The organism is Natrarchaeobaculum sulfurireducens (genome assembly GCF_003430825.1).
GTDB classification, from domain to species: Archaea; Halobacteriota; Halobacteria; order Halobacteriales; family Natrialbaceae; genus Natrarchaeobaculum; species Natrarchaeobaculum sulfurireducens.
This window is the reverse complement of the sequence record NZ_CP024047.1, coordinates 2025449-2083119: the sequence shown is the minus strand read 5'-3', so window position 1 is coordinate 2083119 and position 57671 is coordinate 2025449. Positions and strand designations below refer to the sequence as shown.

Below are 57671 nucleotides of genomic sequence, written 5' to 3'. Positions count from 1 at the left end.
CCCTCGAGCGTCCAGACCTGTCCCGTTCCCGTGGTGTTCATCAGAAACGAGAGTCGTTCACCGTCGGGACCGAACGACGCGCCGTAAGCGCTTCGAACGTTGAGGTAGCGCTCGATATCGTAGCTCATGTCTCTGTCCTCGCGCCTCGAGCCAGTAGGCGTTTGGGTGTAGTATGTCATACATCCGCACACCCTCTGGAAGCGACGGCGGTCACCGGTATAGTGACTCGTCGGAGACCTGTAGCCCACCGCTACTCGAGTAGCCCGAGCTTACGCCGTGGTAACTCGGCCCGCCGTCCGCTGAACTCACGTGATGGTTGTCTCCGACGCCCTCGAGCGTTGCAGCGCTCCACTGGCGTCGGATTGTGGTGGTTAACAAAGCCACACGGATCGCGTACCTTGAGAAAATGGGAGACGAACCCGACGACGGGGGCGGATCTGCGTATGGCTCTGGCTGGCTGGTAGTCATAACTATCCTCGTCGTGCTGGTCGCGTTCGGGACGACCGTCGCGTTCGTCGCTCCGGAGTTCGTCACCGGTCAGGACACCGACAATGACGGTGACGCCCTCGAGGACGTCGGCGAAGACGATGCTCCGTCGGGTATCGAGGACTCGAGCGACGCTGCCGACGATACAGCTGCCGATGACGACACCGCAGACGACGACGCCGATGACGACACCGCAGACGACGACGCCGATGACGACGACACAGACGATGAAGCAGATGACGACGACATAGACGATGAAGCAGATGACGACGACGCAGACAATGAAGCAGATGACGACGACGCCGACGATGAGGTCGAAGACGAAGAGAACGGGACAGATGATGGCGAGACGAGCGACGAAAACGGGGACGACGATTCAGCGGCGCTCGAGGACGCGGCCGCGGACGATGATCAGGAGGATGCCGGCGGTGAGGAAGACGACGGGGACGGGGACGACGGCGAGGACGACGCTGGAATTATCGACCAGCTCAACTCGTTTATTCAGGATCTCCTCACGATCGGCGATGACGATTGAGGCCGGTTCGCTTTTCGACTTATAACGGCTCGTTTCCGAAGTCTCGCCAACGCGTCGATCAGTAACTCTTCTCGAGTTAGGCCCCGTCTTGCGGAGTTCGCCCTCGAGTCCGTCCCGTTCATCGAGACACTCGAGGCCGGCGGAGAACGCGGGTGTCCGACTCGAGGTTTGGGCGGCCCGTCGACGGTGGTCATCTCGGTTGTCCGTGTCTGCTCTCCATAACAAAGGGGTCGGGCCGTCTCGCGCTTCGATACCGATGAGAGACGAACGGTCTACTGGCTCGAGGCTGGAGATGGGTGCGTCGACGGCCAGTCACTGGCTCCTGGTGTCCGTTGCACTCGTGGGGATCGGAGCGCTCGCGGTGGGTGCCCTGGTCGTCGGGGCCGGCGACGGCGGGGCGGCAGGCTCGGACGCTGAGCAGGACGACGGGCTCGCGGTGACGGTCGATTGCGACGACGAAACCAACGTGTTGGTATACGAGAATCAGTACGCCGAACCCGTCGAGGTCACGCTGAACTGGACGACCGACCAGACGCCGCTTTCGGTTCAGAGCGACGTCTCGACGCAGCTCCACGCGGAGTCGACCGTCGAGAGCACGGCTGCGGGGACGGAAGACACCTCGGTCCAGTCGCTGACGACCGGCGTGCCGGCGAACGAGAGCGTCACGCTCGTCGGGCTTCCCGACGACTCCTACGAGCTGTCTGCAAGCGCGGACGCCGTCGATCCCGCGTTGAACCAGAGTGAGGTCACCCTCGAGTGTGGCACCGATGCCAATTCGGAGACACAGATCGTCGCGACGACCGAGGATGAGCCACTCGAGGACGGTACGTGACGACCAGTCGGAACGTCCTGAGACCGCCCGGCACATCGTGAATCGCTCGCTTGATCGAGAACCGTCGTATAGTAACAACTGAAACGGTTTACACACCGATTGCACTGTCCGCGGTTCTCACTCGGTTCCTCGCTCCGAACCGCGTTCCCGTCGTGCGATCGTGTGTGCACTGACTTTCAGTGGCTACTATAGCCGTCGCGAGCGCCGGCGGCCGACGCTGCTGGTCGAAGCCGGCTGTTGCGTAAATGTAGGTGAATTTTTATCCCGCCGCTGCGTGGCGACGGCATATGCGCGTCGCCTTCGTCTCGTTCGAAACGGTACACCACCGTGAGTCGGAGACGAATCGGCGACTCCAGACGATCCTCGAGTTGCTCTCCGAACAGGGCCACGACGTTCACGTCTGCTGTGCCCAGTTCTGGGACGGTGAGCGCTCGACGATCAAACGAACCGGAATCTCGTACCATCGTGCGTCCGCTGGCCTCGAGGCACCCACCTCGTTTCTCGCTCGAGTTCCGTTCGTCCTCGCGAAGCTCGGACCAGATGTCGTCCACGCGAGCGTTCGGCCGCCGAAACAGGCCCTGGCAGCTCGCTGGGGCGGCATGCTCGCTCGGGCACCGACGATCCTCGAGTGGTACGGCGACGGTGGGATAACGAACGACTGGTGGACCAGACGAGCGGCACGCTGGGCCGACTGGATCGTCGTGCCGTCCGAACTCGTCGAGACGTGGGTCAGGGAACTGGGCGTCGACGAGGCCACTGTAGAGGTCGTCCCGAACCCGATCGACGTCGACCGCATCGACGGCGTCTCGCCTGGCGACTCCGTCGACGTGGTCTACGCCCGGCGACTCGACGCAGACGCCAACCTCGAGAGCCTGTTTCTGGCGCTCGCCGAACTCCGGACCCGTGACTGGCGGGCGGTTATCGTCGGCGACGGGCCGGAACGAGAAGCGTACGAGCAACTCGCTGGCGAACTCCGGATCGACGACCGGGTGAGGTTCGCCGGGGCCTGTTCGCTCGAGGAACGCCTGGCGATCTATCGGGGTGCCCACGTCTTTGCGCAGACCGCCGAGCACTGTGTCTTCCCGACTGAGATGCTGTGGGCGCTGGCCGCCGGCTGTGTGGGAATCGTCGAGTACCACGCCGACTCCAGCGCCCACGAACTCGTCGAGGGGTGGGACCGGGGTTTTCGGACGACCAGCGAAGAAGAACTCGTCGACGCCATCCTCGAGGCCGGCGGCCTCGCCCGACGGGACACCGACGATCGGTTCGCGTCGTACGATGCGGGTGCCGTTCGGGATCGGTATCTGACGATCTATCGGACACTTCAGGACTCCTCGAGCCTGGTATAGCCGAAGTCGTTGACGAGCGCCGCTGTCGTGTCGCTGTCGACTTCGGGTTGTGCCGTCAGTCGGAGATAGCTATATGACAGTTCGCACGAGCGAATAACTATGACCGACGATTGTCGTTTCTGTCAGATCGTGGCCGGCGAGCGACCGGCTCACGTTCTCTTCGAGGACGAGCGGACGCTCGCGTTTCTCGACAGGAACCCGGCTGTAACGGGCCACACTATCGTCATTCCTCGCGAGCACGAGGAGGGCGTGTTGACCATCGACGACTCGACGTCGGCGGCCGTCTTCGAGACCGTCCGGCGGGTCGCCAGCGCGCTGGACGCAACGCTCGAGCCCGACGGCTTCAGTGTCTTTCATACGACGGGGCCGCTCGTCGGGACGGTCGAACACGCACATGTCCACCTCGTCCCGCGGTTTACGGACGACGAGGTGTCCCTGTCCCTGCCACGAAATTCCATCGAGCCCGAGGAGGGGGATGCGTTGACCGCTCGAGTACGCGAACAGCGTTAAGCGCGATCTGCCCGAGGCGGATTCGTGGCGTTCGGTATACGATCGAGGAGTCGACCGTATCGCTCTCATCGACTGACGCGACGGTGGAAAATCACGTGGTCCCGTCGTGTCGATGCTCGTCTTACCGCTTCGCCGTTTGCTTGCGGGCCCGCTTAGCGGTCTGACTTCTCGGCTGCGGTCTGCACATCCTTGTCGCCGCGGCCCGAGAGGTTGACGAGAATCGTGTCGTGGTCGCCCGCTTCGGCGAACTGGATGGCACGGGCGACGGCGTGACTCGACTCGAGTAACTCCCGAAACGCCGTCTGGAACGTCTCGGTCGTTGCGACCTCGTCGTAGGCGGCCGCGAGTTCCGCGAGCGGTTCCTCGAGTGCTCCCGGAACGTACCGGCCACCGTACCCATCGAACTCGCCGTTTGACATGGCCCTTGGCTGTGAAGGAGAGGGAAAGTAAGTTCCGCGGTCAGCCAGAGAGTTGTGATAGATTCCCAGACACACTACTAGTAATCAATCCATCATGACGGCGATACCGGTACCGAGTTGTACTAGACCGTCTCGGCCGGTATCGAAATCGACCAGCAACGTCGATCCGTATCGTCGATCAGTCTATCATCGGCCAGTATATTCTCCAACCGGCCGTGTCGGGGCCTCGAGATGTCGACAGTGGCTCGGTTCGACGTTCACAACCGGTCGACGACGCCTGCTGTTCCAGATGGATCGATGAGTTCCCGTAACTGCCGAGTCGTGTCGACCTGATAAGTATATTATTTATTATGCGTTTCTTTGGCCAACAGAATTAATAAAGAACTATGTCACTTTTCGGTATGAAGGGGAGTAAACCGGACGCGACAGAACAATCATTTATTTCGAGAGTCACAGCCGGGGTTCGAAGCCGGTACATCTTCAAGATTGGTATTGTATTTCTCCTCGTCACACTCGTGTTGATGAGCGTCGGGTACGTCACGCTGGGAGACGTACAGACGAGCGTCGAAGACGAAACCGAGGAGACGCTTCAGTCCGCTGCGGAGGCCGAGGCATCCGAAATCGATGGCCTGCTCGCGGGTCGAAACGACGAGGCCGCACGGATGTCGACCTCGAGAAGTGTCGTTGAGGGCGACGAAGACGCGATGCGGGCCGAGTTCGAGAACTATTTCGAGCACGCATCCGAGACGACGAACGCGGTCCACTACGTGGATCTCGAGGCGGGAGTCATCGAACTCAGCACGGACACTGCACGCGAGGGCGAAGAGATAGATTCCGAGGTCCAGACGTGGGCTATCGATCCTGATGAGTTCGATGGCGCAGACGACGCGCGAGCGTTCGAGCCCTATGCGCTCGGCGACGAGAACCTCATCGGGTTCGTCAGCCCCGTCGACGGCCAGGAGAGCCACGTGATCGTGATTACGAGTGATATCACCGAGCGCGGACAGTTGTTAGAGGCCCCCGTCGACGGCGGTGTCATGGAAATTTACTCGGTAGAGACGGGCAAGTTGACTACCTCACCGGATACGGACAGCTTACTCGAGGAGTATCAACTGCTCGAGTCGATCCCGGAACTCGAGGGCGACCTCGAGCAACCGCGGATGGACGAAGCGACCGTCGACCACGACCTGGTCGAGGAAGAGTCGGTTGTCGCCGTGACGGTCCCCACACAAGAACTCGACTGGGGTGTGACCGTTCTTGCCCCTGAGTCGACGGTGTACGGCACCGTCGACGACGTTCGACAGAGCATCCTCCTGTTGCTCGGGGTCACGGTCGTCGGCTTCGTCGTCGTTGGCGGACTGATTTCGAGAGACATCAATAACTCACTCGGCAACGTCACCGAGTACGCCGAGGCGATCGAACGCGGCAACCTCGAGGTCGAGATCAGCCAGTCGCGGACCGACGAGTTCGGCCAGCTGTCGGCGCTGTTCGAGCGGATTCGCGACACGCTGCGCGAGCAGCTCTCGGAAGTCGAACACCGGGCCGAAGAGGCCGAACAGGAACGCGAGCGGGCTCGAGAGGCAAAGCAGGAAGCCGAAACTGCCCAGGCCGAAGCCCAGCAGGCCAAAGCCGAGGCGGAAACGTTGAGTCGCCACCTCGAGGAGAAAGCGGCCGAGTACAGCGAGACGATCGAGGCCGTCGCCGACGGGGATCTGACGCGTCGACTCGACACGGCGAGTGAGAGTCGGGCGATGGCTGAAATCGGCGAGGCGTTAAATCGGATGATCGAAGACATCGAGACGGTAGTGACCGACGTTCAGGCGCTAGCTGGCGAAGTCGAGGCGAAGAGTGCCGAGATGACTGTCGCGACCCGTGAGATCGAAGAGTCGAGTACGGCAGTCGCCGAGAGTACAGAGGAGATTTCGGCGGGTACCGATCGACAGAACGACCGACTTGCAACGGCGGCGACGGAGATGAGCGATCTTTCGGCGACGATCGAAGAGATCACGTCGATGTCCGAGACCGTTGCCGAACAATCGGCCCAGGCCGAGCAAATGGGCCAGCAGGGGACGGAGAAAGCCGACGATGCCATCCGGACGATGGATGCGATCGAGTCGAAAGCGACGGAGACGGTCGAGGAGATGTCGGCGCTTCGGGACGAAGTCGAACGAATCGGTGAGGTCGTCGAGCTGATCGACGACATCGCGGACGAAACGAACCTGCTCGCGATCAACGCCTCGATCGAGGCCGCGGCGGCGAACGAGGACGGCGACGGATTCGCCGTCGTCGCAAACGAGGTAAAGTCGCTCGCAGAGGAGACTGCGGAAGCGACCACCGAGGTTGAACGTCTGATCGACGCCGTCGAGTCCTCCACCGAGTCTGTCGCAGCGGACCTCGAGGAGATGCAATCCGGCGTCGTCGACGGTCGTGAGACCATCGACAACACCGTCGAATCCTTCGAGCAGATCGTCGAGCGGATCGACGAGACGAATACAGGTATCCAGACGATCGACGACGCGACGAGCGATCAGGCGGCATCAGCCCAAGAGGTCGCAGAGACCGTCGACGACGTCGCGGCAGTTAGCGACCAAACCGCAGAAGAAGCTCAAAACGTCTCTGCAGCCTCCGAAGAACAAGCGAGCGCGATTCAGCAGATCGCGACCAGTTCGGCGTCACTCGCCGACCGAGCGGCCGATCTCCAGTCGCAACTCGCGCGATTCGAGACACAAACCGACGCCGAGGCGGCCGCAGGCGGCCAAACAGGTACGACGGCAGACGACGACTGATCGTCCGCAGTCTACACCCCGCGTACGCTATCTCGGATGCAAGTCCAAGTCAGGTGGATGGCACCGCCCGCACGGGCCAAGCGGATCTCCAAGCACACCACTCCCTCACGGGACTGACGGCTTGCGTGCAAACCGGAGTACCTGAGAAAGGGAATCTTGCCTCCGGTAGGGTCGGACCGCCCGACCCCACGCGAGAGGAACCCTCGGCGTTTACGCCGAGGAGGATGTCATGACCTGCCTACTGTTCGGGTGTGACTGACGGCTTTTCGCTTTGCTCGTCGTCTGAATCGTCGGGGACGGCGACACCGTGGCCGGCGACGAACTCTTTCGTGCGTTCGGCCTGGGGATTCTCGAAGAACGACGTCGCATCGTTGGTCTCGACGACCTCGCCGAGATAGAGAAACACGATCTCGTCGGCGAGGCGTCTGGCCTGGTCCATACTGTGGGTGACCATGACGATCGTGTACTCCGATTTGAGGTCGGCGAGCGTCTCCTCGACGGTTTCGGCGGAGACGGGGTCGAGCGCCGACGTCACCTCGTCACAGAGCAACACCTCGGGTTCGACGGCCAGCGAGCGAGCGAGACAGAGCCGCTGGATCTGCCCCCTCGAGAGTTCCGCGCCCGGTGCGTCGAGTCGGTCTTCGACTTCTTCCCAGAGGTTGACCTTCCGGAGATAGCGTTCCACGCGGTCGTCTAAGTCGGCGTCCGACTCGAACTCACCGTGGATTCGAAGCCCGTAAGCGACGTTCTCGTAGATCGATAGCGGTAGCGGCGTCGGCTCCTGTGGAACGTAGCCGATGCGTTTTCTGATCTCCGGGATGGGGTCGTCGGTGTCGTAGACGGACCGCCCGTTCAGCGTGACGTCGCCGCTGATCTCGACGTTCGGCTGAATCTCGTGGAGTCGGTTGAGCGATTTGAGCAGCGTCGACTTCCCACAGCCCGAGGGGCCGATGATGGCGGTCAGCTGGTTTCGCGGAAACTCGAGGCTGACGCCTTTGACCGCTTCGACGCGGCGGTTTCCGGTGTACGTTACGGCGAGGGTGTCGGTGGTGAGTGCAGCGTCTGTCATGAGTGGCGTCCTCCTGGTGCGTATCGTGCGTAGCGTCCGGCGAGCAGTCTCGAGACGACGATCAAGCCCAACACGGCGACGATGAGGACGAACGACGCCGCGTAGGCGTGAGACCTGACGTCGGCGTTGAACGACATCGCCTGGTCGAAGATAAGCACGGGCAGCGTCGTCGCTGGTTCGAAGAGGCCAGCGGGCATGTTCGTGCTCCGGCCGGCGGTGAACAACACCGTTGCGGCGTCGCCGATCCCGCGGGCGAAGCCCATGATGATTCCGGCGACGACGCCCGGCAGTGCGGCGCGGACAGTTATTCGTGCGGTCTCGAACCGGGTCGCACCCAGGCCGTAGGTCGTCGCTTTCACCGACTCGGGGCTCGATCGTAACGCCTCGTCGGTGTAGCGCGTCATGATCGGATACTGGAAGATCGCGATGGCGATGATCCCGAAGAACAGGCTCGTTCGAGCGCCGACCGCGATGACTACCGTGAGGACGAACACGCCGTAGACGATCGGTGGCGTCGCCCAGAGCACGTTCAGGAACATGTTCACCGACTCGGCGAACCGTTCGCTCGAGTAGTCACTCTGGAGGTAGATCGCCGTCGAGACCGCGAGCAGTGCGGAGACGACTGTCGCGGGGCCGACGATCAGGATACTCCCGAGGACGGCGTGTAAGAACCCGCCGTCGGCCTCGAGCATGTATCGGGAACCTGGCGGTGTGACGGCGATAGCGGGATCGGTGATGAAGACGAACCCGCCACGGGCGATCGTCACGGCGACGACCAGCGCCATCACGGCGACGACCAGTGCGGCCGCCCCGCGGGTGAGTGCGCCGAACAGCCGCTGTTTGGCGTATCGGTCCATCAGTACTGCCACCTCCGTTTGAGACGCTTGCGGACGTACATCGCGCTGAAATTGAACAGCCAGACGACGATGACGAGCGTGAGCCCGACGAAGATCAGCGCCGACTGGGTCAGCGGCAGGCTCATCAGTTCGCCGAAGTCGTTGACGATCAGCGTCGGCAACGTCTGGCCCGTCGCAAAGAGCGAGTCGGGAATCTGCGTCTGGCCGCCGATCAGCATGGCGGGAACGATCGTCGCACCGAAGACGCGGCCAAACCCGAGCAAAACTGCCGAGAAGATGCCGGGACCGGCAGCCCGAAGCAGAACCGATCGGATCGTCTCCCACTGGGTCGCGCCGACGCCGAGTGAGGACTCCCGAAGCTCATCGGGCAGCGACTCGAGCGACTCGACCGACAGCGAGATCATAAACGGCGTGACGACGATGGCCATCACCAGGCTGACGGTGAAGATTCCCAGGCCGGTTGCGCTCGAGCCGACTGCAGGCGCGAGGTAGTCGCCGACGAACGGGACGACAACGATCAGCGCGACGAGCCCGAAGATGACGCTGGGAATCGCCGCGAGCACGTCGATGAACGACGAGACGAGCGTTTTCGTCCGCCCCTCGGCGAACTCGGCGATGTAGATCGCCGCGAGAATCGCGATGGGAGTGCCCATCGCCATCGAAAGGATCGTGACGTAGATCGTCCCCACGATCGCGGGCAGGAAACCGAACTCCTGCTGGGCGGGGTCCCACTGTGAAGAGGTCAGCATCTGAACGATCGAAAACTCCGAGAGTAACGGCAGCGACTGATACACCAGCGTCAGAACGATCAACCCGAACAGCGCGATGGCGAAGTAGCCGGCACCGGCGAACCAGTAACTGCTCACCCGCTCCCGGCGCAGTCGGCTGGCGAGCCGGCCGGAGTGGCCTCCGCTGGTTTCAGTCGGTTCCGTCGAACTGGCCATCGTTCAGTTCACGGCCCCTCGGCCAGCTTCTCCAGCGCCTCCTCGAGTCGGTCCTCCTCGAGCGGGACGTAGCCGTTCTCGGAGACGTACTCCTGACCGTCGGTGAGCACCCACTCGACGAAGTCGTAGGCCTCGTCTTCGAACCCGTCGTCGGCGGCGAGGAACATCTCGCGGGCTGGCGGTGCCGGATAGATACCCGCCTCGACGGCCTCGAGGAATTCGTCACGGGTCTCATAGAAGTCTTCGTCCTCGGAGAGTCCGTCGCCGTCGATATCGAGCGGAATCGGGCGAACGTCGCTTTCGAGTTCGCCGCTTCCGAGGTCGTAGACGTAGTTGATGTTGTTCAGCGAAACGGCGTTCTCGTTTCTTCCGATGGCCTCTGCGACCGACTGGTCGCCATTGTGGTTGGCGTCGGCGAGGTTCTCGAGTTCGCTTTCGGTGTGTTTGTCACCGTCACCGCCAAGGAAGTCACCCCACTGCTGGTAGGCAGCCGACGAGTCAGAGCGGCCGTAGACGGTGATCTCCTCGTCGACGTCGGCGTCGGCGACGTCGCCCCAGTTGGTGATCTCCCGGGTGAAGATCGCCTCGAGGTCCTCGCGGGTCAGCCCGTTCTCGCGGAGTTCGTCGTAGACGGGGTTGTCGACGTTGACCGTCCCGACGACGGTGTCGATGAGCATCGGAACGGCGATCAGTCCCTCCTCGAGTTCCTCCTCGTCGGGGTCACGGCCCATCATCGCCACGTCGACCTGTCCGTTGAACAGGTCGGAGACGCCGACCCCGGTGCCGCCACCGGAGATGTCGAACGTCACGCCGGTTTGGTCTTCGTACATGTCCGCCCAGACTTCGACCATTGGCAGCGGCCCGACACCGCCGGAGATCCGAACGGCGCTGCTGCTGTTGCCATTGGAACCCGATCCGGCACAGCCGGCGAGCGAAGCCACGGACCCAGCACCTGCGAGCTGCAATACAGAACGGCGAGAGTAGTTCTGCGTCATGAACTACACCTCCCTATCAGCTATTCCCTTGTAAGAGGCGCTCTGTAAGCAATTCTTCGGTGTTTACCCGAAAAGGTGCAAAACTCTCCGAGCCGCGGGTGTGACTGACACCCTCGATACCTGCCCGTGGACGATTAACTCGATCTACGCCGAAGACGCCTCGAGCCGCCCGAAAACGACCGTCGGTCGATGCACAACACAGCGTGAGTGGGCGGCCAAACCGCTCGAGCAACTCCTTCGACCTGGTGACAGACGCGTGTAGATCAGCCCTCTCGTCCACTAACGGCCGATTCAGACTGTTGCGGATCTTGTTGCCGCTATGCGTGGCGCGGGTCGGACGTCGGTTGGCGGCTCGAGACCTCTCTCAGAAAAGCACCGTGAGGACGCCCAGCGAGAGAGCGCTCGCGACGAGAAACGCCACCAGCACGACGACCACCGGCGTCGAGCCGGTATTACGGAGCGTGGCGAGCCGAATTTCCGTGCCGAGTCCGACGAATGCGAGCAAGAACAGCCAGCCGTAGGCGTTCTCGATCGACGCCTGCTGGTCGGGGGAGAACGCGCCGAGCGACGAGAGGACGGCGAGCGCGAGAAACCCGAGGACGAACTTCGGAAACTCCGCCCAGAGGAGCCCGAGCGACCGCCCGTCGCTCGCACTTGACGACCCAGATCGGGCGTAGTAACTCGCGTACGCGAGGACGACGACGCCGATGAGAGCGTTTCGGGTGAGTTTTGTCATCGTCGCCCACTGCCCGGCGACGTCCGAGTGGGCGAACCCGACCGCGACGACGGGGCCGGTCGAAAACATACTGACGCCGGCCCAGATCCCGAAGACGATTCCCGACAGCCCCAGCAACTCGCCGACGATCGGGTAGACGACGATCGTGATCGCGTCGAACAGCAACACCGTCGCGGCTGCGTAGGCGATCTGTCCCTCCCTCGCCCTGACGATTCCCGCGACGGCGACGACCGCCGAGACCCCACAGATACTGGCTCCGGCCGCGAGCAGCGACGAGAGCCGGTTCGCGAGCCCGAAGACGTTTCGGGCGAGCACTTCGACGAGCACCAGCGTCAGCCCGGTCACGCCGACGACGACCGCCAGAACGGGCCCGCCGACCTCGAGTACCGCCTCGAGCGAGAGCGACGCCCCCAGGAGGACGATGCCAGCGCCGAGCCAGAGCTTGTGGGTCGCGATTCCGGGTGCGAGTCGGTCGGGAACTCCCACGACGTTGCCGAGGACGAACCCGAGCGCGATGGCGACGAGGAGGTGATTCGGGCCCGCAAGGTCGGCGATTCCGCGGGCCAGCAGGGCCCCGAGACAGAGAACGGCGATCCCCGGAAGCAGTCGACGGGCACTCATCACGTCACCACGGAACCTGAAGATCCAGTAGCGCGATCGATCCGACGATCATCGCCCCGACCGCGACGCTTCGCCAGTCGCGCTCGAGCGCCGTCCAGCGATCCCACAGCCGGGCGACGTACGGCTCCCACGGTACTCTCGACATTCGTTCGGATTTCTGCCCTTCGGCCATTTAACGGTTGCCGACCGCGTCGAACGGGTGACCGTCAGCCGATGAAGTGTGTGACTGGTAGCTGAAATGCGGGCGACCGTCACCCGATGGGATGGGCATCGACCGACCATCCGTCATCGGCCGCGAGTCCGTCGTCGGTCACGGTAAGAACTTCCGCTACTCGCGACGGTCAATTTCGACCGGTAGTGTGTAGAATGTGCACACGACTCGCTCGGAATCGTGTGCTGTGCTCTCTCGTTTGGCTGCGATCGACGCCTCGACCGGCGGCGAATCGGCGCGTCTGATCGTCAGGCGCGGACCCGACCCTCGTTCGATCGGCGACGGTCCCGGGAACGACAGTCGCTCGAGTAGTAGCGACGTTCGGAACCGTACAACCTGCGAGGACTACCGGTCGACGCCACTTCGACCGACTCCTGTACGCTCGCACACACCTACTGATAACAGTCCTCGCTCACCTGGGTGAGCTGCGTTCGCCATCGGCGAGGCGTGTGAAACGACGGGATCGAACGCCTGACCGGCAATGTGAAAGACGAAGACAGTCCAACAGGGCTGCGATCCCTTTTATACTGAGGGAGACTGCGAACCCCTCGTCGAGACCAGTGTCCGTCGCGGGGCCGACAACAGCCTCGAACTGATCGATGACACCGTCGAAAGCGTCGGCGGTACTCGATCTAACCTCGATGGCACCCAATCGACTCGAGACGGTACTACCACTCGAAGCGGTCGGGGTCGCGGGCGGCGAGTGCCGTCCGAACGGCAGCGACGTTCTCGGCGACGTCGTGGACTCGAATCACGTCGGCACCGCGGTCCGCGGCGATCGCACTCGCCGCGACGGTCGCCTCGAGGCGCTCGTCGGCATCGCGGCCGACGTGGGCGAACATCGACTTGTGTGAGTGACCGACCAGTACGGGACAGTCGAGCGCCGCGAACTCGTCGATTCGACCCAGGAGTTCGAAGCTCTCGCCCGCAGATTTGCCGAAGCCGATCCCCGGATCGATGACGATTCGCTCGCGGTCGATGCCGGCTTTCTCGGCGAGTAAGACGCGCTCGGCGAGCTGGTCGATAACGTCCTCGACGACGTCGTCGTAGTCGACCTCGCGGTCGGGGACGACGGGCGCGTCGATGCTGTGCATCACGACCAGTCCCGCATCGTGGTCCGCGACGACGAATCGCATCTCGGGGTCTTCGAGCCCGGAGACGTCGTTGACGAGATCGGCCCCGGCCTCGAGGGCGGCGTCGGCAACGGCGGCCTTGCGTGTGTCGACGGAGATCGCCGCCTCGAGGTCGGTAATCCGTTCGATAACGGGGACGACGCGGTCGATCTCTGCCTGGACCGGGACCGGATCAGCCCCTGGTCGCGTCGACTCGCCGCCGACGTCGATCACGTCAGCACCGGCATCGACCATCGCCTCGGCACGGGCGACGGCGTCTTCGACGGCGTCGTACTCGCCCCCGTCGTGAAACGAGTCGGGCGTGACGTTCAGGATACCCATGACGGCGGTGTGGGCGTGCCACGGGTACTCGCTTGCGGTCCCCTCGTCGTCCGCTCCGACACCGTGGTCTCCGGCGTGTCCAACGTCGCTGGTTGTGTCCTCGGACGCGTCGTCGAGGTCGAGCGTCTGTCGGAGTTCGGTGGCGACCGTCTCGAGGCCATAAGCGCAGTCCGCGAGCGTCTTCGTGAGCCGGTCGAACTGGGAGTGGGTCCCCATGAGCACTGCGTCGACCCGTTCGTCACCGCTACGGTCGGTGGCGATCGCACACTCGCCGCCGAGACGGAGCAGTTCGTCTTTCAGATCCTCGGCCTGGCTCACCCGCAGATTCGTCCGCACGACGCGGTGGACGGCGTCGCCGTCGAATCGACCGACGCCGCGTTCCGGGACGTTGGCCGCGGCCAGTATCTCGCGGGCGTCCTCGAGGTTGCTGATTCGTTTAGGCACGTCGGCGCGCGTCCACCGCGAGCGGGCCTCGGCGACGGCGAACAGCGAACCGGTGACGACCACACAGTCGTCGGCTCCAGCGTACTCGAGCGCGATAGAAAGTGCGTCCTGGACGGATGCGACGGACTCGACGGTCGGGACGCCCGCGTCTTCGAACACCGTCGCGAGGACGGAGCGCGCTTCAGCGCGCTCGAGGGATGGTTCGGTCGCGACGACCGTCTCCGGGTCGGGGAGGGCGGTGGCCATCTCCCGGTGGTCCTTGTCGTGCATCGCACCGAAGACGACGTGGAGGTCGTCGTAGGCGTACGCCGACAGCGTTTCGGCGAGCGTCTCGCAGGCCCCCGGATTGTGGGCACCGTCGAGGACGACGAGCGGATCGGTGTCCATCACCTCGAATCGGCCCGGCCAGTGAGCCGCCCGGAGGCCGCGGGCGAGGTCGTCCTCGTCGACGGCTGTGACCTGTCGGGCGAGGGCCGCCGCGATACCTGCATTGGTCGCCTGATGGTCGCCCGGAAGCGGGACGTGGGTGTCGACCCCCCACTCCGCCGCGTCGATCGAAACGGCGGCCTCCGCGTGATTCGCCAGCCCGCCGTAGGTGACCGCCACGTCGGGTGCCGGACCGTCGCCCGTCCCGTCGCCGACCGTGACGACCTCGCCAGCCACCTCGCGAATCGCCTCGAGCGGGTCACCCGAGACGGCCGTCACCAGCGGGGCGTCGTCGGGAGCGACGTGAGCTTTGTCGCGGGCGATCTCGGCTTCGGTGTCGCCGATAATGCCCGTGTGTTCTAGGGTGACGCTCGTAACCGCGCTCGCAACCGGATCGACGACGCTCGTCGCATCGTATCGGCCGCCGATGCCGACCTCGAGGACGGCGACGTCGACGTCTTCGCGGCCGAAATACCACAGCGCCATGGCGGTCATCGTCTCGAAGAACGTCGGCGAGTCGCCGTCGGCACCGCGTTGCGTGACGTGATCACGAACGGTGTCGACGTACTCGGCGACTGCCGAGCGCGGGATCTTCCGGCCGTCGACGCGAACTCGCTCGCGAAGGTCCTCGAGATGGGGCGAGGTGTACAGCCCCACCGAGTAGCCGGCCTCCCGAAGCGTGCGCTCGAGCATGCGAGCGGTACTTCCCTTCCCGTTCGAGCCGGCGATCTGGACGCAGTCGATGCTATCGTGCGGGTCCTCGAGGGAGGCGAGCAATCGTGCCGTCGACTCCGTCCCCGGCTTCGGGCGAAATCGCCGCAGACCGAAGAGGAAGTCCGCCGCCTCGTGATACTCCATATCCGATCCAGCCAGCCCTGGCGCTTTAGGGTGTCGGAGTTGTCGCTCACCGGGTTCAACACACACCGTCGCCTCGAGTTACGGGCTTTTCTTCGAACCGGGGCTACTCGATGGGGATTCGGGTGACCGACCGCCGGGGACGGCGTCGTGGAATCGCGACTGCTGTGCTGTCGTCTCGGTCCTCCAGGCGCTCTAGGTGACCGCGGATGCCGTTGTGGTGGCCGGCACCGATGACGACGACGACGTCGTTGCCGTCCGCTCGAAGCGCGTGGAGTCGCTCAGCCATGGCGCGGTCCCGCCGGTCGATGAGCACCTCGCTCACCTCGGGTACCAGCAACCGAAGCTGATCGATCGCGGGCTGGACGTCGTCGCCGTGGCGGACGTCCCTGAACGGGAGCGTCGTCATCTCGAGCGCTTGCGCCTGTGCCTGCGGCCCCAGCTGCTGGGTCCGCAACAACATCTTCGGGAACGTGTCGATCCCGACGCTGTCGACGAGCGCGTCGACGGTCTCTGCGATCGGTTCGTCGATCAGCGCCACCTCGCGATCGAGCTCGGCGGCCGTCTCGATCGCGACCTCCATGTCGGTCGTCTGCGGGTCGAGTCCGTACAGCCGAACGACGGTTCGCTGGACGGCTCGCAACAGCTGGTAGGTCACCGCGATCGGGGGCGGCAGTTCGCGGGCGAAATCCAGCGCGTCGGTATCAGTGTTGCGCTCGAGGCGATCGTACCGGTACTCGTCGAGTTCGACGGCGACGACGTCGGGGTCTTCCTCCCGAATCGTCGATCGGACGCGGCGGCGGTGGACGGGGGAGAAGTGGACGCTGGGGACGAACGTGATGGAGCCCGTATCTGACATACCACTGTAGGATTCGTCGGCCACACGCTTGAAACGACCGCGTGTTTTCATACTGGGTGACAGATACCGGCCGGGACGATCGAATCCGGTGTCGCCACAGGACCAGTGCGCTGACAGGTCGTAATCGACCACTTCTGCTCTAGATGTCGGTACGCTGGCCGTAACGGCTTTTATCCTACCGTTCAAACGAAAAGATGGCCTGATCTTGGGGATTGGGCTATACCGTGCGCGGATGGGGGAACTAAACTGACCGAACGGGACATTCGGTCCACGTTGTGACACACCACCCTGCAACCTACCGTTCCCCTTCACGGGTTCTGACACTGTCAGCTAAAGTGACTGTGAGCGTTCACTGTGTCCGTCCGATGAATCCTCTTCAGTGACTGCCCTCGACAGAAGGAGAATAGTATTCGGCTCCAGTCGCGCGTAGAAAAGGTTCGACCAGAGTGTATCAGTCGTCAGATACCTTCGAGGAGAAGGTCCACGACTTCAGTCGCGTGTGGTAGTCACTCGTCTTTCGGCTGGCCCCAGTACTCGCTGCGCTGTGGGCGGTCGGTGATGGCCTCGACGTCGATCGGTTCGGCTTTCGCTTCGCGGGCCTCGAGTGCGGCCTTCGCGGACCCTTCCGTCGAGAAGTACGTGATCTCCTCTTCGACGGCGACCTCGAGCAGGTTGCGATCTCGCGAGACGATCAGATCGACTTCACCGCGTTTGGCGGCCTCTGCGAGGTCGACGGCTTCACAGAGGTCGTAGTACTCGGTGAAGCCAGCGACGAGTTCCTCACCGGCCTCGGTGTCGGGGTCGGAGAACTCGTCGGCGGAGAGGTCGATAACGACCGTCCCGTCTTCGGGGATCGGCTTGTTGACGGCGTCCTGGGCTTTGTCGTAGGCTTTGCCGAAGGTGTCAGCGGTGCCCATTACTTCGCCGGTCGACTTCATCTCCGGGCCGAGACGCGGGTCCGAGCCCGGCAGGCGGTCGAAGGGCAGAACGACTTCCTTGATCGAGGTCTGGGTGGGTACCTGCTCTTCGATGTCGAGTTCTGCGAGCGAGGTACCGGTCATGACTTTCGCGGCGATCTTGGCGATCGGGACGCCCGTCGCCTTCGAGATGAACGGTACCGTCCGCGAGGAACGTGGATTCGCCTCGAGGACGTACACTTCGGGGTCTTCCTCGGGGTCGTCCATCCCGGTGACGGCGAGCTGGACGTTCAACAGCCCCACCGTATCCAGTGCGTGGGCGATCTCCTCTGCGACCTCGCGGACGCGGCGGTTGACGTCGCGGCCGAGCGAGCGCGGCGGGATCATACAGGCGGAGTCGCCGGAGTGGACGCCCGCACTCTCGACGTGTTCCATGATGCCGCCGATGAGGACGTCTTCGCCGTCGGCGACGGCGTCGACGTCGAGTTCGACTGCCCCCTCGAGGAAGTCGTCGACCAGAATCGGCTTGTCGGGGCTGACGCGGACGGCCTCCTCGATGTACTGCTCGAGTTCGGCATCGTCGTAGACGACTTCCATCGCGCGGCCGCCGAGGACGTAGGAGGGACGGACGAGTACCGGATAGCCGATGTCGTGGGCCAGCTCGAGGGCCTCTTCTTTCGAGACGGCGGTGCCACCCTCTGGCTGGGCGATGCCCAGCTCGTCCATGAGGGCGTTGAATCGGTCGCGATCCTCGGCTAGGTCCATCGCTTCGACCTCGGTGCCCATGACCGAACACTCGAGGCCGCGGCGGTCGATCTCGTCTTTCAGCGGTTCGGCGATGTTGACGGAGGTCTGGCCGCCGAACTGGACCATCACGCCGTCGGCGTCGATCGCCTCGACCACGTCGGCGACCTCTTCGGCCGTGATCGGCTCGAAGAACAGCCCGTCGGAGGTGTCGTAGTCCGTCGAGACGGTCTCGGGGTTGTTGTTGATCACGTGCGCGTCGATCCCCATCTCGCGCAGCGCCTGGACCGCGTGAACCGAACAGTAGTCGAACTCGACGCCCTGTCCGATACGGATCGGGCCACCGCCGACGACGATCACGCTCTCTGCGTCACGGTCGACCTCGAGTTCGCCCGCGGCGGCGTCACCGACGAGCGGTCCTTTCTCGAACTCGTTCCTGCGAGCGGAGTAATAATACGGTGTCTGGGCGGCGAACTCCCCAGCGCAGGTGTCGACTTGCTTGTACGTCCGGCCAGGAACCGCCTGCTCGACGGTATCGACGTCGGTCTCGCCACCGGCGGTCGCGGCGATCGAGGCGTTCGTGTGGCCGGTGATGGCGGCCTCGGTGAAGTCGCCCGCTTGGGCCGCACGGGTGGACGCCGCGATATTCGCGTAGCGTTCGGTGTACCACTCGAAGATGCCGGTCAACTCGACGACTTCGTCGACGGTGTAGCCACGCTCGAACGCCTCGAACATCGCGTACGGGCGGTCGGGCGACGGACGCTCGAGGTACTGTTCCTCGAGTTCGGCGTCGCTTACGTCCGCCCAGTCGACGGCGGGGTCGTACTCGGAGGATCGAAGCGCTTTCAGCAGTGACTCCTCGAACGTGCGGCCGATGGCCATCGCCTCACCCGTCGATTTCATCGCCGTCGTCAGCTCGAAGTCGACGTCCTCGAACTTGTCCTTGGGCCAGCGGGGGACCTTGGTCACGACGTAGTCGATGGCGGGCTCGAAGGCGGCGGTCGTCTCGCCGGTGATCTCGTTTGTGATCTCGTGGAGACGCTTTCCGAGGGCGACTTTCGCGGTCACGCGAGCGATCGGGTAGCCCGTCGCCTTCGAGGCGAGCGCCGACGAGCGGGAAACGCGGGGGTTGACCTCGACGACACGGTACTCGCCGCCGGGCGTGCCGTCGTCGTGCCAGGCGAACTGGATGTTACAGCCGCCCTGGATGCCGAGTTCGCGGATGACGTCGAGTGCGGCGGTGCGCATCTCCTGGTGACCCTTGTCGGGGACGACCTGGGAGGGTGTGACGACCGTCGACTCCCCGGTGTGGATGCCCATCGGGTCGATGTTCTCCATGTTACAGATGATGATACAGGAGTCGTCGGCGTCGCGCATCACTTCGTACTCGTACTCGACCCAGCCGGCGATCGACTCGGTGATCAGCACCTCGTTGTTGCGCGAGAGGCGCAGGCCTTTCCGCACGCGGGCGAGGAGTTCATCGAACTCGTGGACGACGCCAGACCCGGAGCCGCCGAGCGTGTACGTCGTGCGGGCGATGACCGGCAGGCCCCCGACCTCGTCGACGGCGTCTTGAACGCGCTCTTCGAGGTCGGCTTCGCTTAGGTCGGCGACGGACTCGTCCTCGTCGAGCGAAATCGTCGTCGACGCGGGGACCGGCTGGCCGATCTTCTGCATGCGCTGGCGGAACAGATCGCGGTCTTCGGTCGCGTAAATGGTGTCGAGCGGCGTCCCCATGATCTCGACGTCGTGTTCTTCCAGGACGCCCTCCTCGGCGAGTTCGGCGGTGACGTTCAGGCCGGTCTGGCCGCCCAGCCCGGCGATAACGCCGTCGGGTTGTTCTTCACGGATAATCTCGGCGATCGCTTCCGTCGTGATCGGCTCGATGTAGACCCGGTCGGCCATCTCCGGATCGGTCATGATCGTCGCCGGGTTGGAGTTGACGAGCACGACTTCAGCCCCCTCTTCTTGCAGTGCCCGACAGGCCTGTGCGCCGGAGTAGTCGAACTCTGCCGCCTGGCCGATCTGAATCGGTCCACTGCCGATCAGGAGGATCGTCCGTCCATCCCCTGTCTGCGCCTGACTCTGGTCCGTACTCATTGGTCTTGTTCGTCCGAAGTTCGTACATCGTAATAAGCGCCACGAAACAATACGAATCTCGAAATGGCTTTGCGAAATTCGAACCGTCGCGTAAATCCGGTCGTGTCCACTGGCGAGAGCATCCCTGGCCCGCCTCGACGAACGTTCAGGTCGATCTGGGCTCGAGAAGGCGGTGTGACATGTCCAGACAAACGTGATCCGTGCTCTCGAGGGACACCATCACTGCCGGCAAGCGACGGTACCCGTCACGAGCTACTTGGTCGCCCGGGCCCGAGTACGCGTATGAAACGAATTGGCGTCGTCGGCGCGGGGGCCGCCGCCGCAGCGGCGACGTTCGTCCTCTCGGAGACGACCGACGCGTCGATAACCGTCCTCGAGAAGTCGGGCGGCCTCTGTGGCCGGGCGGCGACCCGTCGGCGTGATGGGATCGTCTACGACTACGGGGCCAACTACGTCAAATCGGCGGACGAACGAGTGACCGAACTGTTGACTGAGACGCTCGAGGCCGACAGTCTCGTCGACGTCACCGAACCGATCTGGACGTTCGACGCCGACGGTGAGGTCAGCGAGGGGCGGGAGAGCGACGAGCACAAGTGGAGCTACCGTCGGGGGCTGACCCAGGTCGCCAAACGGCTCTTCGCGCGGACGGACGCGGAGATCCACCGACGGACTCGCGTCGAGCGGATCGTCCGAGAGGGCCACGACGACGCCGATGGCCGGGGTGACGACGACTCGGCCGGCGTCTGGTTCCTCGAGGACGCCGATGGCGAACGCTGGGGGCCGTTCGACGCGCTACTGTTGAACCCACCGGCTCCACAGACCGCCGACTTGCTTCGGAGCGCCGACTGGGACGGCGACGAGGCGCTTCGAGCCGCGCTGCTCGAGGCGGTCGACGCGGTCCCCTACCGGACGATCTGGACCGGCGTCTTCCACTATCCGTTCGCGCTCGAGCGGCCGTACTACGCGTTGATCAACACGGACAAAGCCCACGAAGTGGGATGGATCGCCCGCGAGGAGTGTAAACCCGGCCACGTCCCTGACGGTGAGACGGTGCTGGTCGTCCAGGCCAGCCACGAGTGGTCCGTCGACCGCTACGACGAGCCACCCGAAGAGAACCTGGCGGAGCTGGCCCAGCACACCGCCGAACTGCTCGAAGACGACCGGCTCACCGAGCCCGACTGGACGGACCACCAGGGCTGGCGTTACGCGCTGACGGACGACGGCGCACCGACCGGCCCGATTCGAAGCGCCGAGTCGGTGGGGCTGTACTGTCTCGGTGACTGGGTCGCCGGCGAGGCGCGGGTCCACGCTGCACTCCGGTGTGGGCTCGACGTCGGCGAACGACTCGCACTCGCTGGCGAGTGATCACTCGGTACACGGCAACTCGACCAGTGCAAGCCAGAAGTCCTCGATCGCTCGAGCGATCGTGACGAAATCCATCGGTTCGACGGGTTTCTGGATGTACGCGTTCGCGTTCATGTCGTAGGATCTGACCACGTCCTCCTCGGCTGAGGAACTCGTGAGAACGATGACGGGCGTCTGTCGAAAGTCCGGATCGTCCTCGAGTTCCGCGAGCAGAGCTTCCCCGCTGAGTTTCGGCAGGTGCAGATCGAGGAGGATCAGCTTCGGTGACGGTGCGTCTTCGTATTCGCCCTCCTTGCGCAGGAACTCGAGGGCGCTCTCTCCATCGGCGACTGCGTGCACCTGATTTACGATGCTGCCGTCGGCGAAGCCCTCCTCGATCAATCGAACGTCACCCGGACTCTGATCGACGAGAAGAATGTCGGCTACGTCGGACGGTTCGATCTCACGGGTGGGATCCGTTCCACGCTCTCGGTCGTCCATGCCTCTCCTCTGTCGCCGGTGAGTATAGCGCTATCCGCGCGGTCGACGGTAGCCAGGATAGACCGATCAGGACGACCGGGGCTCGAGCGCCACGCAATAGTCGGTCAGGTTCTCGACGCCGTCCTCGGTGACGACCACCAGATCCTCGATGCGGACGCCGCCGACGGCGGGATCGTAGATGCCAGGTTCGATCGTCAACACGTGGCCGGCTTCGAGTTCGCCGCCCGCGGGCGAGACGCTTGGCTGCTCGTGGATGTCGAGGCCGACGCCATGGCCGGTGCTGTGGATGAAGCCGGTTTCCGTGGTGGGGTCGCTGCGGAGCGTCTCGTAGCCCGCCCCCTCGATCACGTCGCAGACGACGTCGTGGACAGCACCACCAGTGACGCCGGGTTCGACGGCCTCGAGGGCGGCCTCGTAGGCCTCTTTCGTCACCTCGTACCGCCGACGGGCTTCCTCGCCGGGGTCGCCTCGAGCGAACGTCCGGGTCATATCCGCGAAGTAGCCCGTCTCCGTATCGCGCGGGAAGATGTCGATCACGATCAGTTCCTCGGCCCGAAGCGGGCCGCTCCCGCGATCGTGTGGGTCCGCACCGTCGGCACCGCAGGCGACGATGGTGTCGTCGAGCCCGCAGCCGTGCCGGAGGAGGGTGACTTCGATCGCTTCTTTGACGCGCTCGCTGGTGAGCGCCTCGCCGTCGGCAAGCAACGTGCCGTCGTCGGCGACCTCCGCGGCCGCGATCAGTTCCTCGGCGCGGGCCATCGCGGCTTCGTTGGCTTTCTGGGTCCGTCGAATCTGGTCGCGTTCCCACGGGGTCTTGCTCGCTCGAATCTCCTCGACGACACCCTTGGACTCGACGGTCACCTCGAGGCCGTGTTCGCGAAGGCCGTCTGCGGTCCCCGTCGGAAACGTTCGCGGGACCGCGATCGAGTCGACGCCGTGATCCTCGAGAAAGGCGGCGATCGTCCGGAGTTTTCCTTCGTAAGGACCGTGCTGGCCCACGAGTTCCTGGTAGTCGTAGGCCGCCCGCCGGGAGACGGAGTCTGCGGCTGCCTCGGACTGCGCCCGGCCGTACTCGAGGCCGGAGACGAGCAGGTGGACGCCGTCGGCCGTCACGAGCGTCTGGTAGGGATCAGGGGCCGTGAAGCCGGAGAGATACCGTTGATCGGAATCCGATGCATCGTCGTCGATCAGATAGCCGTCTACGCCCGCGTCTTCGAGGGTCGCTCGAAGCGGCGAGAGGTCGACGTCGACGTTCATGCAGGCAGTTCGCGGCGGCGACGACATAACTGTTCGCCGATGTGCCCGTGACCCGTGGGTCGTCGTCGGTCGGTGCCCGACCCCGGTGGCTTTCGACCAGCTCTCCGCCGATGTCGAACACACAGTCTTATACTCGAACGCGACAATCCAGTTCGCATGAATCGGCGACGGTTCCTCGCAACCGGGCTCTCCGCCTCCAGCGTGGCCGTGGCGGGCTGCGTGTCGATCCCCGGCAGCGCCGACACCGACGGGTCCGCGGCGTCCGACACGCCGCAATCGAGTGCGGACCTGATTGCTGAGGCCCTCGAGACGACCAAAGCAGTCGAGACGATCACGGCTCGGCGAACGATGACCATCGAGACGCCCGACTCGTCGATCGAACGCGTTGGCGAACTCGCCGCGCGTGAGCCGACCGATCGCCGGCTCGAGGTGCTCGAGTCGACGGACGATAGCGTCCCCGCAGGCTCCGTTTCGATCCGAACGCCGACGGTTACCTGGGAGTACGACCCGGACGCGGAGACGGCTATCGAACGCAACCATCCGAACCGGTTTCTCGTCGAGGAGCGCCGACTCGACCTCGAGACTCTCCTCGATGTGGACTCCGAACTGGCATACGAGGGCGTCGAAGACGTCGACGACCGAGAGACTCACGTGGTGAGTGCCGAGCTCGCTATCGACGACGAACTCGAGCGCTCTCTGGACCTGCTCGTCGGCGAGACGGTGTACCGGATCCCTCTCGAACTACCGACTGGTGAGGACGGCCTCGAGGATCCGATCGTCGAACGCCGTCTCTGGATCGACGAGAAGTCGCGCTACCCGGTCAAAGAGCGCGCGACCGTCTCCGACGGTGAGACGCTCATCAACGAGCTGTCGGTGACCTACGAGGACCTCACACTCGGTGAGAAACTGCCCGACGAGACGTTCGAGTACGAGCCGCCAGAGGGAGTTCCAGTCGAGGCGGCCGGGACCGAGCCCGAAGGGATCTACGACTCGCGTGCGGACGCTGACGCGGTCGCTCCCTACGACCTCCCCGATCCAGCGGTGCCCGACCCGTACGCCCTCGAGCGAATCGTCGTCCTCGAGAAGCGGGCTGCACTCGGCACGAGCACGACGTTCTGGTACGCAGACCCCAACGAGCCCGACCGAGAATTGTTTGTCGCCGTCCGCAACGAGAAGCGATTCAGTCCCGACGTCCTCGAGGAAGACGAGGTCGACGGCGTCTCGGTCTACCGGCGCGATGGGCGGATTCGGAGTTTCTTCTGGACGTGTGAGCCCCTCAACTACGAGGTCTCGAGTCCGGATTCGGATGCGCCGCTACGTGCGGTCGCTGCCTCGGTCGGCTGTCCGTAGTGGCGACTGTACTCCCGTCGGGCACGTCGACGAGGCCGCTGCGTTGTGCGTATCGGTACCGGTATAGGGGGCCCGCACGAGACTTCGACCATGAGTGAGAACGTCACGATCGTCCCCTCGACGCTCGAGGGGACGGTTCGGGCACCGCCGTCGAAGAGTTACACCCATCGAGCGATCCTCGCGGCTGGCTACGCAGACGGCGCGACCGTCCGAGATGCCCTCTGGAGTGCCGACACGCGGGCGACCGCGCGTGCCGTCTCGCTGTTCGGTGGCGCAGTCGACCGTGCCGAGGATGGCACCCTCGAGGTCACGGGCTTCGACGGCCGACCCGAGGTGCCGGCCGACGTCATCGACTGTGATAACAGCGGGACGACGATGCGACTCGTCACCGCCGCCGCGGCACTCGCCGACGGCATCTCGGTGCTGACCGGCGACGAATCCCTCCGATCCCGGCCCCAGGGCCCCCTGCTCGATGCGATCGCGGCGCTGGGCGGCGAAGCGGCGAGCACTCGCGGGAACGGTCAGGCACCGCTCGTCGTCACGGGCCCGATCGCTAGCGGCGAGGTGTCGATCCCCGGCGACGTCTCCTCGCAGTACATCACGGCCCTGCTGATGGCCGGTGCGGTCACCGACGAGGGGATCGACGTCGTCCTCGAGACCGAACTCAAATCCGCGCCCTACGTCGACGTCACGCTCGAGGTGCTCTCCGACTTCGGCGTCGACGCCCAGGAGACAGCGGACGGCTTCTCCGTCGACGGCGGTCAGTCCTATCGACCAGCGGGCGGTGAGTACGCCGTTCCGGGTGACTTCTCGTCGATATCCTACCCCCTCGCTGCGGGGGCAATCGCTGGCGAGGCCGGCGTTCGAATCGAGGGTGCAAATCCCAGCGCGCAGGGTGACACCGCCATCGTCGAGATCGTCGATCGAATGGGAGCCGACGTCGACTGGGACCGCGAGGCCGGCGTCATCGACGTCTCGAGCGCCTCGCTGTCGGGGATCGAGGTCTCCGTCGAGGACACCCCCGACCTGCTGCCGACGATCGCGACCCTGGGTGCGGTCGCCGACGGCGAGACCCACATCACGAACGCCGAACACGTCCGCTACAAAGAAACCGACCGCGTGAGCGCGATGGCCGAAGAACTCGGCAAGATGGGCGTCGAGACGACCGAAGAGCGCGATTCGCTGACGATCCACGGCAGCGACTCGAGCCTCGAGGGGGCAACGGTCTCCGGCCGGGGCGACCACCGGATCATCATGTCGCTCGCGCTCGCGGGCCTGGTCGCTGACGGCGAGACGACGATCGAAGGCACCGAGCACGTCGACGTCTCGTTCCCCGGCTTTTTCGACGCGCTCTCCGGGTTGGGTGTAGATCTCACAGCCGCGGAGTAGCGTGGGCATCGAGGGCCGAACGGCCGCACTTGCGGCTCAGAACTCGTAGGCCATCATGACCTCGTCGACGAGTTCGTCGTCGATCGTGTAGTGATTCTTTCTGATTCCCTCGGTGTTCCAGCCGTGTTCGCCGAGGAAGGCGAGTGCGACGTCGTTGGTCGCGGGAACGCTGTTGTACACCTTCCGGTAGCCGTTGGCTTCCGCCCAGTCGAGTCCACGGCTCAGGAGCCGGGTCCCGATTCCCTGGCCGCGGTAGTCGGGGCGGACGCCGACGGTGAGTTGTGCGGTATCTCGGAGCTTCTCGACGTGTGGCAGATCGAGGTGCGTCCAGCCGACGACCTCGGCGTCGACCGTCGCGACGAAGAACATCCGCGACTCGACGGTAGTGTGTCTCGAGATCGTATCGTCGTAGAGCAACTGCTCGGCGACGGTCTCGGCGACGACGTAGGTTTCGGTCGCCGTCACGTCCCGGATCGCGTCCACGACCGCCTCGAAGTCGGTGTGGCGGGCGGGCCGAACGGTGTAGGTGAGGTCGTCGGTCGTGTACTCTTCGATCGACCCCGCATCCAGCGGCACCCGGATCGTCCCGCCGTCTTCCTCGAGGTAGCCTTTCGTCTTCAGGTCGTCCAGATGCTCCTGAAACCGTTCGGCTGAAACCGACGCGGCGTCGCGAACCCGGTGTCGGGCTGCCGTCCCGTGTCGTTCGACGTACTGGTAGATTTCCTTGCTCGTCTCGTCGTCGAACGTCGGTCGGTCGGGAGCGCGCATACGGATGTATCCACCCAGGGCAACGGCATAATTCTTGCTACTCGGTACCAATCCCCAACCCGGTCGGCCGACAGTCACGTTCGATCGGTTCGATCGGCCAGCAACGACGCTTTGACCCTCGAGCCCGTGATTACAGCCATGCGGACCGACCTCGAGAGCCGCCTGCGGGTTGACCTGCTCGAGGACGGCTACCTCGAGCCGTCGTACGATTCCTACTGTTTCGCCAACGTGCCCGAAACGGTCCGGCGCGAGCTGGGCGTCGTCGACGGGACCACCCGAGCGCTACCCGAAGACGTCCTCGCCGACGTCGACAACAGCTACGAACGGGTTTTCGTCGTCCTCGTCGACGGCTTCGGGCTCGAACTCTGGAAACGCCACCGCGAGGATCACCCGCTGCTCGAGCGAATCGAAGAGCGGGGGACGGTAACGCCGTTGACCTCGATTTACCCCTCCGAGACGGCGGCGGCGCTGACGACTTTTCACACGGGACGGCTCCCCACGAGCCACGGCGTTCTCGGCTGGGAGGTGTACGATCCGGCCGACGATGCCTCTTATGAGGCCTTCTCCACGACGGTGACCGCCGGTGACGAGTCGACCGACTACGAGCTTCAGGACGTCTTCGTGGGCGACCCGATCTATCCCGCGCTCGAGGCCGCTGGCGTCGACTGTCGCCACGTCGTCCCGTTCGCCGAAACCTACGACGGGGCGACCTGTCACAGCTACGGCACCGTCGACGGGCCGGGTCACGGCCTCGAGGGGCTCGAAGAGGCCGTCGAGGAGGCGTTTACAGCCGCGGCCGATCCGGCCTACCTGTTCGCCTATCTGCCCCAGGTCGACACCGTTGCACACGCCTACGGCACGACGAGCGACCCGTACCGCGAAGCCGTCCGCGAGACGTTCGACGCCCTCGATCGAGCCCTGTCGGGGCTGGGAGACACTGCACGCGAGGACACCCTCGTCCTCCTGACGGCAGACCACGGCCACGTCGACACCGATCCCGATCGAAACGTCGACCTCGAGCGATTCGACGACGTGATGGCGGCGCTCGAGCGCCACGGGACCGGCGAGCCGGTCCGCTACGCCGGGAGCCCGCGTAACGTCCACCTCCACCTTCGAGAGCCCGAGGAGTCGCGTGACGATATCAGGGAGACGCTCGAAGACGCCCTCGAGGCCCAGGTCATCACCCGCGAGGAGGCTCTCGAGTGTGGCCTCTTCGGACGCGGCGAGCAAAGCCAGACGTTCCGTCGGCGGCTGGGCGATCTCGTCGTCTGTCACCGCGAGCTGTCGGTCTGGTACGGCAGCGACCGACCGAAACTCGAGTTGGTTGGGATGCACGGCGGGCTCCACCCCGACGAGATGCTGGTCCCGTTCGCCGCGGTCGACCTCGAGGCGGTGTGCTGATCGGGTCGAGGTTAGCGAGGTGGCTGAGTGAGACCGTAGGGTTCTGCCTCCGGTGGGTCCGTGGCGTCCTGTCCAATCTGAACCACTAAGTGCCCACGTTGCCGAGGGGGTGGTAATGAACGGCAACCGCTTCGGTCGCCTCTTCCAGGTGACCACGTTCGGCGAGAGCCACGGGGAAGCGATGGGCTGTACCGTCTCGGGCTGTCCAGCCGGCCTCGAGCTCTCCGCAGAGGACATCCAGGAGGATCTAGACCGTCGGAAACCGGGCCAGTCGATGATCACGACCAGCCGCGGCGAACCCGACGCGGTTTCGATCAAGTCGGGCGTCCAGGACGGCTACACGACTGGCACGCCGATCGGGATGGTCATCCAGAACAAAGACGCTCGCTCGGGCAAGTACGAGCCCTTCATCACCGCACCGCGACCGAGCCACGGCGATTTCACCTACTCGGCGAAGTTCGGCACCCGCAACTGGGGTGGCGGCGGCCGCTCGTCCGCGCGTGAGACCGTCAACTGGGTCGCCGCGGGCGCCATCGCGAAGAAACTGCTCGCACTCGAGGGCATCGAACTCAAAGCCCACGTCAACCAGATCGCCGACATCGAGGCTCCAGAGGTGAGCTTCGAGCAGATGCTCGAGCACTCGGAGGAGAACGCCGTCCGGTGTGCTCACCCCGAGTCAGCAGAGAAGATGCAGGATCGAATCGCGGAGTATCAGGAGGAAGGCGACTCGATCGGTGGCAGCATCTACTTCGAGGTCCGCGGCGTTCCCGTCGGCCTCGGCGCGCCACGGTTCGACTCGCTGTCGGCCCGACTCGGCCAGGCGATGATGGCCGTCCCGGCGACGACGGCCTTCGAGTTCGGCCTCGGAACTGAAGCCGCAGAATACTCGGGGAAAGATCGAAACGACGACTGGGAGTTCGACGACGACGGGACCCCGACGCCGGTCGAAAACGATCACGGCGGCATCCAGGGCGGCATCTCGAGCGGCGAGCCGATCTACGGCGAGGTGACGCTCCACGCGCCCACCTCGATCCCGAAAGAACAACAGACGGTCGATTGGGAAACCGGTGAGGTGGTCGACGACGCACAGGTCATCGGCCGCCACGACCCCGTCCTCCCACCGAGGGGTGTCCCCGTCGTCGAGGCGATGCTCGCGCTTACCCTCGTCGACTTCATGTTGCTGTCGGGGCGGATCACCCCCGACCGCGTCGACGGCAATCCCGGCGAGTACGAGACGGACTACCACCCGAGTAACCCGAAAAACGAGTAGGCGCGTTCGCTTGCGACGCCAGTCCCGCCCGACACCACCGGGACTTTCTCGGCCTGAGAACGCCCAGTTCGCTTCTTGTATCACACCGGAGAGGACTCGAGTATGAGCGCTATTGGCTCACTCTCGACTGCGTTGGCTACCCTCCGAGCGCATCCCGTGATTCTGGTCGGCGGACTGTTCTTCGTCCTGCTGGGTGAACTCTCGGTACTGCTGGACGTCTACCTCGGATCGCTCACACAGCTGCTCGTCGTTCCGCTGTGGCTGTTTCTCACCCCGTTTCTCCTCGGCGGCTTCGTGGCGATGATCCACGGGGCGCTCGAGGGGTCGACCTCGGTCGGGACGTTCGTCCGCGGTGGGAAAGACAACTACGTCTCGATGCTCGGGGCGACGGTCGTCTTCGTCGGGATCCTCATCGGCCTCTCGATCGTCGGAACGGTCGTACTCATCATCGCCGGTGCTGCCGGATTCGCCGTCGGCGGTGGGATCGTCGTCGTCGCGCTCGTCAGCGTGGTCTTGCTCGTGGGTTTCGCCGTCGTCTTCATGTTCGTCCAGTTCTACGACGCCGCGATCGTCGTCAGCGACGACCGGGCGATCGACTCGTTTTCGCGCAGCGTCGGCCTCGTCTCGCAGAATCTCGCGAGCGTGATCGGCTTCTCTGTCGTTTTCCTGGCGCTCACCCTGCTGGGACAGGGGCCGGGAATGGCGTTGTACCTCTCTTCGGTCGAGTTCACCCAAACTGGCGAAACCGTCGTGACCTCGACGTCGACGCTGTGGCTCTCGATTGCGGTGACGCTGATCGTCGGAACCATTGTTACGGCGTACGCGTACACGTACTTCGTCGCGTTCTACACGAGCCTGCTCGAGGGCCGGCGTAACGACTAACTCGGCGACGATAGTCTGGCCTGTATGCAGGATTTCCACGTCCACTCGAACTACTCGGACGGGAGCTTTCTCAGGGGAATGGTTCGAGCCGCGGAGTCGGCCGGTCTCGAGGGACTCGGCTTCGCCGACCACTGTAACGTCGGTGCCCGAGAACGCATGGCCGAGATGCGACGGGCCTACGGCTTCAACCTCGATCTCACCTACGAACGACGCCGTCAAGCTATCGACCGACTTCGAGCGGACACATCGCTCGACCTCTATGACGCCGTCGAAATGGATTATCACCCGGCCGACGAGGGCGAGATTCGATCGTTTCTCGCGTCGGCCGGCTTCGACTACGCTATCGGGAGCGTCCACCAGGTCGACGGAACCAACGTCCAGGTCGCATCCCAGTTCGTCGACCGGCTGCCGGCCGAACGCGACCGGATCGTCGAGACCTACTACGACCGACTCGTCTCGCTGGTCGAGTCGGAACTGTTCGACATCGCCGCCCACGTCGACCTGCTCGAGCGGACGACACCGCTTCGCGGACGAGCCACCGACGAGCAGTACCACCGCGTCGCCGACGCGTTCGCACGTTCCAGAACGATTCCCGAGATCAACGCCGGGCGGGCACTGACCGACGAGGAGATCGTCCACCCCGAAACCCAGTTCTTCGAGATCCTGCGCGAACACGACGTCCCGTTTACCCTCGGGACGGACGCCCATCGACCGTTCGAGGTCGAAAACCGCGCGGGATTCCTCGCCGAGTTCGTCGAGCGTTACGACCTCGAGCCGACCGTTCCACCTGCACTCGAAGAGTAACTCACCTCGACGGCCGGGCAAGCCGATCGGTGCCTCTCCCCCGATCCGTGATCTATTATGGATCAGTACGATCGTGGCTGATCGGTTCTACGAGTGAGTAGTATCACTGGTTGGTGCATGGTAGCACATATTGCCGATGCCGTTGTACCCCGTGTTGCGCCATGGCAGACTATGACTTACAGGGCGAAACGGGACGGCGTGACGCATTACGGCGGATGGTCACAATCCGCGCGTTCGACGAGGAGGCGGGGAATCGATTCGCAGATGGCGAGATTCCGGGGTTCGTCCACCTCTATATCGGCGAGGAGGCGGTCGGCGTCGGCACCTGTGCGGCACTCGAGCCGGATGACTACATCGCGAGCACCCACCGTGGACACGGCCACTGCATCGCGAAGGGGCTCGATCCGAAGTACATGATGGCCGAACTCTACGGCAAGGCCGACGGCTACTGTAACGGCAAGGGCGGCTCGATGCACATCGCGGACGTCGACGCCGGGATGCTCGGGGCGAACGGTATCGTCGGCGCTGGTCCACCGATGGCGACGGGCGCGGCGCTGTCGATCGACTACCAGGACCGCGACCAGGTCGCCGTCGGCTTCCTCGGCGACGGCGCGGTTGCCCAGGGACAGGTCCACGAAGCTGTCAACATCGCGGCAACCTGGGACCTGCCGGCGATCTTCGTTATCGAGAACAACCACTACGGCGAGGGGACGCCGGTCGAAGACCAGCACAACGTTGACACGCTCAGCGATACCGCCCAGGCCTACGACATTCCGGGCGTAACCGTCGACGGCATGGACATCACTGCCGTCGAGGAAGCGGTCGCCAAAGCACGCGAGCGCGCTCGAGCGGGAGACGGCCCCTCGATTATCGAAGCCGAGACGTACCGCTACCGGGGCCACTACGAGGGCGACGAAGAGCCTTACCGCGACGACGCAGAGATCGAGCGCTGGATGGATCGAGATCCGATCGAGACGTTCAGAGACCGACTGATCGATCGCGGCGAACTCACCGAAGACGAGTTCGAAGAGCTGCAGGCGGAGGTCGACGCCGAGATCGACGCGGCGGTCGAGTTCGCCCTCGACGCCGACGATCCGACGCCAGAACAGGCCTACGAGGACATGTTCGCGGAGATGCCACCGGAGATCGACCGATTTGCGGCGGCCGCCCGGACCGACGGTGGTGAGCGCTCACACGATTCGCGACCCTCGTCGGCGCATCGCTCCGACGGCGGCCACCCAGGAGGTGACCGACGATGACTGCACTCGCAGACACAGAACTCGAGACAGAAACCGAAGAACTGACCGTCAGAGAAGCGATTCGACAGGCGATGCGCGAGGAACTCCGCCGCGACGAGGACGTCTTCCTCATCGGCGAGGACATTGGCGTCTTCGGCGGCGTCCTCGAGGTGACGGGCGACCTCTACGAGGAGTTCGGCCCGGAGCGCATCAAGGATACGCCGATCAGCGAGGCGGGCTTTATGGGCGCGGCGACGGGAGCCGCGGCGACGGGCACGCGGCCGGTCGTCGAGTTGATGTTCTCCGATTTCGCCGGCGTTGCGATGGAACAGATCATGAACCAGATGGCCAAGATGCGCTATATGTTCGGCGGGAAAGCGGAAATGCCGGTCACCGTCCGGACGACCGAAGGCGGTGGGATGGGCGCTGCGAGCCAGCACTCGGGGACGATTCACTCCTGGATCGCCCACTTCCCCGGACTGCACGCAGTTGCCCCCGGAACGCCCGCGGCGGCGAAGGGACTGACGAAGGCCGCGATCCGCTCGAACGATCCCGTCTTCGTCTTCGAGAACAAGATGATCTACGAGCAGAAAGGACAGGTCCCGACCGACGAGGACTTCACTATCCCGCTCGGCGAGGCGGCGGTCGAACGCGAGGGCGAAGACGTCACCGTCGTCGCGACCCAGCGCCTCGTCGGCGAGTCGCTCCAGACCGCGGAGGGGATGGCCGACGACGTCGACGTCGAGGTGATCGACCCCCGGTCGCTGTACCCACTCGACACCGAGACGATCGTCGAAAGCGTCCGCAAGACCGGCCGGCTGATCGTCGCCGACGAGAGTCCGCTTTCGTACGGCACGCACGCCGAAATCATCGCTCGAGTCCAGGAAGAGGCCTTCTTCAGCCTCGACGCCCCGATCCAGCGAGTCGGGACGCCCGACACTCACATGCCGTTTAGCCCGCCGCTCGAGCAGGAAGTTCTCCCCACCGGCGAGGACGTCCGAAACGCGATCGGGCGGGTGACGTAGGGGCCGATCGTGTCCCGCGTTGGACTGATCGTCAACCCGGCCGCCGGCCGCGACGTCCGGCGGCTCACCGGCGGCGCGACCGTCGTCGACAGCTACGCGAAACGTCGCGTCGCCGAGTGCGTCCTCGACGGGCTGACCGCGGTGGCCGACCCGCCATCGGCACGGCTCATGCCGGATCGAAGCGGCATCGCCGACCACGTCCTCGAGGCGTCGCCGTCCGTGGTCGACGCGCGCCCGCTCGAGTTCCCGGTCGAGAACTCGCCGGCCGACACGCGCCGGGCCGCCGCCCACTTCCGTGATGAAGGCGTCGGCGCGGTCGTCGTTCTCGGGGGCGACGGGACGACCCGCGACGTCGCCACGGCGATCGGCGACGTGCCGGTGATCGCCGTCTCGACGGGGACGAACAACGTCGTGCCGACGAGTGTCGAAGGCACCGTCGCGGGCGTCGCGGCCGCACTCCTCGCGACCGGAGCCATTTCGGCCGCCGACGTCACCACGCGACACGGAACGGTCGACGTCCGGACCACCTCGCCCGACGACGATCGCAGCCTGACGGCGCTGGCGGCCTCCGAAGTGTCAGCGCGGTCGTTCATCGGAACGCGGGCCCTGCTCGAGCCGGCCGATCTCGTCGGCGGCGTCGTCTCGCGAGCCCACCCAGCGGACATCGGGCTCGCTGCGGTCGCCGGTGCGGTCGAACGCGTCGCCCCTGACGACCCTGGCGGCGTCGGACTCCGGCTGACCGACCCCGAGACGGCCTCGAGAACCGTGCGGGCGGTCCTCGCACCGGGCGTGACGGCGACTCTCGGCATCGAGGCCGTCGAACGCCTCGAGTGGAACGAGCCGTTCACCTTCGAGATTTCCGACGGCGTCGTCGGTGCCGACGGCGAGCGCGAACTCGAGGTCACCGATACGACGGTCGAACTCACGCCGGTCCCCGAGGGACCGCGGCTCGTCGACGTCGAGGCGACGCTCGCGGCCGGTGCTCGTGCTGGTGCGCTCGAGGACGTCGAACAGTGACGTCGTGGTCCGGAAAGACCCCGTCGGTGCTGGTAGCATTCTTTGCTGCTGATAAGAGCGATGTGCTGAATAGAGGGCGCGAGTCTTGCACGGGACATTCCATCGAAAGATCAGTTATTCAGATCAGTCGATACAGGCTACGGACACATCACAACCATTTATATACTATATGAGGAACTGATGTTTAATGCGAGTACCCCACCGGGTTGCTTTCGGGGTCATCATCGCCGGAAACGCTATTCCGATTGTCAGCTTCTTCACATTTAACGTTGATCTCCACGCGCTGTTGGTTGTCTACTGGGTTGAGGTAGGCGTCATCGGCGCGGCAACCGCAGCGAAGATTCGGCGTGCTGAAGGGACAGACAACCCCGAAGAGCTCCCAAACTGGGAGTACAGTCCAATGGGATCAGGAGAGTCTCGGACAATACGGTCACTGGTTGGCAAACCACGAGGGCGCGTCTTTCGGGATTTTCTCGGCACCTACGCTGTGTTTTGGGGTTTTCTTGCTTTCCCGGTACTTTCACTTCCAGATGATTTAGCTGGCGTCGAAACTGCTTCACCGCTCGTTGTACTGGGTGCTGCCGTTGCACTTTCTGTGACACACATCGTTTCTTATCGAGTCGATTTCCTTGAAGGTCGTGAGTACGAACAGAAAGGCCCAGTCACGCTGTTGGTTGAGCCGTTTCCCCGATTATACGGGCTCCTTGGAACGGTATTCTTTGCGGGGGCCGCGATAACTTTTACCGGATCGCCTGTTGGGCTACTCGCTCTTATTGTGGGTGCTAAGACATACGTCGACGTTCGAGCCCACAGGCGAGAGCATGGTTATGACCGCTCTGGAGAGAACAATTAATGCGCAGAACAGATTTTATTTTTGCCATCAAGCACTAGCCACTGCTGACTTCATCCTCTGAGTCGGTCACGCTACTCCTGACAGAAGCTAAGCAGTTCGAACAATCCGTGCTGAACTCACAGTGCGAATGTGGCACGCACTGAGTACCGATCCGCAAAAGTTAGTGATCGGTCAATACAGGCCAGTTACCTATCGTCTCTGTTTTGTTCTAACTTATCAACTCGCTGTTCAAGCTCAGTTATCTTCTGTGATATCTTCTGTTTTCTCTCCCAATATATACCACTACTAACGATCCCAACAAGAGTTCCGACTAATGCACCTACTGAGCCGAATATTGAGCCAACCAACAAACCAAGTATACCACCTACTATACCAACATAAGCGAAATCGAATTTAGCCATACGCCATATTTAAAGAATACTTGTTATACCCTTTGTGCTACCCTGCTACCGAAATTAGGACGCCGATATGTTTACACATGTAGCGAGCAGATAGTTCATTGATTTCGGTATGAAACAGATAAAGACGTCGTGCTGCACTCATACTTCTCCTCTGTATCTTGCAGGCCGATTTTGATAGCGGCTCGGTAGTTTGTTCAACGGCTGCTGCATACACAGCGCGGATGTGGCACAGACTGAGGGCTAACCAGTGAAAGGTAGTGTTCAGTTGGTACAGCGAATACCTATTCGAATGAACAGTAGTGCCCCGTGAACCCGTCTACTTTTCCAGTATCACTCACAGCGGTCGTACAATTGATATTCGCTATGGAGGGTTTCAGCACTCAGATAGAATTGTAGACGGATGCACTTTTTATCATCTGTGATACGATCTTGCGTATCCACAGTCGCTGAATGCCCATCTGCCTCGACTCGAACGGTATACGCTTCCGACTCAACGGGATCCTTGAGCGCAACGGCGGATTCTCCCGGGTCGGCTGCTTCAAGATGATATGTCCCTTCGAACACGATACCATCTTCGTCCTCAATTTGAACCATGAACTCGTGAGCTTCTTCGCGTTGATCGTTTCGGACTTCTAAGCTAACAATCTCGGGGACAGGCTCGGAGTCGTCTTCATTGAGACAGCCGGCACTGATTCCACAAACGGAACAGCAGCAAACTGCAACGAACTCCCGCCTCCTCATATGAACGGAGAGAGGACAATCGTGTATAATTCTTCATGTTCCGTTGCACGTGAAGCAATCGAATAATTCGCCAATTCAGGAGCGAAGCAAACAATCGCCTTGTGCTGCACTCAACCTCTGTATGCAGCAGCCCCTCCGAAAATTACCGCCACCTATGCATTTCAATAAAACCACCTCGTCGAGAATCGACGCTCGAGCCGACGCGTCGAGCGGCGAACGCATCGGAAATCCAGACCACGGTAAACACTAAGCTACTCAGGGTGGGGGTCGCAGTATGGCAAGTCCAGACATCCCACAGTTAGACGTCGAAATCCCCGAGATCACGCAGGTGGCGTTCGTCGTCGAGGACCTCGAGGACGGGATGGATCGCTTCTCGAACATCCTTGGCGTCGGCCCCTGGGACGTCTACCGGTTCGAGCCGCCAGCGCTGACCGATCGCACGTTCCGCGGCGAGTCCCACGAGTACGCCATGCGGCTGGCGCTTGCGGACGTCGGCGAGACGATGCTCGAGTTGATCGAACCGCTCGAGGGTCCGAGTATCTACACCGAACACCTCGACGAACACGGCGAGGGGCTCCACCACGTGGCGTGTTTCGCGTTCGAGGACACACACGCGGTCATCGACGCCTTCGAGGACGCCGGAATGCCCGTGATCCAGAGCGGGAACTTCGACGGCGTCGAGTACTGGTACTTCGACACCGCAGACGAACTCAACGGGACGATCTTCGAGACCGCGGCGAACCTCGAGGCGATTCCGGAACCGGAGATGACCTACCCCGAGTAGCGAGCCGGACTCGAGTCCCTAAACGCGCTCCCAGGAGAGTTCCATTGGGACGTCGTCGCCGAGCAGTTGCGAGACGTGACAGCCGCGCTCGCCGAGGTCGACGAGTCGGTCGACCGTCTCGTCGTCGGCGTCCGTCTCGAGTCGAATCGTCGCCTCGAGTTGTTCGACGGCGCCGTGGGCGGGTTCGGCATCGGTCGTCACCTCGATGGCGTCGACCGGCGTCTCGCGTTTACTCGCCTGGAAGCGGATGCTCAGTGACAGACAGGCGGCGAGCCCACTGAGGAAGACGTCGACCGGCGTCGGCCCCGTCTCCGTGCCGCCGGCCTCCTCGGGCTCGTCGTAGGTCCACTCGAACGAGCCGGCTTCGATCGTGCCGGCCATCCCGTCCGGATTGTGCGCGGTGACCGTTCGGTCGGGCATCGCCGTCGCCGCGCCGGCTCGAGCGCCTGCGGTTCGGTCCACCTCGTCGGGAAGCAGCGACCACGGCTCTTCGACGTGCCCGACGAGCGTTTCGAGGAAGCGGGCGGCGTCGGCCCCGTCGACGATCCGGTGGTCGAACGTCAGGTCGAACGGGAGTCGCCGTCGCCACTCGAGGCCGTCGTCTGCGCCGCGGATGTGGGCTTCGTCGATGGCGTCGACGCCGAGGATGGCGATCTGTGGCGGATTGATGATCGGATCGAACGCCTCAACGCCGAGGACGCCGAGGTTCGTGATCGTGAACGTCCCGCCGCGAAGGTCGTCCATGGTGTAGGTGCCGTCGAGGGCCGACTGGACGACCTCGCGACGCTCCGTGGCGATCGTTTCGAGGGATTTGCTCCCGACGTCCGACAGGACCGGCGTAATCAGGCCGTGTTCGACGTCGACGGCGAGGCCGAGGTTGTGTTCCGCCCAGAGGACGTGTTCGTCGTCCTCGAAGGTCGCGTTGAACGCGGGGTGGTCCTCGAGCGTCGCCGAAACGGCGAGGACAAGAATGTCCTGGATGGTGACGTCCATCTCGAGGGCGTCCGCGGCGGCGTCGGCGGCATCGAAGAGGGCCTCGGCGTCGGCCTCACGGTGGGCGGTGACGTGGACGGCCTCGCGGTAGCTTTCGCCGAGCCGGCTGGCGATAGTGCGACGCATCCCGTCGAGGGTGCGCGTCTCCAGTCGGGTGCGGCCATCCGCGGTCGCCGCCGCGTCCTCGACGTCGGCTTCCGTAATGGCTCCCTGGTAGCCGGTTCCGTCGACGCCTGTCAGGTCGACGCCGAGTTCCTCGGCTCGCTTTCGGGCCCGTGGCGAGACGTCGACGTCGGCGTCGTCGACCCCTGTTCCGGATTCTGCGGCTGCTTCGACGTCGGCTTCGGTGATCGCACCCTGGTAGCCAGTCCCCCCGACGGTCGTGAGGTCGACGCCGAGGTCGTCGGCACGTGCCCGTGCACGCGGTGACGCCTGAACGTCTCCGTCGTCAGCCGCTCGAGTGGCGGTCGCTCCGGCCTCGTCGTCGCTCGCCGCCTGTGGCTCCGATTCGTCCGTGGCCGATTCGTCGGCGTCGCCGACGGCGTCGAGTTCGGCCTCGACCTCCGCCTCGAGGTCGCCGATATCAGCGTCGGCGGATGCGACGATCCCGATCGGCGTTCCCGGCGGGACGGTTTCACCTGCGTCGAGATACGTTCGCTTCAGGACACCCGTTTCACGGGCTTCGACCTCCGCGACGCTCTTTTCGGATTCTACTTCCGCGATGACCTCGCCTTTCTCGAGCGTCGCTCCTTGATCGATCTCCCACGAGAGGAGTTCCCCACGTTCCATCTCGAGCCCGAGTTTCGGCATTTTGACAATGTATGACACGAGGCTACGTACCACGCACACGAGGTAAAGCGTGGTGCTCGAGCCAGCGACTCGTCCTGACGGATACCGTATCGTTCTCCCACCTGTTCAGACGCAATATCTATAATGGTTTTCCATACCATATCCGCACAGAAGCCGATCCTGGCCCCTGTAAATTGGATGGTTGTTCATTCTTCACGATAGATGCATGCCAATGTATAGCAAAGGCTTTAGGTCCAGTGGTCCAACTTTCGGCTACCGTTGGCCACCGGCCACTGATTTACCTATGAGCGATGACGAACTTATCTGGCGAATCGCAGGCGGTTCCGGAGACGGGATCGACTCGACGAGCCAGAACTTCGCGAAAGCGCTGATGCGCTCGGGGCTCGACGTGTTCACACACCGCCACTATCCATCGCGGATCCGTGGTGGCCACACCTACGTCGAGATCCGAGCCGCAGACCGGGATGTACAGTCACGGGGAGACGGCTACAACTTCCTGCTCTCGCTGGGTGACTCGTTCGCCCGGAACCCGCAGGAAGAGGCCTACTACGGCAACGAAGAGATCAAGCCGCTCTCGGAGAACCTAGACGAACTGCGCGAGGGTGGCATCATCGTCTACGACGCGGGTCTCGTCAGCGACGAGGACGTCGAGGCGATCAACCTCGAGGAACGTGCCGAGGAGAACAACTGGCACGTCTACCCGATGGATCTCCGCGGCCTCGCCAAGGAACACGGCCGCGAAGTCATGCGCAACACCGCCGGCGTCGGCGTCACCGCGGCGCTGCTCGACATGGAACTCGAGCACATCGAGGACCTGATGGAAGACGCCATGTCCGGTGACGTCCTCGAGGCGAATATCGACATTCTCCACGAGGCCTACGAGACGACCCGTGACGAGTACGAGTTCGATCACGAACTCCGTGCCCCGACGGGAGAACACGAGACCGAGCAGGCGCTGCTCTCTGGCTCGAACGCGATCGCCTACGGCGCGATCGACGCCGGTTGTCGGTTCATCGCTGGCTACCCGATGACGCCGTGGACGGACGTGTTCACCATCCTCAGCCAGAACTTCCCCGACATGGGCGGCATCTCCGAGCAGGTCGAAGACGAGGTCGCCGCGGCCGCACTCGCAGTCGGTGCGAGCCACGCTGGCGTCAAGGCCATGTCCGGCTCTTCGGGCGGTGGCTTTGCGCTGATGAGCGAACCGCTCGGCCTCGCCGAGATGACCGAGACGCCGATCGTGCTCGTCGAATCGATGCGCGCTGGCCCCTCGACCGGGATGCCGACGAAGCCCGAACAGTCCGACCTCGAGTTCGTCCTCTATACGAGCCAGGGCGACTCCCAGCGCGTCGTCTTCGCGCCCGGAAACATCCAGGAGGCGTACGAGCAGACCCGACTCGCATTCGAGATCGCCTGGGACTACCAGATCCCGACGATTCTCATCTACGACCAGAAGCTCTCGGGTGAGAACATGAACGTCGACGTCGACTTCTTCGACCGCGAGCCAGCGCCGGATCTCGGCTCGACGCTCACCGAGGACGAACTGAAAGAGGCCGCCCACGACGCCTCTGGCAAGTTCAAGCGCTTCGACTACGAGAACGCTGAAGATGGGGTCGCTCCGCGGTCGCTCCCCGGCCAGAAAGGCGGACGCTACCTCGCGACCGGGAACGAACACAGCCCGGTCGGCCACATCGAAGAGGACCCCGACAACCGCGTCTTCCAGATGGAACGGCGCCTCGAGAAGCTCGAGGCCATCCGTACCGAACTCGACGAAGAACGCGAGTCGAACCAGACCTACTTCGGCGACGAAGACGCCGACTACGGGATCATCACCTGGGGCTCGTCCCAGGGTGCCGTCGAAGAGGCCATCGAGCGCCTGAACGACGACGGCCACTCGGTCAGGGGCGTCAGCGTCTCTGATATGATGCCGTTCCCCGAAGAAGAGCTAACGGAGTTCTTAGCGGGCGTCGAGGAGGCGATGGTCGTCGAGATGAACGCGACCGGCCAGTTCCGCGGCGTGCTCCAGAAGGAACTCGGCCAGTACGGCGAGAAGCTGACCAGCCTACTCAAGTTCAACGGTAACCCGTTCGAGCCGGCGGAGATCGTCGAGGGCTACGAGGTCAACGTCGCCGACGAAGACCGCGAACCAACCGCACAGGTACGAATCGAGCCTGCTGCAGGTGATTGATCATGAGTGCATTCAACGCCATCGGAGAGGAACGAGAGATCGACCGCGACGAGTTTACCCCCGGTGTCGAACCGCAGCCGACCTGGTGTCCGGGCTGTGGGGACTTCGGTGTCCTGAAGTCGCTGAAACAGGCCCTGCCGGAAGTCGGCAAGACGCCCGAGGAAGTCCTGACCGTTACCGGGATCGGCTGTTCCGGCAAGCTGAACAGCTATCTCGACACGTACGGCTTCCACACCATCCACGGCCGGTCGCTGCCCGTCGCTCGCGCAGCGAAACTGGCAAACCCCGAACTCGAGGTCATCGCCGCAGGCGGCGACGGTGACGGCTACGGGATCGGTGGGAACCACTTCATCCACTCGGCCCGTGAGAACCACGATATGACCTACATCGTGTTCAACAACGAGATCTTCGGGCTGACGAAAGGGCAGACCTCGCCCACCAGCCCCAAGGGCCACAAGTCGAAGACCCAGCCCTCGGGAAGCGCGAAGACGCCGCTACGACCGCTGTCGCTGTCGCTGACCTCGGGTGCGAGCTACATCGCTCGGACGGCCGCGGTCAACCCGAACCAGGCCAAAGAGATCATCAAAGAGGCCATCGAACACGACGGCTTCGCCCACGTCGACTTCCTCACCCAGTGTCCGACCTGGAACAAGGACGCTCGCCAGTACGTCCCGTACATCGACGTCCAGGAGTCCGACGACTACGACTTCGACATCACCGACCGTGCCGAAGCCGCTGAGATGATGCGCGAGACCGAAGACGTTCTCAACGAAGGGACCGTCCTCACCGGCCGGTACTACGTCGACGAGGATCGTCCGTCCTACACCCAGGAGAAGAAAGCGGTCGGCGAACTGCCCGAGGACCCCCTCGCCGAGCGGTACTTCGACGACGACGCCGAGTGGGAGCGCAGCTACGACCTCCTCGAGCGACACACGTAAACCGGCTGCATCGCCACTGGCCATTTTTATCCTTCGTTGTACTGGACGCCGTAGCGACGAGAGGTGTTCGAGGTCCTAGCTCGCGCCCCAGCCCTGGGCGAACCGTTTCGTGAGCTGGCTCAAAACGAGCAACGCGAGCATGAGGCTGCCGAACAACAGATAAGAGAACCCGTACAGCACCTGATAAGCGCCAAAACTGACGACTGCGACCCCCATCAGTAACGCTGTCGTCCCGGCCCGCCGCGAGACGTATTCGGGATCGACGTCCTCGTCGTAGTGAACGTGAAGATCAGCCCGGCCACGAAACGCGATCAGGAACGCAGGGGCCAGAATAATGACTCCCAGAACGATCCAGAACAGCCCGAGCAGGACGTTGGCGTCGGTCATCGGCGGGTGTCGGCGGGGCGGGCGAATAAATCCGCCGATCGATATCGCCCATAGCGGGGCGGATCTGCTCCTTCGAGGGGAATCGTCTCTCACGTGATCCGACGTTTTCGTATACAAAAGATATTTTCCTGTCGGAGCAAAACCTACTCACATGAGCGCACAGGCGACGGAAGATCGTATCCTCAATGTCTTAGAGGAAGATGCACAGGCCTCTTACGCCGAGATCGCAGAGCGAGCAAACGTTTCGAAACCTACGGTCAGAAAGTATATCCGAAAACTCGAGGACGAGGGCGTCATCGTCGGCTATTCGGCGGACATCGATCCGAAGAAGCTCTCGAGTAAGACGATCGCACTGGTCGGCTTCGACGTGGCGAGCGAACGGTACGTCGAGGCGACGACTGCGATCAAAGAACTCGACGAGGTCGAAGCGCTCTACAGCTCGAGTGGCGACCACATGCTGATGGCGGAGGTCCGTGCCGAAGACGGCGACTCACTCGGTGAGATTATCAAAGACGAACTGCTCGAGATCGACGGCGTTACTGCGGCCCACCCTTCGTTCTTGCAGGAACGACTGAAGTAATTCGCCGATCGACCCGTCGCCTGCTGGCTGTTCGTTCGTCACCACACTGTTCATCGGTGTCACTCGACATTCACAGGCTGATTTTCCTCACGGAGGCCGCGAACATATCAGGGCGCTCGTCGTATCACTATCCATGCCAACGTACGAACGTCAGACACGCGTTCGCGCCCCGTTCGAAGACGTCTGGGAGTTTCACTCGCGGGCGTCGGGGCTCGAGGCGCTGACGGCCGACTGGATGGGCCTCCGAGTCGAGTCGGTCATCGGACCCGACGGCGAGTCCGACCCCGACGTTCTCGAGGTCGGTTCCGAACTCGACGTCTCCATCAGGCCGTTCGACGTCGGGCCGCGACAACACTGGACGTCGGTGATCGTCGAACGTGAGCGCGAGGACGGTACCGCCGTCTTCCGGGACGAGATGGTTCACGGGCCGTTCGACCGGTGGGTCCACACCCACTCGTTTTTCGCCGACGGCGACGAGACGATCGTCCGCGACCGCGTCGACTATACGCTCCCGTTCGGCCCGATCGGACGACTCGGCACGCCGTTCTCTGGGGTCGGCTTCGAAGCGATGTTTCGCGACCGCCATCGTCGGACGCGCACCGAGCTCGAGTGAGCCAGATCGGTTGTCGTTTCTCACGGTGGCTTACCCCACGGCTGGTACCGACCGCGAAGACGACAGAACGGACGTTCTCGAGCCTGTAGCGGCAGTTCGAAGGGCAAACCAAACGCTATACGTGTGGGCCGGACTTAGCACAGCGCGTGTCCCAGCGTCGAGTCAGGAGTGTTCTTCTGGTAGCGGCCGCCGCAGTCGTGGTGGCCGCAGCCATCGGGCTGTTCGTCGTCGACGTCGATACGTCGGCCGACCCTGCCCCGTTCGACGATACCGTTTCGATGGGGCTCGCGATGGAAGACGAGATCGGACTCCACGAAGACGTCGACCTGCCGAGAGCACAGGTGTTTTACTCACAGTACCAGTACGTCGTCGGCTACTACGGCGTCGAGACGTTCGTCGAGGCACGGGAGACGGCTGGTCACCAACAGCAGTTCGGCTATCCACTCTCGGTGTACGTTACCGACTACGCGGGGGCGGACGTCGACCTCGACGATGACGGGTATCCGCGCGCAGACGGCGACCTGGGCTGGATCGACGCCGAAGACGCCTGGTTCGTCTACGGAAGTGACGCCAGCACTCCGAGCGGCGATACTGTCGTCCCGTTCGGCGACCGTGCCGACGCCGACGCGTTCGTCGACGCCCACGGCGGCGAGGTCATCGCGTGGACTGACTTACTCGAGCAGTCGTTCGAGTCAGACGATGCGACGGCCGTCCGTGACCGAGTCGGCGACCAGCACCGAACCGCTGACGAGTACGTCGCAGATCGTGAAGACCTTCCCGAGCGGCCCGTCTCGGCTGTCGTCGGCGAGGACGCCGACACGATTCAGGAGGTGATCGACGAGGCGCCGTCGAACACGACGATCGAGGTTCCCGACGGCGAATACAACGAGACGCTCGAGATCGACCGTCCCCTGACGATCCGCGGCGACGGGGACGTGACGATCCGCGGCGACGGTAACGGCACCGTGATCACCGCCACTGCAGACCGAACGGCGCTGATCGGCCTCGAGATCACCGGCTCCGGATCGGAGCGACAGGGCGAAGCACCGCTGCCCGGCGACGACGACGAGGACGACTGGGATCAGACGTTCGAGGTGAACTATGCCGGCGGCGACGCCGGTGTCGGCCTGCACACGGCAGACGAGGTGCTCGTCGAGGACGTGACCGTTCACTCCTCGGCCAGCGGGATCATCGTTCGCCGGAGCGACGCGCCGGTCATCAGGAACGCGACCGTCTACAGCCCTGAGCTGGCAACGGACGATCAGGCCGGTATCCTTCTGTTCCACGCACCCGGCGTGGTCGAAGAGTCGACAGTGTACGATGGTCGGGACGCGATCTACTCACACCGGTCACATGGATTGATCGTCCGCGACTCTCACTTCGAGGACAACCGCCTCGGCATCCACCTGATGCACACCTCCGAAGCGCTGCTCGCGGGCAACGATATTCGGTCACAGACCAGTGCGGGTATCTTCATCATGACGGGACCTGAGCGAAACGCGATCGTCGACAACGAGATCCGCGACGCCGCAATCGGCCTGATCCCGAGCGGCGACAGCGCATACGTCGCGAACAACCGCCTCGTCGACGGTGGCACCGGCTTACAGATCGACTCGACGAACTCGCTCGTCGAACACAACGTCATGGCCGGGAACGAAATCGGCGCGAACGAACGCGAGATGCTACCGACGAACCGCGTCGTTCGCAACGACTTCGTCGGCAACGACGTCCACGCCGACGCCGGTTCCGGACCGCTTCGAATCTGGACTCACGGCGGTTCGGGCAACTACTGGCAGGGCGCGATGAGTCTCGAGGCCGACGGAACGGTCGACCGGGCGTACTCACCGACGTCGCCGGTCGACCAGCGGCTCCACCGGACCGACGGCGCACCCACGCTCTCGCGAGCGCCGGCGCTCGATGCGATCCTCGGGTTCCAGGGGTCGGTCCCTGGGATGCGAACGGGCAGCGTCACGGATCTCCAGCCGAGCTGTGCGCCGCACAACCCCGAACTCCTCGAGCAGACGGCGTGGGCCGATGACGCGTGGTCTTGCGATCGAACGACGGCTACTGCAGATACATGAGCGAACATTCACCGACGCGAACCCCGATACTGGAGGCAACGACAGTCGACCGTGATTTCGGGACCGTCTCCGTTCTGGAGGAGGTCTCGCTGACGATCGAAAGCGACGGCGTCACCGCACTGATCGGGCCGAACGGCTCCGGAAAGACGACGCTCCTTCGCGTCCTCGCCGGGCTGCTCGAGCCCACCGGCGGTACCGTCGACTTTCACGGTGCCGACACGGTCCGTCACATCGGCTACCTGCCACAGCAGCCGGCGTTCCGGCCGGGATTTACCGTTCTCGAGACGCTGACGTTTTACTCGTCGCTGGTCGGCGAGACCGAAGCCGACGCGCTCGATCGGCTCCGGCTGGTCGGACTCGAGGATGCAACGGAGCGGCCGGTCGAGGCGCTTTCGGGCGGGATGACGCGCCTCGTCGGTATCGCCCAGGCGACGATCGGTGACCCGCCCGTTATCGTGCTCGACGAGCCGGGCAGCGGACTCGATCCAGGGATGCGACGCCACGTCTTCGAGATCGCAACCGAACTCGCCGACGACGGCACGGCCGTCATCCTGAGTTCACACGACCTCGAACTCGTCGGGCGAACCGCCGACGACGTGGTCGTCATCGAGGACGGGCAGGTGCTCGAGACGGGGACCCCAGCGACGTTGTGTGATCGGTTGAGCGTCGACTCGCTACGTGACGTCTACGAGGTGGCGACTGCCGGCGAGGCCGGAACCGTCCGCGTCCAGGGGGTGAGTTCCTAAGATGGCTGGCGAATCTGCCAGCGAGTCAGCGTCGGTCGGCACCGGCGAGCAGACGGAGTCTGTCGCACACGAGGGGCCGACGACGGCACAGACCCTCCAGACAATCGTCGGCCGCGAACTTCGCACTGTCGCGCGAACGCGAACCATCTTCATCCTCGGGCTGGCGCTCACCGCGATCGTCCTGGGGATCACCTGGGTCGGCGGCGGCTACCAGGCGGGCTACTTGCCGACGACCGTCGACTTGCTCACGCCGCTCGAGTTGCTCGTCCCGATCGTTGCCGTCGCCTTTGGCTACCGGGCGATCCTCGACGACGAGCAACGTGGTGAACTCGACGTCCTCGCGACGTATCCGATCTCACCTCGAGAAATCGTCCTCGGCGTCTACGCCGGCCGGGCGATCGGGCTCGCCGTCGTGGTCGCGATCCCGCTCGCGGCCGTCGCTGCCGCAATCGCGCTCACCGGTGACACGACTGTCGCCGTCTACGCCACACACGAGGGCGCCGACTCGCCGATCCTGTTCGGCCGATTCGTCGTGTTGACGCTGCTGTTCGCGCTCGTCGTCCTCGCCGTCGCCATCGCCATCTCCTCGGTCGTCAGCGGCACGCGCGGCGCACTTGCCCTCTCGGTCGTCGCCCTCGTCGTGTTGCTGGTCGGCTTCGACCTCGCGCTCGTCTACGGCCTCGCAGAGGGGGTAATCGGCGACACCGACCTGCTCAATGCACTGGCCGTAAGTCCCCTGAGTGCGTACCGTGGGCTCGTCCTCGAGACGACCGTCGTCGTCGCCGGCGGCACCGGCCCGCAGGTCGCCTCGCCGATCGCGAGCCTGGTCGGACTGGCCGTCTGGGGCCTCGGCTCGCTCGCGGTCGCTGTCTGGGGCGTCGGCCGCTAATCACGGCTGTCCACTGTCCCTGTTTTCACCGACATTTCCGGATGTGCCGTCTCATCGACTCTTCTAGGCACTCACACACGCCTGAGAAATACGAGTATGCAACAGGAAGGGATACTGCCGTTTTCGAGGCCGCCCATCCGGACGACGAGTGGCCATGAGAATGGACGCGAAGCGTCGAAGAAACCGCGTCGTCGACTTACATCATCGACATCACGAGATCCGGCGTGACGTCATCGTGGTCGTAGACGTCGCCGCCCCACTCGGCCTGGAACTCCTCGGCGTCGTCGGCGTCGCTGAAGCCGATCATCGACGGCCCCATCGCGCCTTCGACCTCGCTGTCGACGACGAGTGCGAGATCCGTCGCCGAGGCAAAGGTCTCTTCCTCGAGGTGGCTACTGATCTCGACGATGCCAGCGTCCTCGTCGACCGAGTAGTCGACGCTCGAGTAGTCGGTCAGGTAGAAGGCGGTCGGATCGTGACCCTCGTCTTCGCGTTCGAACGTCCAGACGTAGGCACACGTCGACGCACAGAACATCGCCGGTCGGTCCTCGTCGAACAACGCTTCAGCATCGTCGTAGTGGGCCTGTCCGTTCGGACCTGGGTGTCGCCCGATCTCCATCGAACACTGATCACACGCCTGTTCGCTCGGAATCGAGATCGCATCGGGACCGTCGTCGTCACCCATACAGCCGGCGAGCGCGCCGACGCTCACGGCGACCGCGCCGCCGAGGAAAACTCGGCGCGTTGGATGACTGTCCTGTGCTCGCTCTCGAGAACGATGGTCGTTCATACTGCCCTCTAGCGGGAACACCGTTAAGACGAATGTGGTACATCCCCCGAACGAAGCCCACCGGTGTATAGGCTCCGAATCGACCCCGTTCGCTAGATGAGTGCACCAGACGCTACTTGCTCTCGCACTCGCTAGCGTCGAATGATGAACCGACGGCATATACTGGGTGCTGGAGTGACGACTGGTCTCTCGGCGCTGGCCGGGTGTTTGACTGGGGCTCTCGAGTCGGAGCCCGACGGCGAGGTCGTACTGGACGCGCCGGACGAGGATGTTGGCGGCGACCCCTCGTATCCGACCTACGGGGAACCGTTCCCGGAGTTCGCGTTGACGGATCCGCTCACCGAGTCGACCGTCGACGTCGCCGACTTCGACGAAGAGTCGTTCCTCGCGACGGCGTTTTACGCCGAGTGCCCCGCCGAGTGTATCCCGCTGATGACGGCCATGGCCGCGGTGCAGTCACGCACCATCGACAAGGAAATCGACGACCGAACCCGATTCCTCGCGATCACCTTCGACCCCGAACGTGACACTCCCGAGCGTCTCGAAGATCACGCCGACATGGTGCACGTCGACCTCGAGGCCGGCAACTGGCACTACCTCCGACCCGAGGACGACGACGAGGCGAGGGAGGTCGTCGACAACTCGATGGGGATCGCGTACGAGCGTGACGAACTCGATGGGGGCGACAACTACGACTTCCTCCACATCACGGTTACCTACCTCGTCAACCCCGCAGGCTACGTCGAACGAGCCTACCGCGGTGAAGACCCCGACATCGACAAGATCACCGATGACATCGAGACCCTCCTCGAGCGCTGGTGATGGCCACCGTTGACTCGATTTCGGCTTCGGGAATCGTCCTCGAGGCACACGAGTGTTACGACCCGTCGCTCGATCCGACGGCGATCGAGCCCGTGAGTCTGATCGTCTTCGGGGTGATCGGCTTACTCGGTGGTGCGCACTGTCTCGGGATGTGTGGCCCGCTCGTGACGGCCTACTCGGATCGAATGGCTGCGAAACGGGACGGACCGAGAGCGCGAAGCGATCTCACGCTCGGAGAGGTGCGCCAGCACGCGCTGTTCAACCTCGGTCGAACGGTGAGTTATGCCCTCATCGGAGCGGTGTTCGGACTGGCTGGCTCGCTGGTGTTCATCTCGCCGCAGGCGGTGACAGCCGTCGCGACCGACGTCCACGCTATCGCTGGCATCACCGTCGGTATCGCGATCATCGTGATGGGAATCCACTACCTGACGGGACGGGGGCTCGTCGGCGGCGGCGTCAGTATCCCAGTCATCGAAGGCGTCCTCAGTCGACTCCAGCGTCGGCTCCTCCGGAACGTCGATTCGTGGGTTGGCGACTATCGCATCGCAGGCCTGGGTGCGGCACACGGGTTGCTCCCGTGTCCGTTACTCTATCCGGCGTTCCTCTACGCGTTCGTCCAGGGCTCCCCGCTCGGCGGCGCGCTGGCACTCGGGCTGTTGGGACTCGGGACGGTTCCATCGCTGTTCCTCTACGGGACGCTGTTTCAGTCGCTCAGCCTCGAGAACAGGGAGCGACTTCACCGTGTGCTTGGGCTCGCGTTCATCGTCCTCGGCTACATCCCGCTGCAACACGGCCTGATGACGGTCGGTATCCACCTGCCGCACGTGCCGTTGCCGTATTACGACCCGCTCTAAGGGTCGATCCCCGATTTTCGGGATAACGCTCCAGAATCGCCGACTCGCTCAGGGGAGTCGCTCGAGCCGATAGATCCGGGCGATGTCGCCGTCGACTTCCGAAAAGTCGATAACGTCGCCTTCCTCGAGGTCGTCGTGCTCGTCGACGAACGCCAGCGCGTCGGCTTCGACTTCGTAGACGTGGGGGTCGAGTTGCATCGGTGCGTCGGCACGATTTTCGTCCCGGTCGATGACGAACGACGCCTCGTCGGCGTCGACGAGTTCGCCGGTGTCGAACGTGATCGCCCACGCGCCGGCGACCTCGGCGTCGGACCCGCCGAAGTGGACCGGCTCGGCGACGTACGCGAACAGACAGCCCGGACTGCAGAACATCACGCCGTCGCCGTCTTCGTGGGCGAGTTGGGCCATCCGATCGGCGTAGTTGGTCACGCCCATCGAACAGACTGCGCACATGTGTGCATCGGCGAACTCCTTGGGTTCGTCGACGGGATGGTCGACGAGGAACTCGGAGGTGCTCGCCGTGTTCTCGTTCCCGGCGTCGGTGTCGTCCCCAGTACCGTCGTCGTCACCGGCACAGCCAGCGAGGCCGACTGCGAGCGAAGTCCCGACTGCTGTGAGGACGTGCCGACGACTGCCGACGCATCGGTCCCGTTGTACCATCGGTCGACGTACGGACGCGATCTGTAAAACGACGGTGGTTCGACTCTCGATCAGGTCGGCTCCGTTCACCGACACGCCGGTCGCCCCTGTTCGCTGGCACTGGCGGACGCTTCGATGGGTAAACCAGACCGGCTAAACCGTCTGCTTCCCCAGAGAACGGTATGGCCGGTATTCCGCAGCGAGGCTGGGTGGCGCTTCTCGCCGTGGTCGTCGTCGGCGGGGCACTCGGGCTGTTTCTGTTCGAACCCGGAACCGCCGAACCCGATCCCGTCCACTTCGACGACACCGTCGACACCGGGGTCGTCCTCGAGACCGAGTACGACGACCGGGACATCGACATCCCGAAGGCGCAGGTGTTCTACTCGCAGTACGAGTACGTCGTTGGCTACCGCGGTGTCGAACGGTTCGTCGACGCCACACAGCAGCCGGGCCACGACGATCGATTCGGCTATCCGCTCGCCGTCTACGTCTCCGATTACAGCGAAGTCGAGTTCGAACTGACCGGCTCGGGGTATCCAGTCGCCGAGGGAACCGTCGGCTGGACTGACGCCGAGACAGCCACCTTCGTGGTCGGAAGCGAGGCTCGGACGCCCGCTGGCGAAACCGTGATGGCGTTTTCAGACCGGGCGGATGCCGAGACGTTCGCCGCTGACTACGGCGGCGACGTGACGACCTGGGAGACGGTCCTCGAGACCGACTTCGACGTCGACGACGCGACCGCCGTCCAGGGGCAAGTCGACGACAGACACGAACTCGCGGACGAGCACGTCGCGAATGCACGAACCCTTCACGAGCGTCTGGTCGAGGTCGTCGTCGGCGAGGACGCAGACTCGATCACTGAGGCAGTCGATATCGCCCCGGCGAACTCGACGATCGTCGTTCCCGAGGGCACCTACGAAGAACACGTGACCGTCGACCGGCCGGTGACGATCACCGGCGAGGGGACCGCGACGATCGAGGGCGATGGCTCCGGAACGGTCGTCTACGTCGACGACGAACGCGCCGCGATCACGGACCTCGAGATCACCGGCGTCGGTGAGTCGTTCTTCGACGAGGACGACGAAAGCGACGACGCCCTCGAGATGGCCTACGGCTCGGGCGATGCGGGGATCGAAGTGAACGGGACGAGCAACGCCCTGATCGAGAACGTGACGATCGAGACGCCGTCGAACGGAGTGTTACTCCGAGACACTCCCGAAACGGTTGTCAGAAACGTAACCGTCTACGGTGCCGACCACTGGAGCGACGGCTACATGGGCGTGCTGACGATGCGCACCGAGGACAACGTCGTCGAAAACTCTCGGTTCGTCGACGGCCGTGACGGGCTTTACACGCACCGCTCGAACGGACTCGTCTACCGGAACAACGAACTCGAGAACAACCGGATCGGGATCCACCTCATGTACACGTCCGGGGTGGTGCTCGCGGACAACACCGTCACGGATGCGGCGAGTTCGGGGATCGACATCATGACCGATCCGGAGCACAACGCCGTCGTCGGCAACGAGGTCACGGGCGCTTCCGAGGGACTGCTTACCGCAGGGAGTGACTCTTACGTCGCAGACAACGTGCTGACCGACAACGACGTCGGGATGACGACCGGGGCGGAAAACTCCCGGTACGAGGGGAACGTCATCGCTGGCAACGTCGAAGGCGTTCAGGCGAATCAGTTGCTCCCGACGAGCCAGGTCGTCGACAACGACTTCGTCGACAACCACAACCACGCCAACGCACGGCTCGGTGTCCTTCGGATCTGGACCGAAGACGGATCGGGCAACTACTGGGACGGCGCCGTCGGCTCCACCGACGGGGACGTCCTCGATCGAGCGTTCACCCCGACTCACCCCGTCGACCAGCGCGTCCATCGCGTCGACGCGACGCCGACGCTGGCACGAGCGCCAGTCGTCGACGCCCTCGGGGGACTCGACGGAACCGTCTCGGGAATGCGAGACGGCCAGATCGTCGATACCCACCCGCACTGTGAGCCGGCCAACCCCGAATTGCTCGAAACGACCGACTGGGAGGCCACAGCCGACGACTGTAGCGCGTACCCGCCGAGCGAATCGGCTAGATAGTCGACCAGCGGTTGACCCCGCCGGTTCGACGACGTCTTCTTGTGACTGATCCGGACGCCGCTGGCTCACCTGTGACCGACGCTGTCGGATGGGCTGCGAGGAATTGTCCGCTTTCGATAACGGTTTGACGTCTCGATGGGTTGAGCCTCGACGTGAAGGGAGCCGACCTCGAGGTAACGCCGCTCACCGCGCTCGCCTTTGCCGTCTTTGCAGCCAGTACGAGCGCGATCCTGGTTCGCTGGAGTCACGCCCCCAGTTCGGTCGCTGCGCTCTATCGTGTGGTGTTCACGACGGCGATAGTAGCACCGATCGCATTCGTCTCCTCCCGCGAGGAGTTCGCCCGCCTCTCGCGGCGTGACCTCGGCTTCGCAGTGGTCGCCGGGGTCGCACTCGCAGTCCACTTTGCGGCCTGGTTCGAGAGCCTGAACCACACGAGCGTTGCCGCGAGCGTCACCCTCGTCCAGACCCAGCCGATCTTCGTCGCGCTGGGTGCCGCCCTCGTCCTCGGCGAGCGCGTCTCGAAAGAGACCGCCATCGGCATCGCCGTCGCCATCGTCGGGGCCGCCGCGATGTCACTCGGCGACGCTGGCGAGGCCCCCATCTCCGATGCGACGATGTACGGCAACGCGCTGGCCTTACTCGGGGCGATCACGGTTGCCGGCTACGTCCTCGCCGGTCGCTCGATCCGCCAGCGCGTCTCGCTGTTCCCGTACGTGACCGTCGTCTACACCGCCTGTGCGGCGACGCTGTTCGTCCTCGTCGGCGTTCAGGGCCACGATTTCGTCGCCTATCCCGCCCGCGAGTGGGTGCTCTTTCTGGGGATGGCGGTCGGCCCCGGTGTCTTCGGTCACACCGTGATCAACTGGGTGTTAGAGCACCTCGAGTCGGTCGTCGTTAGCGTCGCCTGGCTGGGCGAACCCGTCGGGTCGACGATCCTCGCGCTGGCCTTACTCGCGGAGGTGCCCGATTCGATCACCATTGCGGGCGGGCTGATCGTCCTCGCGGGAATCTACGTGACGACCATCGAACGCGAACGGCGTCGCGGGACGCCGTCGTAACCGGAAGAACTTCAGCTTGTCCGACCATTTCGCCGCCCGTGAGCGACGGCGAGTATACGATCGACGACGAACTCCTCGCCAGAGCCCGGATTCACGCGCGTGAGGTGATCGACGAGTCCGACCTCGAGATTGACCTCGAATCGATCGAGTGGGCAGTCTCCACGCGGGCGAAACGCCGAGCGGGTGCCTGTCGGTGGGACGGAGACCGTGGGGTGGCGACGATCGTTCTCACCAGACGCGCCTACGAACGGTACGACTGGTCGGCGTTCGCCGTCGTCGTCCGTCACGAACTCGTCCACGCCTGGGAGTTCCAGCAGTTCGGCGAGTCGGGTCACGGCCCCCGGTTTCGCGAACGTGCCGCCGAACTCGAGGCGCCGCGTCACTGTCACTCGTTCACCGAGCCCCGGTACGTGCTGTGCTGTCTCGAGGCCGACTGCGACTGGCGTGCCGACCGACATCGCGCTTCGGCTCCGGTGAGGTCCCCCGAGCGATACCGTTGTGGCGTCTGTGGCGGCACCTACGCGGTCGAACACGTCGACAGCGGCCGCACCTGGACCACTGCGAGCGGCTACGGCGGCGCGAAGTCGGCACTCGGCGACCGGTGGTGACGAGGCGAGCGCGGAACACTTATTCGACTCACCCTGTCTGGTTCACGTATGGGCATCCTCGATCTCATGTTGGGGCGGACGGCCCCCGGCGAACAGGGCATCGAAGAGAAATCGTACACACTGCCGAAATCGACACACGACTTCGTCTACCCTGTTGCCGTCCGTCGCGGCGAACTCGAGGCGCTCGATCGACTTCTCGAGGCCGAAGCCGAGGAGTCATACCTCGATGGCGGCGACGATCTGCAGAACGTACTCGACAGCGTTTTCGAGGAACACGACCTCGACGCCGAGGAACTGGTCGACCGGAACCGACAGCCACGTGTCGAGACCGAAGCGATCGTAGAGACCTGGCGGGAGCAGGTAGCCGACGACCTCGGCGTCGTCTACGCCCTGCCGGGCGCACACTCGAGTCTTCTCTCGTTCGTCACGATCTGTAGGCGTCGCGACGCCGACGCCGACGATCCGTTCGAGCTTCCGGAGTCGTTTCCCGATGCCGCGGCGTTGCTCACACGTCTCGCGGAGGCGACCGAAGACCAGTACCGGGCCGTCGTCCACACCGACCTCCTCCCCGACGACCCCCGTTAGCGACGTCACGAACCGGTTTGCCGTCAGTCCGCCGCTTCGGAGGGAGTCGATGCCGACGAGATCGGTCTTCCTTTGCCCGACGAGCGCCTACCGACTTCCATGGACGAACTCGCCGAGTGGATGGACCCGATCGACGAGGAGATTCTCGAAGTGATGTGCGAAACCCACGTGTTCGCTCCCGAACACGTCGACCAGGAGGACGTCTGCCGCGCACCGAAAGCCGCTCATCGATGTCGAGAGCTGACGAAACACGGGCTGTTGACCAAACAGATGACCGGCGTCTACGATATCACCGACCTGGGAAGGCAGGTTCTCGACGGCGAGGTCGCCCCGTCCGAACTCGAGGCGAGCGAGGAGTAACCCGACCCTACGCTGGCGTTGGGACACCACCCCTTCGATCAATGGCCGAAATCAGTCGTCGACCGCGTCCGGGACGTGTTCTGCGATGAAGTCGACGACCTCCTCGCCACCGAGGAACCCCGCTGCGACGCGAGCGATCTGCTCGCCGCCCTTATAGAGAAACAGCGCCGGTACTGAGGACGTAACGAAGCGGTCGACGAACGCGTGATCGTCGGCTGGATTGGCCGTCCCAACTGGAACCCCGGTCGACCGCGCGACGTTCCCCAGGACGGGCTCCATCGCCTGACACTTCGGACAGCCGCTCGTGTGGAGTTCAACGAGCGCAACGTCGTTGCCCTCGACGAACGCGTCGAGGTCGGCTTCGTCCTCGAGTCGGACCGGTCTGGCCGTGAGATTTCCCATAGCCCGACTACGGGTCGCGAAGGGAAACCGATAGCGCCCGATCGTCCGTACTGCACTCCGTCTCTGCACCTACTGACGAACGACTAACCTAGCGTTTGTTCCGTAGGATTGTCCACGATGTCTGTGTCTATGGAAAACAATCGAGTGGTATAACGGTAGTAATGTGTACGATAGCTGACCGACAGGGCAGAGGATTTATTCATTGGCACCCTACTCCGAGTCGATGACGCAATCCGCCACCTCCGACGCCGGCCCCGAAGCGGTGGTTCCCCGCAAATCGATGCTGTTCTGTCCCGAATGCGACCACGCCAGCACGGCCGACGGCGACTGGATCCGTCGGACTCGAGGTGAGACGGTCGCATACGTCTGTCCGGACTGCACAACGGCGATCACCGAGCGGCCACGCCGTGGCGATGCGCCGTCGGTCTGGTATCGGCTGGTCCGGCAATCGGTCGACGTCTGGCAGGCCTCCATCGCTGCAACTTTCGCCGGCCTCACGACGACGTGGCCACCTCGGCCACCGGATCGTGGCCTCGACCACCGCCGTAACGCGGAGGATCGTTCCTCGCGGTGACCACACATCCGACGACTCCAATCACCAATTACCTGTCTGTGTCTTTGACCCTGTTGCAGATATTAGGTGATATTAAGCGGTTACTTTGTTTAAATTTTGGACGGCCGACCAACTATGCGCGACACATCCACATGATAGTCGACTCATGCCGCGTCACTGGCGATACTGTCTTACAAACGTTTTATTCTAACTTTAGACGGAGTACATTCGCCGACAACAGCAGAGCTTTAATAGTCGGAACCATCGAATAGATCGAGAAAAGGATGCCAGATGGAAACCTGACTTCCACGGAAGAGAGCGTACTGGACGAAATCGAAGCAAAAGGCGTCGACTTCCTTCGACTGCAGTTTACCGACATTCTCGGCACGGTCAAGAACGTCGCTGTCCCGGCTCGCCAGGCCGAGAAAGCGTTCACGGAGGGGATCTATTTCGATGGCTCCTCGATCGAGGGCTTCGTCCGCATTCAGGAGTCGGACATGCGCCTCGTTCCGGACCCCGAGACGTTCGCTATCCTCCCGTGGAGACAAGACGACGAGTCCGCTGCCGCCCGGATGATCTGTGACGTCTACGACACGTCGACGGGCGAGCCGTTCGAAGGCGACCCGCGATACGTCCTCAAGCAGGCGCTCGAGCGCGCAAGCGAGATGGGCTATGAGGTCAACTTCGCGCCCGAACCCGAGTTCTTCATGTTCGAAGAAGACGAGGACGGACGCGCCACGACCGAGACCGCAGACCACGGCGGCTACTTCGACCTCGCCCCCAAGGACCTCGCCTCTGACGTTCGCCGAGACATCATCTACGGACTCGAGGACATGGGCTTCGAGATCGAAGCCAGCCACCACGAGGTCGCCCAGGGGCAGTACGAGATCAACTTCGAGTACGACGACGCGCTGACGACCGCCGACAACGTCGGGACGTTCCGAACCGTCGTTCGCGCCATCGCCGCCCAGCACGACCTCCACGCGACGTTCATGCCCAAACCGATCCCGAAAATCAACGGTTCGGGCATGCACACACACATGTCGCTGATGGAAGAAGGCGGCGAGAACGCCTTCCACGACGACGACGACGAGTTCAACCTGAGCGAGACGGCCCACGCCTACCTCGCTGGCATCCTCGAGCACGCGCCGGCGATCACGGCGGTCGCGAACCCGACGGTCAACAGCTACAAACGCCTGGTGCCAGGCTACGAAGCACCGGTGTACGTCGCCTGGTCCGACCGCAACCGCTCGGCGCTCGTGCGCAAACCGGCCGCACGCGTCCCCGCGGCCTCGCGAATCGAACTGCGCTCACCCGACCCTTCGTGTAACCCCTACCTCGCGTTCGCCGTCATGATCCACGCCGGTCTCGACGGTATCGAACAGGGCCTCGAGGCGCCCGACCCGATCCGCGAGAACATCTACGACTTCGACGAGGACAAACGCGAAGAGTACGGCATCGACACGCTACCGTCGAACCTCGGTGAGGCCGTCGACGCCCTCGAG

53 protein-coding genes and 1 pseudogene (2 of these 54 running past the window's edge) are annotated in these 57671 nt (G+C 63.8%); 33 read left to right on the top strand and 21 right to left on the bottom strand.

What is annotated here, in order from left to right; genetic code table 11:
* On the bottom strand, positions 1-128 hold the 5' portion of the coding sequence (locus AArc1_RS11460) for a S9 family peptidase (RefSeq protein ID WP_117364495.1). It extends 1780 nt beyond the left edge of the window; 128 of the gene's 1908 nt are visible here — the first part of the coding sequence; it begins with the start codon at positions 126-128; its stop codon lies off the left edge, out of view.
* 278 nt (positions 129-406) lie between these two features.
* Between AArc1_RS11460 and AArc1_RS11455 the strand changes: the two genes are divergently transcribed.
* From AArc1_RS11455 to AArc1_RS11440, 4 genes are all read left to right on the top strand, one after another.
* Entirely contained in the window at positions 407-1021 is a 615-nt protein-coding gene (locus AArc1_RS11455) for a hypothetical protein (protein ID WP_117364494.1), read from the top strand.
* A gap of 292 nt (positions 1022-1313) precedes the next feature.
* Positions 1314-1853 (top strand): hypothetical protein, encoded by a 540-nt coding sequence (locus tag AArc1_RS11450; protein ID WP_117364493.1) that lies wholly within the window; start codon positions 1314-1316, stop codon positions 1851-1853.
* A gap of 287 nt (positions 1854-2140) precedes the next feature.
* Positions 2141-3202, top strand: coding sequence for a glycosyltransferase family 4 protein (locus tag AArc1_RS11445; protein WP_117364492.1), 1062 nt, complete (start codon positions 2141-2143; stop codon positions 3200-3202).
* A 99-nt stretch (positions 3203-3301) separates the two neighbouring features.
* Complete coding sequence (locus tag AArc1_RS11440) at positions 3302-3712, top strand: HIT family protein (protein ID WP_117364491.1); 411 nt, start codon at positions 3302-3304, stop codon at positions 3710-3712.
* Positions 3713-3864: 152 nt separating this feature from the next.
* Here AArc1_RS11440 and AArc1_RS11435 read toward each other — a convergent pair.
* Positions 3865-4062, bottom strand: a pseudogene (locus tag AArc1_RS11435) (tryptophan synthase subunit beta); the annotation flags it as partial.
* A gap of 590 nt (positions 4063-4652) precedes the next feature.
* Here AArc1_RS11435 and AArc1_RS11430 point away from each other — a divergent pair.
* Positions 4653-6917 (top strand): methyl-accepting chemotaxis protein, encoded by a 2265-nt coding sequence (locus AArc1_RS11430; protein WP_228442317.1) that lies wholly within the window; start codon positions 4653-4655, stop codon positions 6915-6917.
* Positions 6918-7155: 238 nt separating this feature from the next.
* Here AArc1_RS11430 and AArc1_RS11425 read toward each other — a convergent pair whose 3' ends face one another.
* The 9 genes from AArc1_RS11425 to carB all read right to left on the bottom strand — a co-directional run bounded on the left by AArc1_RS11425 (position 7156) and on the right by carB (position 20149).
* Entirely contained in the window at positions 7156-7986 is an 831-nt protein-coding gene (locus tag AArc1_RS11425) for a phosphate ABC transporter ATP-binding protein (RefSeq protein WP_117364490.1), read from the bottom strand.
* Positions 7983-8843, bottom strand: coding sequence for a PstA family ABC transporter permease (locus tag AArc1_RS11420; protein WP_117364489.1), 861 nt, complete (start codon positions 8841-8843; stop codon positions 7983-7985). Before AArc1_RS11420 ends, AArc1_RS11425 begins: the two co-directional genes overlap by 4 nt.
* Positions 8843-9787 (bottom strand): phosphate ABC transporter permease subunit PstC, encoded by a 945-nt coding sequence (gene pstC / locus AArc1_RS11415; protein ID WP_117364488.1) that lies wholly within the window; start codon positions 9785-9787, stop codon positions 8843-8845. The genes AArc1_RS11420 and pstC overlap by 1 nt, the downstream gene beginning before the upstream one ends.
* An 8-nt stretch (positions 9788-9795) precedes the next feature.
* Positions 9796-10782: a PstS family phosphate ABC transporter substrate-binding protein gene (locus tag AArc1_RS11410; protein WP_186336594.1), complete on the bottom strand. Its 987-nt coding sequence runs from the start codon at positions 10780-10782 to the stop codon at positions 9796-9798.
* Between the two features lie 364 nt (positions 10783-11146).
* The gene (locus AArc1_RS11405; protein WP_117364486.1) at positions 11147-12139 is read right to left on the bottom strand and encodes a YeiH family protein; all 993 of its coding nucleotides are present in this window, start codon (positions 12137-12139) and stop codon (positions 11147-11149) included.
* A 4-nt stretch (positions 12140-12143) separates the two neighbouring features.
* Positions 12144-12284: a hypothetical protein gene (locus AArc1_RS19065; RefSeq protein ID WP_186336593.1), complete on the bottom strand. Its 141-nt coding sequence runs from the start codon at positions 12282-12284 to the stop codon at positions 12144-12146.
* Positions 12285-13018: 734 nt separating this feature from the next.
* Complete coding sequence (gene folP / locus AArc1_RS11400; RefSeq protein ID WP_117364485.1) at positions 13019-15532, bottom strand: dihydropteroate synthase; 2514 nt, start codon at positions 15530-15532, stop codon at positions 13019-13021.
* A gap of 103 nt (positions 15533-15635) precedes the next feature.
* Complete coding sequence (locus AArc1_RS11395; protein ID WP_117364484.1) at positions 15636-16388, bottom strand: TraB domain-containing protein; 753 nt, start codon at positions 16386-16388, stop codon at positions 15636-15638.
* 506 nt (positions 16389-16894) lie between these two features.
* Positions 16895-20149: a carbamoyl-phosphate synthase large subunit gene (carB, locus tag AArc1_RS11390; RefSeq protein WP_117364483.1), complete on the bottom strand. Its 3255-nt coding sequence runs from the start codon at positions 20147-20149 to the stop codon at positions 16895-16897.
* A gap of 282 nt (positions 20150-20431) precedes the next feature.
* On the opposite strand from carB, the gene AArc1_RS11385 reads away from it, so the two are divergent.
* Positions 20432-21514: an NAD(P)/FAD-dependent oxidoreductase gene (locus tag AArc1_RS11385; protein ID WP_117364482.1), complete on the top strand. Its 1083-nt coding sequence runs from the start codon at positions 20432-20434 to the stop codon at positions 21512-21514.
* On the opposite strand, the gene AArc1_RS11380 is transcribed toward AArc1_RS11385, so the two are convergent.
* Complete coding sequence (locus AArc1_RS11380) at positions 21515-21994, bottom strand: response regulator (protein WP_117364481.1); 480 nt, start codon at positions 21992-21994, stop codon at positions 21515-21517. It abuts the gene before it with no gap.
* 66 nt (positions 21995-22060) lie between these two features.
* The gene (locus AArc1_RS11375; protein ID WP_117364480.1) at positions 22061-23251 is read right to left on the bottom strand and encodes a M24 family metallopeptidase; all 1191 of its coding nucleotides are present in this window, start codon (positions 23249-23251) and stop codon (positions 22061-22063) included.
* A 156-nt stretch (positions 23252-23407) separates the two neighbouring features.
* Here AArc1_RS11375 and AArc1_RS11370 point away from each other — a divergent pair, with 156 nt between their 5' ends.
* Positions 23408-24601, top strand: coding sequence for a LolA family protein (locus AArc1_RS11370; protein WP_117364479.1), 1194 nt, complete (start codon positions 23408-23410; stop codon positions 24599-24601).
* Positions 24602-24691: 90 nt separating this feature from the next.
* The gene (gene aroA, locus AArc1_RS11365; RefSeq protein WP_117364478.1) at positions 24692-25990 is read left to right on the top strand and encodes a 3-phosphoshikimate 1-carboxyvinyltransferase; all 1299 of its coding nucleotides are present in this window, start codon (positions 24692-24694) and stop codon (positions 25988-25990) included.
* A gap of 36 nt (positions 25991-26026) precedes the next feature.
* On the opposite strand, the gene AArc1_RS11360 is transcribed toward aroA, so the two are convergent.
* Positions 26027-26758, bottom strand: a complete 732-nt coding sequence (locus AArc1_RS11360) for a GNAT family N-acetyltransferase (protein WP_117364477.1) — start codon at positions 26756-26758, stop codon at positions 26027-26029.
* Between the two features lie 138 nt (positions 26759-26896).
* Here AArc1_RS11360 and AArc1_RS11355 point away from each other — a divergent pair, with 138 nt between their 5' ends.
* The 8 genes from AArc1_RS11355 (at position 26897) to AArc1_RS18495 (ending at position 35248) form a co-directional block, all read left to right on the top strand.
* Entirely contained in the window at positions 26897-28159 is a 1263-nt protein-coding gene (locus tag AArc1_RS11355) for an alkaline phosphatase family protein (protein WP_117364476.1), read from the top strand.
* A 115-nt stretch (positions 28160-28274) separates the two neighbouring features.
* On the top strand, positions 28275-29429 hold the full coding sequence (gene aroC, locus AArc1_RS11350) for a chorismate synthase (protein WP_117364475.1): 1155 nt from the start codon (positions 28275-28277) through the stop codon (positions 29427-29429).
* A gap of 102 nt (positions 29430-29531) precedes the next feature.
* Positions 29532-30311 (top strand): DUF7847 domain-containing protein, encoded by a 780-nt coding sequence (locus AArc1_RS11345; protein ID WP_117364474.1) that lies wholly within the window; start codon positions 29532-29534, stop codon positions 30309-30311.
* Positions 30312-30335: 24 nt separating this feature from the next.
* Positions 30336-31115: a PHP domain-containing protein gene (locus AArc1_RS11340; protein ID WP_117364473.1), complete on the top strand. Its 780-nt coding sequence runs from the start codon at positions 30336-30338 to the stop codon at positions 31113-31115.
* Positions 31116-31276: 161 nt separating this feature from the next.
* Entirely contained in the window at positions 31277-32374 is a 1098-nt protein-coding gene (locus AArc1_RS11335; protein ID WP_117364472.1) for a thiamine pyrophosphate-dependent dehydrogenase E1 component subunit alpha, read from the top strand.
* Complete coding sequence (locus AArc1_RS11330) at positions 32371-33378, top strand: alpha-ketoacid dehydrogenase subunit beta (RefSeq protein ID WP_117364471.1); 1008 nt, start codon at positions 32371-32373, stop codon at positions 33376-33378. The genes AArc1_RS11335 and AArc1_RS11330 overlap by 4 nt, the downstream gene beginning before the upstream one ends.
* 9 nt (positions 33379-33387) lie before the next feature.
* On the top strand, positions 33388-34395 hold the full coding sequence (locus AArc1_RS11325) for an NAD(+)/NADH kinase (protein WP_117364470.1): 1008 nt from the start codon (positions 33388-33390) through the stop codon (positions 34393-34395).
* A 187-nt stretch (positions 34396-34582) separates the two neighbouring features.
* Positions 34583-35248 (top strand): DUF6498-containing protein, encoded by a 666-nt coding sequence (locus AArc1_RS18495; RefSeq protein WP_133412349.1) that lies wholly within the window; start codon positions 34583-34585, stop codon positions 35246-35248.
* Between the two features lie 185 nt (positions 35249-35433).
* Here AArc1_RS18495 and AArc1_RS18490 read toward each other — a convergent pair whose 3' ends face one another.
* A complete protein-coding gene (locus AArc1_RS18490; RefSeq protein ID WP_133412348.1) occupies positions 35434-35649 on the bottom strand; it encodes a hypothetical protein in 216 nt (71 codons plus the stop codon).
* A 330-nt stretch (positions 35650-35979) separates the two neighbouring features.
* The gene (locus AArc1_RS11320) at positions 35980-36390 is read right to left on the bottom strand and encodes a hypothetical protein (RefSeq protein ID WP_117364469.1); all 411 of its coding nucleotides are present in this window, start codon (positions 36388-36390) and stop codon (positions 35980-35982) included.
* Between the two features lie 274 nt (positions 36391-36664).
* Here AArc1_RS11320 and AArc1_RS11315 point away from each other — a divergent pair, with 274 nt between their 5' ends.
* Positions 36665-37174, top strand: a complete 510-nt coding sequence (locus AArc1_RS11315; protein ID WP_117364468.1) for a VOC family protein — start codon at positions 36665-36667, stop codon at positions 37172-37174.
* Between the two features lie 18 nt (positions 37175-37192).
* Here the strand turns inward: AArc1_RS11315 and AArc1_RS11310 are convergent, their stop codons facing one another.
* Positions 37193-38995, bottom strand: a complete 1803-nt coding sequence (locus AArc1_RS11310) for a 2-oxo acid dehydrogenase subunit E2 (protein ID WP_186336592.1) — start codon at positions 38993-38995, stop codon at positions 37193-37195.
* Between the two features lie 265 nt (positions 38996-39260).
* Between AArc1_RS11310 and AArc1_RS11305 the strand changes: the two genes are divergently transcribed.
* On the top strand, positions 39261-41165 hold the full coding sequence (locus AArc1_RS11305; protein ID WP_117364466.1) for a 2-oxoacid:acceptor oxidoreductase subunit alpha: 1905 nt from the start codon (positions 39261-39263) through the stop codon (positions 41163-41165).
* 2 nt (positions 41166-41167) lie between these two features.
* Positions 41168-42103, top strand: a complete 936-nt coding sequence (locus tag AArc1_RS11300) for a thiamine pyrophosphate-dependent enzyme (RefSeq protein ID WP_117364465.1) — start codon at positions 41168-41170, stop codon at positions 42101-42103.
* Positions 42104-42178: 75 nt separating this feature from the next.
* On the opposite strand, the gene AArc1_RS11295 is transcribed toward AArc1_RS11300, so the two are convergent.
* A complete protein-coding gene (locus tag AArc1_RS11295; protein ID WP_117364464.1) occupies positions 42179-42490 on the bottom strand; it encodes a hypothetical protein in 312 nt (103 codons plus the stop codon).
* Positions 42491-42641: 151 nt separating this feature from the next.
* Here AArc1_RS11295 and lrpA1 point away from each other — a divergent pair, with 151 nt between their 5' ends.
* The 5 genes from lrpA1 to AArc1_RS11270 all read left to right on the top strand — a co-directional run bounded on the left by lrpA1 (position 42642) and on the right by AArc1_RS11270 (position 47399).
* Positions 42642-43070 (top strand): HTH-type transcriptional regulator LrpA1, encoded by a 429-nt coding sequence (gene lrpA1, locus AArc1_RS11290; protein WP_117364463.1) that lies wholly within the window; start codon positions 42642-42644, stop codon positions 43068-43070.
* 133 nt (positions 43071-43203) lie between these two features.
* Positions 43204-43683, top strand: a complete 480-nt coding sequence (locus AArc1_RS11285; RefSeq protein WP_117364462.1) for an SRPBCC family protein — start codon at positions 43204-43206, stop codon at positions 43681-43683.
* 278 nt (positions 43684-43961) lie between these two features.
* The gene (locus tag AArc1_RS11280; RefSeq protein WP_117365875.1) at positions 43962-45764 is read left to right on the top strand and encodes a NosD domain-containing protein; all 1803 of its coding nucleotides are present in this window, start codon (positions 43962-43964) and stop codon (positions 45762-45764) included.
* On the top strand, positions 45761-46510 hold the full coding sequence (locus tag AArc1_RS11275) for an ABC transporter ATP-binding protein (RefSeq protein ID WP_117364461.1): 750 nt from the start codon (positions 45761-45763) through the stop codon (positions 46508-46510). Before AArc1_RS11280 ends, AArc1_RS11275 begins: the two co-directional genes overlap by 4 nt.
* Position 46511: 1 nt before the next feature.
* Entirely contained in the window at positions 46512-47399 is an 888-nt protein-coding gene (locus AArc1_RS11270; RefSeq protein ID WP_117364460.1) for an ABC transporter permease, read from the top strand.
* Positions 47400-47595: 196 nt separating this feature from the next.
* Here AArc1_RS11270 and AArc1_RS11265 read toward each other — a convergent pair whose 3' ends face one another.
* Positions 47596-48189: a nitrous oxide reductase accessory protein NosL gene (locus AArc1_RS11265; RefSeq protein WP_117364459.1), complete on the bottom strand. Its 594-nt coding sequence runs from the start codon at positions 48187-48189 to the stop codon at positions 47596-47598.
* Positions 48190-48333: 144 nt separating this feature from the next.
* On the opposite strand from AArc1_RS11265, the gene AArc1_RS11260 reads away from it, so the two are divergent.
* Together AArc1_RS11260 and AArc1_RS11255 are read left to right on the top strand one after the other, a co-directional pair.
* A complete protein-coding gene (locus tag AArc1_RS11260; RefSeq protein ID WP_117364458.1) occupies positions 48334-49011 on the top strand; it encodes an SCO family protein in 678 nt (225 codons plus the stop codon).
* Positions 49011-49865 carry a sulfite exporter TauE/SafE family protein gene (locus AArc1_RS11255; RefSeq protein ID WP_117364457.1) on the top strand — a complete coding sequence of 285 codons (855 nt, stop codon included), beginning with the start codon at positions 49011-49013 and terminating at the stop codon, positions 49863-49865. Before AArc1_RS11260 ends, AArc1_RS11255 begins: the two co-directional genes overlap by 1 nt.
* 48 nt (positions 49866-49913) lie before the next feature.
* On the opposite strand, the gene AArc1_RS11250 is transcribed toward AArc1_RS11255, so the two are convergent.
* A complete protein-coding gene (locus tag AArc1_RS11250) occupies positions 49914-50525 on the bottom strand; it encodes a nitrous oxide reductase accessory protein NosL (protein ID WP_117365874.1) in 612 nt (203 codons plus the stop codon).
* A 161-nt stretch (positions 50526-50686) separates the two neighbouring features.
* On the opposite strand from AArc1_RS11250, the gene AArc1_RS11245 reads away from it, so the two are divergent.
* The 5 genes from AArc1_RS11245 (at position 50687) to AArc1_RS11225 (ending at position 55211) form a co-directional block, all read left to right on the top strand.
* Positions 50687-52600, top strand: coding sequence for a NosD domain-containing protein (locus tag AArc1_RS11245; protein ID WP_117364456.1), 1914 nt, complete (start codon positions 50687-50689; stop codon positions 52598-52600).
* Positions 52601-52752: 152 nt separating this feature from the next.
* Positions 52753-53658 (top strand): DMT family transporter, encoded by a 906-nt coding sequence (locus tag AArc1_RS11240; protein WP_117365873.1) that lies wholly within the window; start codon positions 52753-52755, stop codon positions 53656-53658.
* A 38-nt stretch (positions 53659-53696) separates the two neighbouring features.
* Complete coding sequence (locus tag AArc1_RS11235; protein WP_117364455.1) at positions 53697-54266, top strand: SprT family zinc-dependent metalloprotease; 570 nt, start codon at positions 53697-53699, stop codon at positions 54264-54266.
* 48 nt (positions 54267-54314) lie between these two features.
* Entirely contained in the window at positions 54315-54851 is a 537-nt protein-coding gene (locus AArc1_RS11230; RefSeq protein WP_117364454.1) for a hypothetical protein, read from the top strand.
* A gap of 99 nt (positions 54852-54950) precedes the next feature.
* Positions 54951-55211 carry a hypothetical protein gene (locus AArc1_RS11225; protein WP_117364453.1) on the top strand — a complete coding sequence of 87 codons (261 nt, stop codon included), beginning with the start codon at positions 54951-54953 and terminating at the stop codon, positions 55209-55211.
* Between the two features lie 51 nt (positions 55212-55262).
* On the opposite strand, the gene AArc1_RS11220 is transcribed toward AArc1_RS11225, so the two are convergent.
* Positions 55263-55613 carry a thioredoxin family protein gene (locus tag AArc1_RS11220; protein WP_117364452.1) on the bottom strand — a complete coding sequence of 117 codons (351 nt, stop codon included), beginning with the start codon at positions 55611-55613 and terminating at the stop codon, positions 55263-55265.
* Positions 55614-55836: 223 nt separating this feature from the next.
* On the opposite strand from AArc1_RS11220, the gene AArc1_RS11215 reads away from it, so the two are divergent.
* A complete protein-coding gene (locus AArc1_RS11215) occupies positions 55837-56187 on the top strand; it encodes a hypothetical protein (protein WP_186336591.1) in 351 nt (116 codons plus the stop codon).
* Positions 56188-56450: 263 nt separating this feature from the next.
* Positions 56451-57671: the 5' portion of a type I glutamate--ammonia ligase gene (glnA, locus tag AArc1_RS11210; protein ID WP_117364451.1), read on the top strand. 135 nt of this gene lie beyond the right edge of the window; the window shows 1221 of its 1356 coding nt (coding positions 1-1221); it begins with the start codon at positions 56451-56453; its stop codon lies off the right edge, out of view.

Excerpts from the sequence above, each read along its gene's own strand:
- AArc1_RS11455 (WP_117364494.1), top strand. The coding sequence starts at position 407 with ATGGGAGACGAACCCGACGACGGGGGCGGATCTGCGTATGGCTCTGGC.
- AArc1_RS11450 (WP_117364493.1), top strand. The coding sequence starts at position 1,314 with ATGGGTGCGTCGACGGCCAGTCACTGGCTCCTGGTGTCCGTTGCACTC.
- AArc1_RS11445 (WP_117364492.1), top strand. The coding sequence starts at position 2,141 with ATGCGCGTCGCCTTCGTCTCGTTCGAAACGGTACACCACCGTGAGTCG.
- AArc1_RS11440 (WP_117364491.1), top strand. The coding sequence starts at position 3,302 with ATGACCGACGATTGTCGTTTCTGTCAGATCGTGGCCGGCGAGCGACCG.
- AArc1_RS11430 (WP_228442317.1), top strand. The coding sequence starts at position 4,653 with ATGAGCGTCGGGTACGTCACGCTGGGAGACGTACAGACGAGCGTCGAA.
- AArc1_RS11425 (WP_117364490.1), bottom strand. The coding sequence starts at position 7,986 with ATGACAGACGCTGCACTCACCACCGACACCCTCGCCGTAACGTACACC.
- AArc1_RS11420 (WP_117364489.1), bottom strand. The coding sequence starts at position 8,843 with ATGGACCGATACGCCAAACAGCGGCTGTTCGGCGCACTCACCCGCGGG.
- pstC (WP_117364488.1), bottom strand. The coding sequence starts at position 9,787 with ATGGCCAGTTCGACGGAACCGACTGAAACCAGCGGAGGCCACTCCGGC.
- AArc1_RS11410 (WP_186336594.1), bottom strand. The coding sequence starts at position 10,782 with ATGACGCAGAACTACTCTCGCCGTTCTGTATTGCAGCTCGCAGGTGCT.
- AArc1_RS11405 (WP_117364486.1), bottom strand. The coding sequence starts at position 12,139 with ATGAGTGCCCGTCGACTGCTTCCGGGGATCGCCGTTCTCTGTCTCGGG.
- AArc1_RS19065 (WP_186336593.1), bottom strand. The coding sequence starts at position 12,284 with ATGTCGAGAGTACCGTGGGAGCCGTACGTCGCCCGGCTGTGGGATCGC.
- folP (WP_117364485.1), bottom strand. The coding sequence starts at position 15,532 with ATGGAGTATCACGAGGCGGCGGACTTCCTCTTCGGTCTGCGGCGATTT.
- AArc1_RS11395 (WP_117364484.1), bottom strand. The coding sequence starts at position 16,388 with ATGTCAGATACGGGCTCCATCACGTTCGTCCCCAGCGTCCACTTCTCC.
- carB (WP_117364483.1), bottom strand. The coding sequence starts at position 20,149 with ATGAGTACGGACCAGAGTCAGGCGCAGACAGGGGATGGACGGACGATC.
- AArc1_RS11385 (WP_117364482.1), top strand. The coding sequence starts at position 20,432 with ATGAAACGAATTGGCGTCGTCGGCGCGGGGGCCGCCGCCGCAGCGGCG.
- AArc1_RS11380 (WP_117364481.1), bottom strand. The coding sequence starts at position 21,994 with ATGGACGACCGAGAGCGTGGAACGGATCCCACCCGTGAGATCGAACCG.
- AArc1_RS11375 (WP_117364480.1), bottom strand. The coding sequence starts at position 23,251 with ATGAACGTCGACGTCGACCTCTCGCCGCTTCGAGCGACCCTCGAAGAC.
- AArc1_RS11370 (WP_117364479.1), top strand. The coding sequence starts at position 23,408 with ATGAATCGGCGACGGTTCCTCGCAACCGGGCTCTCCGCCTCCAGCGTG.
- aroA (WP_117364478.1), top strand. The coding sequence starts at position 24,692 with ATGAGTGAGAACGTCACGATCGTCCCCTCGACGCTCGAGGGGACGGTT.
- AArc1_RS11360 (WP_117364477.1), bottom strand. The coding sequence starts at position 26,758 with ATGCGCGCTCCCGACCGACCGACGTTCGACGACGAGACGAGCAAGGAA.
- AArc1_RS11355 (WP_117364476.1), top strand. The coding sequence starts at position 26,897 with ATGCGGACCGACCTCGAGAGCCGCCTGCGGGTTGACCTGCTCGAGGAC.
- aroC (WP_117364475.1), top strand. The coding sequence starts at position 28,275 with ATGAACGGCAACCGCTTCGGTCGCCTCTTCCAGGTGACCACGTTCGGC.
- AArc1_RS11345 (WP_117364474.1), top strand. The coding sequence starts at position 29,532 with ATGAGCGCTATTGGCTCACTCTCGACTGCGTTGGCTACCCTCCGAGCG.
- AArc1_RS11340 (WP_117364473.1), top strand. The coding sequence starts at position 30,336 with ATGCAGGATTTCCACGTCCACTCGAACTACTCGGACGGGAGCTTTCTC.
- AArc1_RS11335 (WP_117364472.1), top strand. The coding sequence starts at position 31,277 with ATGGCAGACTATGACTTACAGGGCGAAACGGGACGGCGTGACGCATTA.
- AArc1_RS11330 (WP_117364471.1), top strand. The coding sequence starts at position 32,371 with ATGACTGCACTCGCAGACACAGAACTCGAGACAGAAACCGAAGAACTG.
- AArc1_RS18495 (WP_133412349.1), top strand. The coding sequence starts at position 34,583 with ATGCGAGTACCCCACCGGGTTGCTTTCGGGGTCATCATCGCCGGAAAC.
- AArc1_RS18490 (WP_133412348.1), bottom strand. The coding sequence starts at position 35,649 with ATGGCTAAATTCGATTTCGCTTATGTTGGTATAGTAGGTGGTATACTT.
- AArc1_RS11320 (WP_117364469.1), bottom strand. The coding sequence starts at position 36,390 with ATGAGGAGGCGGGAGTTCGTTGCAGTTTGCTGCTGTTCCGTTTGTGGA.
- AArc1_RS11315 (WP_117364468.1), top strand. The coding sequence starts at position 36,665 with ATGGCAAGTCCAGACATCCCACAGTTAGACGTCGAAATCCCCGAGATC.
- AArc1_RS11305 (WP_117364466.1), top strand. The coding sequence starts at position 39,261 with ATGAGCGATGACGAACTTATCTGGCGAATCGCAGGCGGTTCCGGAGAC.
- AArc1_RS11300 (WP_117364465.1), top strand. The coding sequence starts at position 41,168 with ATGAGTGCATTCAACGCCATCGGAGAGGAACGAGAGATCGACCGCGAC.
- AArc1_RS11295 (WP_117364464.1), bottom strand. The coding sequence starts at position 42,490 with ATGACCGACGCCAACGTCCTGCTCGGGCTGTTCTGGATCGTTCTGGGA.
- lrpA1 (WP_117364463.1), top strand. The coding sequence starts at position 42,642 with ATGAGCGCACAGGCGACGGAAGATCGTATCCTCAATGTCTTAGAGGAA.
- AArc1_RS11285 (WP_117364462.1), top strand. The coding sequence starts at position 43,204 with ATGCCAACGTACGAACGTCAGACACGCGTTCGCGCCCCGTTCGAAGAC.
- AArc1_RS11280 (WP_117365875.1), top strand. The coding sequence starts at position 43,962 with ATGGGGCTCGCGATGGAAGACGAGATCGGACTCCACGAAGACGTCGAC.
- AArc1_RS11275 (WP_117364461.1), top strand. The coding sequence starts at position 45,761 with ATGAGCGAACATTCACCGACGCGAACCCCGATACTGGAGGCAACGACA.
- AArc1_RS11270 (WP_117364460.1), top strand. The coding sequence starts at position 46,512 with ATGGCTGGCGAATCTGCCAGCGAGTCAGCGTCGGTCGGCACCGGCGAG.
- AArc1_RS11265 (WP_117364459.1), bottom strand. The coding sequence starts at position 48,189 with ATGAACGACCATCGTTCTCGAGAGCGAGCACAGGACAGTCATCCAACG.
- AArc1_RS11260 (WP_117364458.1), top strand. The coding sequence starts at position 48,334 with ATGAACCGACGGCATATACTGGGTGCTGGAGTGACGACTGGTCTCTCG.
- AArc1_RS11255 (WP_117364457.1), top strand. The coding sequence starts at position 49,011 with ATGGCCACCGTTGACTCGATTTCGGCTTCGGGAATCGTCCTCGAGGCA.
- AArc1_RS11250 (WP_117365874.1), bottom strand. The coding sequence starts at position 50,525 with ATGGTACAACGGGACCGATGCGTCGGCAGTCGTCGGCACGTCCTCACA.
- AArc1_RS11245 (WP_117364456.1), top strand. The coding sequence starts at position 50,687 with ATGGCCGGTATTCCGCAGCGAGGCTGGGTGGCGCTTCTCGCCGTGGTC.
- AArc1_RS11230 (WP_117364454.1), top strand. The coding sequence starts at position 54,315 with ATGGGCATCCTCGATCTCATGTTGGGGCGGACGGCCCCCGGCGAACAG.
- AArc1_RS11225 (WP_117364453.1), top strand. The coding sequence starts at position 54,951 with ATGGACGAACTCGCCGAGTGGATGGACCCGATCGACGAGGAGATTCTC.
- AArc1_RS11220 (WP_117364452.1), bottom strand. The coding sequence starts at position 55,613 with ATGGGAAATCTCACGGCCAGACCGGTCCGACTCGAGGACGAAGCCGAC.
- AArc1_RS11215 (WP_186336591.1), top strand. The coding sequence starts at position 55,837 with ATGACGCAATCCGCCACCTCCGACGCCGGCCCCGAAGCGGTGGTTCCC.